The sequence below is a fragment of the Halomonas ramblicola genome (genome assembly GCF_030409215.1).
Lineage (GTDB): Bacteria > Pseudomonadota > Gammaproteobacteria > Pseudomonadales > Halomonadaceae > Halomonas > Halomonas ramblicola.
Genome location: NZ_JAUFPL010000025.1, coordinates 102,988 through 147,115 on the forward strand (window position 1 = coordinate 102,988; position 44,128 = coordinate 147,115).

The 44,128-nt window shown below is 69.8% G+C and carries 41 protein-coding genes; 27 read left to right on the plus strand and 14 right to left on the minus strand.

Annotated features, from left to right (window positions below):
• The 8 genes from QWY80_RS09270 to QWY80_RS09305 form a co-directional block, all read left to right on the plus strand.
• Positions 1-202: pyruvate kinase alpha/beta domain-containing protein (locus tag QWY80_RS09270; protein ID WP_290230613.1), on the plus strand; the 202-nt coding region annotated here is incomplete at its 5' end.
• A 138-nt stretch (positions 203-340) separates the two neighbouring features.
• Complete coding sequence (locus QWY80_RS09275; protein ID WP_290230616.1) at positions 341-1,990, plus strand: Glu/Leu/Phe/Val dehydrogenase dimerization domain-containing protein; 1,650 nt, start codon at positions 341-343, stop codon at positions 1,988-1,990.
• A gap of 7 nt (positions 1,991-1,997) precedes the next feature.
• Positions 1,998-4,901: a response regulator gene (locus QWY80_RS09280; RefSeq protein WP_290230619.1), complete on the plus strand. Its 2,904-nt coding sequence runs from the start codon at positions 1,998-2,000 to the stop codon at positions 4,899-4,901.
• Between the two features lie 179 nt (positions 4,902-5,080).
• Positions 5,081-5,818, plus strand: coding sequence for a GntR family transcriptional regulator (locus QWY80_RS09285; protein ID WP_290230622.1), 738 nt, complete (start codon positions 5,081-5,083; stop codon positions 5,816-5,818).
• A gap of 105 nt (positions 5,819-5,923) precedes the next feature.
• The gene (modA, locus tag QWY80_RS09290; RefSeq protein WP_290230625.1) at positions 5,924-6,721 is read left to right on the plus strand and encodes a molybdate ABC transporter substrate-binding protein; all 798 of its coding nucleotides are present in this window, start codon (positions 5,924-5,926) and stop codon (positions 6,719-6,721) included.
• A complete protein-coding gene (gene modB, locus QWY80_RS09295; RefSeq protein WP_290230627.1) occupies positions 6,721-7,389 on the plus strand; it encodes a molybdate ABC transporter permease subunit in 669 nt (222 codons plus the stop codon). Before modA ends, modB begins: the two co-directional genes overlap by 1 nt.
• Complete coding sequence (locus QWY80_RS09300; RefSeq protein WP_290230630.1) at positions 7,382-8,521, plus strand: ABC transporter ATP-binding protein; 1,140 nt, start codon at positions 7,382-7,384, stop codon at positions 8,519-8,521. The genes modB and QWY80_RS09300 overlap by 8 nt, the downstream gene beginning before the upstream one ends.
• Positions 8,518-9,036 carry a DUF192 domain-containing protein gene (locus QWY80_RS09305; RefSeq protein ID WP_290230631.1) on the plus strand — a complete coding sequence of 173 codons (519 nt, stop codon included), beginning with the start codon at positions 8,518-8,520 and terminating at the stop codon, positions 9,034-9,036. The genes QWY80_RS09300 and QWY80_RS09305 overlap by 4 nt, the downstream gene beginning before the upstream one ends.
• Before the next feature lie 3 nt (positions 9,037-9,039).
• Here the strand turns inward: QWY80_RS09305 and QWY80_RS09310 are convergent, their stop codons facing one another.
• Complete coding sequence (locus tag QWY80_RS09310; protein ID WP_290230633.1) at positions 9,040-9,897, minus strand: DMT family transporter; 858 nt, start codon at positions 9,895-9,897, stop codon at positions 9,040-9,042.
• A 60-nt stretch (positions 9,898-9,957) separates the two neighbouring features.
• Positions 9,958-10,482, minus strand: a complete 525-nt coding sequence (locus QWY80_RS09315) for a macro domain-containing protein (protein ID WP_290230635.1) — start codon at positions 10,480-10,482, stop codon at positions 9,958-9,960.
• 312 nt (positions 10,483-10,794) lie between these two features.
• Between QWY80_RS09315 and QWY80_RS09320 the strand changes: the two genes are divergently transcribed.
• From QWY80_RS09320 to QWY80_RS09365, 10 genes are all read left to right on the plus strand, one after another.
• On the plus strand, positions 10,795-12,183 hold the full coding sequence (locus QWY80_RS09320) for a KamA family radical SAM protein (RefSeq protein ID WP_290230637.1): 1,389 nt from the start codon (positions 10,795-10,797) through the stop codon (positions 12,181-12,183).
• 257 nt (positions 12,184-12,440) lie between these two features.
• On the plus strand, positions 12,441-13,421 hold the full coding sequence (locus tag QWY80_RS09325) for a TAXI family TRAP transporter solute-binding subunit (RefSeq protein ID WP_290230639.1): 981 nt from the start codon (positions 12,441-12,443) through the stop codon (positions 13,419-13,421).
• A 140-nt stretch (positions 13,422-13,561) separates the two neighbouring features.
• Entirely contained in the window at positions 13,562-16,156 is a 2,595-nt protein-coding gene (locus tag QWY80_RS09330; RefSeq protein ID WP_290230642.1) for a TRAP transporter permease, read from the plus strand.
• Positions 16,157-16,167: 11 nt separating this feature from the next.
• Positions 16,168-16,596: a universal stress protein gene (locus QWY80_RS09335; protein WP_290230644.1), complete on the plus strand. Its 429-nt coding sequence runs from the start codon at positions 16,168-16,170 to the stop codon at positions 16,594-16,596.
• A gap of 207 nt (positions 16,597-16,803) precedes the next feature.
• On the plus strand, positions 16,804-17,628 hold the full coding sequence (locus QWY80_RS09340; RefSeq protein WP_290230647.1) for a DUF2189 domain-containing protein: 825 nt from the start codon (positions 16,804-16,806) through the stop codon (positions 17,626-17,628).
• A 92-nt stretch (positions 17,629-17,720) separates the two neighbouring features.
• A complete protein-coding gene (locus QWY80_RS09345) occupies positions 17,721-18,194 on the plus strand; it encodes a lysozyme inhibitor LprI family protein (RefSeq protein WP_290230650.1) in 474 nt (157 codons plus the stop codon).
• A gap of 60 nt (positions 18,195-18,254) precedes the next feature.
• Entirely contained in the window at positions 18,255-18,770 is a 516-nt protein-coding gene (locus QWY80_RS09350) for a putative pterin-binding protein (RefSeq protein WP_290230653.1), read from the plus strand.
• 27 nt (positions 18,771-18,797) lie between these two features.
• A complete protein-coding gene (locus QWY80_RS09355; protein WP_290230656.1) occupies positions 18,798-20,972 on the plus strand; it encodes an ATP-binding protein in 2,175 nt (724 codons plus the stop codon).
• Positions 20,973-21,042: 70 nt separating this feature from the next.
• Complete coding sequence (gene nosP / locus QWY80_RS09360; protein ID WP_435389324.1) at positions 21,043-22,248, plus strand: nitric oxide-sensing protein NosP; 1,206 nt, start codon at positions 21,043-21,045, stop codon at positions 22,246-22,248.
• Positions 22,181-23,641 carry an ATP-binding response regulator gene (locus QWY80_RS09365; RefSeq protein WP_290230659.1) on the plus strand — a complete coding sequence of 487 codons (1,461 nt, stop codon included), beginning with the start codon at positions 22,181-22,183 and terminating at the stop codon, positions 23,639-23,641. Before nosP ends, QWY80_RS09365 begins: the two co-directional genes overlap by 68 nt.
• Here QWY80_RS09365 and QWY80_RS09370 read toward each other — a convergent pair.
• Positions 23,614-24,291 (minus strand): response regulator, encoded by a 678-nt coding sequence (locus tag QWY80_RS09370; RefSeq protein WP_290230661.1) that lies wholly within the window; start codon positions 24,289-24,291, stop codon positions 23,614-23,616. The genes QWY80_RS09365 and QWY80_RS09370 overlap by 28 nt on opposite strands.
• A gap of 131 nt (positions 24,292-24,422) precedes the next feature.
• On the opposite strand from QWY80_RS09370, the gene exaC reads away from it, so the two are divergent.
• Together exaC and QWY80_RS09380 are read left to right on the plus strand one after the other, a co-directional pair.
• On the plus strand, positions 24,423-25,943 hold the full coding sequence (gene exaC / locus QWY80_RS09375; protein WP_290230663.1) for an acetaldehyde dehydrogenase ExaC: 1,521 nt from the start codon (positions 24,423-24,425) through the stop codon (positions 25,941-25,943).
• A 129-nt stretch (positions 25,944-26,072) separates the two neighbouring features.
• Positions 26,073-26,702 (plus strand): methyltransferase, encoded by a 630-nt coding sequence (locus tag QWY80_RS09380; RefSeq protein WP_290230665.1) that lies wholly within the window; start codon positions 26,073-26,075, stop codon positions 26,700-26,702.
• A 9-nt stretch (positions 26,703-26,711) separates the two neighbouring features.
• Here QWY80_RS09380 and QWY80_RS09385 read toward each other — a convergent pair whose 3' ends face one another.
• Genes QWY80_RS09385 through QWY80_RS09395 form a run of 3 tightly spaced genes read right to left on the minus strand, consistent with a single transcriptional unit; the run spans position 26,712 to position 28,834 of the window.
• A complete protein-coding gene (locus QWY80_RS09385) occupies positions 26,712-27,929 on the minus strand; it encodes a MerC family mercury resistance protein (RefSeq protein WP_290230667.1) in 1,218 nt (405 codons plus the stop codon).
• A gap of 18 nt (positions 27,930-27,947) precedes the next feature.
• Positions 27,948-28,193, minus strand: a complete 246-nt coding sequence (locus QWY80_RS09390) for an anti-sigma factor family protein (protein WP_290230669.1) — start codon at positions 28,191-28,193, stop codon at positions 27,948-27,950.
• Positions 28,190-28,834: a sigma-70 family RNA polymerase sigma factor gene (locus QWY80_RS09395; RefSeq protein WP_290230673.1), complete on the minus strand. Its 645-nt coding sequence runs from the start codon at positions 28,832-28,834 to the stop codon at positions 28,190-28,192. The genes QWY80_RS09390 and QWY80_RS09395 overlap by 4 nt, the downstream gene beginning before the upstream one ends.
• A gap of 257 nt (positions 28,835-29,091) precedes the next feature.
• On the opposite strand from QWY80_RS09395, the gene QWY80_RS09400 reads away from it, so the two are divergent.
• The 3 genes from QWY80_RS09400 (at position 29,092) to QWY80_RS09410 (ending at position 30,928) form a co-directional block, all read left to right on the plus strand.
• Positions 29,092-29,886 (plus strand): methyltransferase domain-containing protein, encoded by a 795-nt coding sequence (locus QWY80_RS09400; protein ID WP_290230675.1) that lies wholly within the window; start codon positions 29,092-29,094, stop codon positions 29,884-29,886.
• Positions 29,887-29,920: 34 nt separating this feature from the next.
• A complete protein-coding gene (locus QWY80_RS09405; protein WP_290230676.1) occupies positions 29,921-30,400 on the plus strand; it encodes a cupin domain-containing protein in 480 nt (159 codons plus the stop codon).
• A gap of 108 nt (positions 30,401-30,508) precedes the next feature.
• Positions 30,509-30,928: a secondary thiamine-phosphate synthase enzyme YjbQ gene (locus QWY80_RS09410; RefSeq protein WP_290230680.1), complete on the plus strand. Its 420-nt coding sequence runs from the start codon at positions 30,509-30,511 to the stop codon at positions 30,926-30,928.
• 40 nt (positions 30,929-30,968) lie between these two features.
• Here the strand turns inward: QWY80_RS09410 and betT are convergent, their stop codons facing one another.
• The 8 genes from betT to QWY80_RS09450 form a co-directional block, all read right to left on the minus strand.
• The gene (gene betT, locus QWY80_RS09415; RefSeq protein ID WP_290230683.1) at positions 30,969-33,023 is read right to left on the minus strand and encodes a choline BCCT transporter BetT; all 2,055 of its coding nucleotides are present in this window, start codon (positions 33,021-33,023) and stop codon (positions 30,969-30,971) included.
• A 172-nt stretch (positions 33,024-33,195) separates the two neighbouring features.
• The gene (locus QWY80_RS09420) at positions 33,196-33,885 is read right to left on the minus strand and encodes a hypothetical protein (protein ID WP_290230685.1); all 690 of its coding nucleotides are present in this window, start codon (positions 33,883-33,885) and stop codon (positions 33,196-33,198) included.
• A 91-nt stretch (positions 33,886-33,976) separates the two neighbouring features.
• The gene (locus tag QWY80_RS09425; RefSeq protein ID WP_290230688.1) at positions 33,977-34,690 is read right to left on the minus strand and encodes a response regulator; all 714 of its coding nucleotides are present in this window, start codon (positions 34,688-34,690) and stop codon (positions 33,977-33,979) included.
• Positions 34,687-36,123 carry an ATP-binding protein gene (locus QWY80_RS09430; protein ID WP_290230690.1) on the minus strand — a complete coding sequence of 479 codons (1,437 nt, stop codon included), beginning with the start codon at positions 36,121-36,123 and terminating at the stop codon, positions 34,687-34,689. Before QWY80_RS09430 ends, QWY80_RS09425 begins: the two co-directional genes overlap by 4 nt.
• Before the next feature lie 191 nt (positions 36,124-36,314).
• The gene (locus QWY80_RS09435) at positions 36,315-37,019 is read right to left on the minus strand and encodes a hypothetical protein (RefSeq protein WP_290230692.1); all 705 of its coding nucleotides are present in this window, start codon (positions 37,017-37,019) and stop codon (positions 36,315-36,317) included.
• 71 nt (positions 37,020-37,090) lie between these two features.
• Positions 37,091-38,434, minus strand: coding sequence for a nicotinate phosphoribosyltransferase (locus QWY80_RS09440; protein WP_290230695.1), 1,344 nt, complete (start codon positions 38,432-38,434; stop codon positions 37,091-37,093).
• Positions 38,431-38,997, minus strand: coding sequence for a nicotinamidase (locus QWY80_RS09445; protein WP_290230697.1), 567 nt, complete (start codon positions 38,995-38,997; stop codon positions 38,431-38,433). The genes QWY80_RS09440 and QWY80_RS09445 overlap by 4 nt, the downstream gene beginning before the upstream one ends.
• Positions 38,998-39,069: 72 nt before the next feature.
• Positions 39,070-40,005 (minus strand): 2-hydroxyacid dehydrogenase, encoded by a 936-nt coding sequence (locus QWY80_RS09450; RefSeq protein WP_290230700.1) that lies wholly within the window; start codon positions 40,003-40,005, stop codon positions 39,070-39,072.
• A 258-nt stretch (positions 40,006-40,263) separates the two neighbouring features.
• On the opposite strand from QWY80_RS09450, the gene doeA reads away from it, so the two are divergent.
• The 4 genes from doeA (at position 40,264) to QWY80_RS09470 (ending at position 44,021) form a co-directional block, all read left to right on the plus strand.
• Positions 40,264-41,463: an ectoine hydrolase DoeA gene (gene doeA, locus QWY80_RS09455; RefSeq protein ID WP_290230702.1), complete on the plus strand. Its 1,200-nt coding sequence runs from the start codon at positions 40,264-40,266 to the stop codon at positions 41,461-41,463.
• A 12-nt stretch (positions 41,464-41,475) separates the two neighbouring features.
• Positions 41,476-42,489, plus strand: coding sequence for a N(2)-acetyl-L-2,4-diaminobutanoate deacetylase DoeB (gene doeB / locus QWY80_RS09460; RefSeq protein WP_290230704.1), 1,014 nt, complete (start codon positions 41,476-41,478; stop codon positions 42,487-42,489).
• Positions 42,486-42,962: an Lrp/AsnC family transcriptional regulator gene (locus QWY80_RS09465; protein ID WP_290230706.1), complete on the plus strand. Its 477-nt coding sequence runs from the start codon at positions 42,486-42,488 to the stop codon at positions 42,960-42,962. The genes doeB and QWY80_RS09465 overlap by 4 nt, the downstream gene beginning before the upstream one ends.
• A 189-nt stretch (positions 42,963-43,151) precedes the next feature.
• Positions 43,152-44,021, plus strand: a complete 870-nt coding sequence (locus tag QWY80_RS09470) for a carbon-nitrogen hydrolase family protein (protein ID WP_290230709.1) — start codon at positions 43,152-43,154, stop codon at positions 44,019-44,021.
• The last annotated feature ends 107 nt before the right edge of the window (positions 44,022-44,128 follow it).

Consider the following 44,128-nt stretch of genomic DNA (forward strand, 5'->3'; position numbering starts at 1 on the left):
ACGCATGGCGCTCTACCGCGGGGTGGTGTCGCTGCCCTTCGACACCAGCGAGATGGCGGCCGAGGAGCTCAACGACCGGGCCCTGGCGCTGCTGGTGGCGAAGGGCATCGCCGAGCCGGGCGATCACGTGATGCTGACCCGGGGCGACGAGATGAACGCCCACGGCGGCACCAATACCCTGAAGATCCTCCGGGTACCCTGACACCCCGCGGACGACGCCGAGCGGGCTCCGCTGGCCTACGCTGTAGGCGAGTGGGGCCCGTTTGGGTTGACAGGGCGGCGGGCGCGCCACTCCCCAGGATGGCCTGGCCAGGGTCGGCCCCTCGCGAGGAGACCCGTCATGTCCGAAGCGCCGATTCGCCTGCTGCTGATCGAGGACAACCCGCTGCACAGCCGGCTGGTCCAGGAGCTGCTCAAGGCCGATGCCCAGCTGCATTGCGAGGTCGAGGCGGTGGAGCGTCTCGACCTGGGGCTGACCCGGCTCTCCCGGGGCAAGGTGGACCTGGTGCTGCTCGACCTGGTGCTGCCCGACAGCCAGGAGCTGGAGACCCTGTGGCGGGTGCGCCTGGTGGCGCCCCAGGTGCCGGTGATCATTCTCACCGGCCTCGACGACGTCAAGCTGGCGGCCCGGGCGGTGGAGTCCGGGGCCTACGACTACCTGGTCAAGTCGCACCTCAAGGGCGCCTCCCTGGGGCGCGCGGTGCGCTATACCCTGGGACGGGCGCGGGCCAGGGGCGGCGAGTGGGACTCGCCGATGTTCCGCCTGGCCCAGCAGCAGTTCCTCAAGGCCTCCCAGTACATGAACCTGGACGACAACATCCGCCAGCGCCTGCTGTTTCCCCAGCGCGCCCAGATGGTCTCCTTTCCCTTCTTCCGCGACGACCGCCGTCAGGTGGAGACGGTGTTCGGCTACCGGGTGCAGCACGTGCTGACCATGGGGCCCACCAAGGGCGGTATCCGCTATCACCAGGAGGTGGACCTGGGCGAGGTGGCGGCGCTCGCCATGTGGATGACCTGGAAGTGCGCCCTGATGCGCCTGCCCTTCGGTGGCGCCAAGGGCGGCGTGCGGGTCGATCCCACCACCCTCAGCAAGCCGGAGCTGCAGCGCCTGACCCGGCGCTACACCACCGAGATCATCGACATGATCGGCCCCGACAAGGATATCCCGGCCCCGGACCTGGGCACCGACGAACAGGTCATGGCCTGGCTGATGGACACCTACAGCCAGCAGGTGGGGCATTCAGTGCCGGCGGTGGTCACCGGCAAGCCGGTGGTGCTGGGGGGCTCCCTGGGACGCCGCGAGGCCACCGGGCGCGGCCTGGTCTACCTGATCGAGGCCTCGGCGGCGCAGCTGGGGCTCGAGCTCGCCGGCGCCACCGCCGTGGTCCAGGGCTTCGGCAACGTGGGCAGCCATGCGGCGCGCTTCCTCGCCGAACGGGGCGTGCGCATCGTCGGCGTGGGCGACGTCTCCACCGCGCTGTATCGGCGCGAGGGGCTCCCGGTGGAGGCCCTGCAGGCCCATGTGGACCGCCACCGGATGCTGGCCGGCTATACCGAGGCGGAGGAGATCGACCCCGAGGAGCTGCTCGAGCTGGACTGTGACATCCTGGTCCTGGCGGCGCTGCAGAACCAGGTGACGGTCGAGAATGCCGGCCGCATCAGCTGCCGGCTGCTGGCCGAGGGGGCCAACGGGCCCACCATGCTCGAGGCCGATGAGATCCTCCACGAGCGCGGGATCTTCGTGCTGCCCGACATCCTCGGCAACGCCGGCGGGGTCACCGTCTCCTACTTCGAGTGGGTCCAGGGCATGCAGAACCTGACCTGGACCCTGGAGGAGATCAACGCCCGGCTCAAGGCGATCCTGCTCGACGCCTTCCAGCGCACCCTGCGCCGGGCCCGGCAGGACAGGCTGGACATGCGCACCGCGGCGCTGATCGAGGGAGTCGAACGGGTCACGGAGGCCAAGCTGTTGCGCGGCATCTTCCCCTAGGAGCGCCATGAACGAATCCAAGCGCGAGCGAGAGCTGGTCGAGCGCCTGGCGGAGGAACGTGCCGCTCGCCGGCGTGCCGAATCGGAGTACCAGCAGCTGCTCGAGGCCCTGGAGTCGATCTCCGAGGGCTTCACCCTCTATGACGCCGACGATCTGCTGGTGGTGAGCAACGCCCGCTTCCGCGACTACTCGGGGGTGCCCGAGATGATCGTGCCGGGCATGCGCTTCGAGGACCTGATCCGCACCGTGGTGGAGCGCGGCATCATCCGGGTCGGCGAGCGCGATCCGCAGGAATGGATCGCCTGGCGCCTCGCCCAGCGTCGCCGGCCGGGCCCGCCCTTCACGGTCCGTACCGGCGACCGCACGCTGCGCATCAGTGAGCGGCGCACCCGGGGTGGCGGGGTGGCGGCCATCTATGCCGACATCAGCGAGCTGGAGAGTCAGCGCGAGCACCTGGAGGCCCAGGTGCGGCTCACCGAGGAGGCCCAGGCCCGGGCCGAGGCGGCACACGACCAGCTCACCGAGGCCCTGGAGTCCATCGCCGAGGGCTTCGCCCTGTTCGATGCCGACGACCGCCTGGTGCTCTACAACTCGCGCTTCAAGGAGCACTTCGTCACCCCCGGCGACGTGGTGGAAACCGGCATGAGCTTCGAGACGATTCTGCGTGAGGTGGTGGCGCGCGGCCTGGTACCCCAGGGGCAGGTCTCCGGCGAGGCGTGGATCGCCGAGCGCCTCGCCCAGCACCGCGATCCCCATACCACCTACCAGTTCACCCGCAGCGATGGCCTCTCCATCCTGATCAGCGAGCATCGCACCGGGGACGGCGGCTACGTGGCGGTCTATTCGGACATCACCGAGCTCGAGCAGCACCGCCATCGCCTGGAGGAGAAGGTCGCCGAGCGCACCGCGGAACTGCAGGCCACCACCGAGGAGCTGCGTCGCTCCCAGGCGGAGCTGAAGCGGGCCCGGGACGTGGCCGAGCGGGCCAGCCTGGCCAAGAGCGAGTTCCTGGCCAACATGAGCCACGAGATCCGCACCCCCATGAACGGGGTGATCGGCGTCGCCGAGCTGCTCGAACGCACCGAGCTCAGCGAGCAGCAGGCGGAGTACGTGGCGATCATCCAGAAGTCCGCCGACACCCTGCTGGGGCTGATCAACGACATCCTCGACTTCTCCAAGATCGAGGCCGGCCGGCTCGAGCTCGAGTCGGTGAGTTTCCCGCTGCGCGATACCCTCAGCGACACCCTGCAGACCCTGGCGATACAGGCCGACGAGAAGGGGCTGGAACTGGCGGTGCACATTCCCCCGGAGATTCCCGACCGGCTGCTGGGCGATCCGGTGCGGCTGCGCCAGGTGGTGGTCAACCTGGTGGGCAATGCCATCAAGTTCACCCAGGCCGGCGAGGTGGTGGTCGACCTGGGCCTCGCCGACCTCGACGAACGGCGTGCGCGGATCGCCTTCGAGGTGCGCGACACCGGCATCGGCATCCCCGAGGCCCAACGCCAGCGCATCTTCGAGGCCTTCGGCCAGGCGGACAGCTCGACCACCCGCTCCCATGGCGGCACTGGCCTGGGCCTGGCCATCGCCGCCCAGCTGGTGGAGATGATGGGCGGACGGGTCCAGATCACCAGCGGGTGCAACGGGCAGGGCAGCTGCTTCTCCTTCGCCATCGACTTTTCCCTGGCCAATGCCCAGTCCACCACGGCGCCGCCCCTCCACGGCCTGCATGGACAGCGCGTGCTGGTGGTCGACGACAACCGCACCAACCGCATGATCCTCGAGGAGATACTGATGAGCTGGGGGATGCGACCGACGGTGGTCGCCGACGGGGCCCAGGCCCTGGCGGCCGTGGAGCAGGCCAAGGACACGCCCTTCCCGCTGGCCCTGCTCGACGTGATGATGCCGCGGCTGGATGGCTACCAGCTCGCCGAGCGGCTGCGCCAGCGTCCCGAGCTCGCCGACACGAAGATCCTGATGCTCTCCTCCAGCGTACGCGCGGGCGATGCCTCGCTGCGCCGGCGCCTGGGGATTTCCCGGCAGCTGCTCAAGCCGGTCAAGCAGTCGGAGTTGCTTGATGCCGTGGGCGAGGCCCTGGGACTGGCCGCCCGGGGCGACCGCATCGGGGTGGCCGAGCGTCCCCGGGAAACGGCCGTGCGGCGGGTGCTGCTGGTGGAGGATGGCCTCACCAACCAGAAAGTGGCGATCGACCTGCTGACCCAGCGTGGCCACGACGTCGAGCTGGCGTGCAACGGGGTCGAGGCCCTGGAGGCGATCGCCCGGGAGGCCTTCGACGTGGTGCTGATGGACATCCATATGCCGGTGATGGACGGCCTGGCCGCGACCCGCGAGATCCGCCGTCGGGAGGCCGCATCCGGAGCGCATTCGAGGGTCGTGGCCATGACCGCCAGCGCCACCCGGGAGGATCGCGAACGCTGCCTCGCCGCCGGTATGGACGACTACGTCACCAAGCCGTTCCGGGCCGCGGAGCTGTATCGGGCGGTGGAGGCGTCGCCCCATGAGGCGACGCTCGCCTCCCTGGCCCCTCGCTCACCCGCAGCGGGGAGCAGTGCTCCCCAATTGGACTGGGAGGAGGCGCTGGCCAACCTGGAGGGCAACCGCGCCCTGCTGGGGGAGATGGTCGAGCTGTTCCTGACCGAATCACCGCGACTGCTGGACGCGATCGATGCGGCCATTGCCGCGGCGGATGCCCAGGCCCTGCGCCAGGCGGCGCATACCCTCAAGGGGGCGGCCCTGGTGGTGGGCGCGCGGGCACTGGGCAGCCGGGCTCTCGAGCTGGAGACGACGGCCCGCGCCGGCGAGCTCGGGGACGCGGCTCCGGCCGCCGCCCGGCTGCGGGAAGAGGCCCGGGAGCTGACGACGCTCCTGGCGGAGCGACGCGACGCGAGGTGAGCAGCGGCGGACCTCTCACCGGGCTCGGTCATTTGGCGACACGCGAGTCTGCCGTGGCGAACGGTCGAGTCGACGGGTTTCGTGATGGTTTGTATACATTCCTTATTCTCCAGTGTGGTCAGCCAAGACAAAAAGTGCGAAGGTTACCCCAGGCTTGATCGGCGAAAACGAGGGGAGCGATGAGCAACAGCTGGAAAGAGGAGGTGGAGGCCGCCATCCGCGCCGGGGAGCGCATCAGCGACCGACATATCGTCGAGCGGGTGCGCCACGCGGTGCTGACCCAGCGCCTGCCGCCGGGCACCCGGCTCCCCGAAGTCTCGCTGGGCGAGATCTTCGGCGTCAGCCGTTCGGTGGTGCGCCGCGCCCTGACCCGCCTGGCCGCCGACCACGTCGTCGACCAACGTCCCAACCAGGTCTCCCGGGTGCGTGCCCCCAGCGTCGAGGAGACCCGCGAAACCTTCGCCGCCCGACGCCTGGTGGAGGGCGAGGTCGCCGCCCTGCTGGCCGGCCAACTCGATGCCGAAACGCTCTCCGTCCTGGACGCGGAGGCCGAGGCGGAGGCCGAGGCCCATGCCCGGGGCAACGAGCCGCTGCGCATCGAGCGCTCGCTGGCCATCCATCACCGCCTCGCCGAGCGCTCGCCCAACCGCGTGCTGGGCGCCATGCTCACCGACCTGGTGCTGCGTACCTCCATCGTCATCGCCCTCTACAAGCGGCCCTCGCTGGCCTCCTGCTACCTGGAGGGGGATCACCCGCGGCTGCTGGCGGCCCTGCGCGACGGCGACGCCGCCGGGGCCCGGCGCGCCATCGAGCGGCACCTGGAAGGACTGGAGGAGCTGCTCGACCTGGGGCCGCGCGAGGCCGAGACCGACCTGCGGGCGATCTTCGGCCAGGCGGCCCTGCTGGAAGGCCAGTAAGGGCCTGATCCAGGTCAGCGGAAGGCGGTGCGGGGGCGAGTGCCGCCTTGTTCGCGTCGGCCGCCTGGCCGACAATGCCCGCATCGAGGCCGACCGGGAAGACCCATGACACCAGGACGTCGCGCCCTGCTGCTGGGCATGCTGTGGTGGTTGCCGCTGGTGGCGCGGGCCGAAGTGCCCACCGTGGCGGCGGCTTCATCGCTGCAGTTCGCCATGCCCGAACTGACGGACGCCTTCCGTGCCGAGACCGGACTCAGCGTACGCCTCAACTATGGTGCCTCCGGCAACTTCCGCCGTCAGATCGCCGAGGGGGCTCCCTTCGACCTCTTCCTGTCGGCGGATGAAATCAGCGTGCTGGCGCTGCATGACGAGGGGCGTACCGAGGACGAGGGCGTGGTCTATGCCCTGGGCGGACTGGCCTGGCTGCAGGGGGCGGGACGCGATGACCTGCCCCACGACGAGGATCCCCTGGCCGGGGTGCGCGAGGCGATCGCCACCTACGAGGCGGGGGAAGGGCGGCCGCGCCTGGCCCTGGCCAACCCCGAGCACGCCCCCTACGGGGTGGCGGCGCACCAGGTCCTCGAGCATGCCGGCCTGTGGCAGGACAGCGAGCCGCTGCGCGTGCTCGGCGAGAACGTCTCCCAGGCGGCCCGCTTCGCGCTGGCCGGGGAGTCCCGGGGTGGCCTGGTGGCGCTGTCCCTGGTGCTGGCGCCGACCATCGCCGAGCGCGGCGAGTACGTGCCGATCCCCGAGGCCTGGCACGCGCCCCTGGTGCAGCGCATGGTGCTGGTCGAGGGCGCCGGCGAGACGGCGCGAGCCTTCTATGCCTGGCTGCAGCAGGACGAGGCCCAGGAGGTCCTGGCCGCCTACGGCTTCCGCCGACCCGACCGCGAGGCGCACTGATGGACTGGACGGCTCTCGCGGTCTCGCTGCGCCTCGCCCTGTTCACCTGCCTGTTGCTGCTGCCGCTGGGGTTGTGGCTGGGGCGTGCCCTGGCCACGGCGCGCTTCCGGGGCAAGCCGCTGTGCGAGGCGCTGGTGGCGCTGCCGCTGGTGATGCCGCCCACGGTGCTGGGCTTCTATCTGATGCAGGCCTTCGGCGCCGACACTCCCCTCGGCGGGGTCTGGGAACGCCTCTTCGGCAGCGGTCTCAACTTCACCTTCTCCGGCATCCTGATCGCCTCCCTGGTGGTCAACCTGCCCTTCGCCGTGCAGCCCATCCAGCGCGCCTTCGAGACGGTGCCGAGCCACCTGCGCGAGGCGGCCTGGTGCAGCGGCCTGTCACCCGCCCAGACGCTCCTGCGCATCGAGCTGCCGCTGGTGTGGCCGGGCGTCGTCTCCGCGCTGGCGCTGACCTTCGCCCATACCCTGGGCGAGTTCGGGGTCATCCTGATGGTGGGCGGGGCCATCGACGGCGAGACCCGCACCCTGGCCATCGCCATCTACGATCGGGTGCAGGCCTTCGACGAGTCCGGGGCGGCGGCCATGTCGGCGATGCTGCTGGCGGTCTCCTTCCTGACCATCGGCGTGGTCTATGGCCTGGCGGGCCGGCGGAGGTGGCGGCGTGCCTGAACGCAGTGACGAGGTGCAGCGCCTCACGGTCAGCCTCCACCAGCCGGGCCCCATCCCGCTGGCCGCCGACTTCCACTGCGCGGCGGGGGAGCTGCTGGCCCTGGTGGGGCCCTCCGGCAGCGGCAAGACCACCCTGCTGCGCGCCATCGCCGGGCTCAACCGGCCGCGAGGGGGGCGCATCGAGTGCGGCGGGGACACCTGGTTCGACGCCGACCGGCCGCTGGCCCTGTCGCCCCAGCGGCGCCGGGTGGGGCTGGTGTTCCAGGACTATGCGCTCTTTCCCCACCTGACGGCGCTGGGCAACGTCATGGTGGCGCTGGACGAACTGCCGCCCGCGGAGCGCCGCCGGCGGGCCGGCGAGTGGCTCGCCCGGGTGCGTCTCGCCGGGCTCGAGGAGCGACATCCCGCCCGGCTTTCCGGCGGCCAGCGCCAGCGGGTCGCCCTGGCCCGGGCGCTGGCTCGCAACCCCCGGGTGTTGCTGCTCGACGAGCCCTTCTCGGCGGTGGACCAGGTCACCCGTCGCCGCCTGCAGCGCGAACTGGCACTGCTGCGCGAGGAGATCCGCATCCCCATCGTGCTGGTCACCCATGACCTGGACGAGGCCGCGGCCCTGGCCGACCGGCTCTGCGTGCTGCATGGCGGCCGCACCCTCCAGGCGGGGACACCCGAAGTGCTGTTCCGGCGCCCGGCGAGCCCCGAGGTGGCACACCTGCTGGATCGCCACAACGTCTTCACCGGCGAGGTGGTGGAGGAGGGTGGCGAGCGCCGGCTGGCCTGGGGCCCCTGGCGGCTCGAGGTGGCCGACGGCCTGGAGGGGCGCGCCCCCGGCGAGACCCTGGCCTGGTACCTGCCGCCCTCCGATGTGGTACTGCACCGCCGGGGGCGGCCCTCGCGGGGCGAGCGGGAGAACCCGGTGCCCGCCCGGGTCGAGGAGCTGGTGGTACTGGGCGGCATGGCCTCGGTGACCCTGGCCTTCGCGCACACTTCGAGCACCCTGAGCTTCGACATCGCCACCCATGCGGCGCGACGCAACGGCCTGGCCCGCGGCGAGGCGGTGCAGGTCTCGCTGCTGGCGGCGGGGATTCACCTGATGCCGGCGGGGTCGCCGGCCAACACGAGGAGTGGCACATGAGCCTGACGAGACGCGTCCGAGGGGGGCTGGGCCTGGTGGCCCTGGTGGTGGCCATGCAGGCGGTAGCCGCCGACCCCACCGACAGCGACGAGACCGAGACGCTACCGCTGCGGGTGTATACCGAGGACGGGGGCTATGCCTTCCGCGTCGAGGCGGCGCGCACCCTGCCCGAGCGCAGCCGGGGCCTGATGGAGCGCGAGCAGCTCGACGAGGACGCCGGCATGCTGTTCCTCTACCGCGAGACCCAGTCGGGACGCAACGGCTTCTGGATGTACCGCACGCGGATCCCCCTGGACATCGCCTTCATCGACGAGGCGGGACGCATCGCCTCGCTGCACACCATGCAGCCCTGCGACTCGGAGCAGGCTGCCGACTGCCCGGTGACGCGCCCCCTGACGCCCTACGCCGCCGCCCTGGAGGTCAATGCCGGGACCTTCGAGCGGCTCGGCATCCAGGAAGGGGACTGCGTGAGCTGGCCGGGCAACGAGGCGTTCTGCCGCCCGCCGGAGGAGTGAGGCTCAGCGCGCTGCCGCCCGGCGGCCGGTCAACACGATCAGCGCCAGGCCGGCGATCACCAGGCCGCCCCCGGCGAGCTTGTGGATGCCCAGGCTGTCGCCGAGCAGCGCCGCGCCCAGCAGCACGGCGCCCACCGGCATCAGCAGGGTCAGGGGCGTGACCCGGCTCACCGGGTGGCGGCGCAGCAGGCCGTACCAGAGGCCGTAGGCGACGATCGACGACATCACCGCGGTGTAGAGCACTGCCCCCCAGCCGGCCAGGCCGGCACTCGCCAGGGTCGCCAGGTGGTCGGCCTCGAACAGCCACGAGCCCAGCGCCACCTGGGGCGTGGCGAACAGCGCCACCCAGCCCGCCAGGGCCAGGGGAGCGATGTCGGGGCCGCGCTTGATCAGCAGTTGGGAGACGGCCCAGGCCAGGGCGCTGACCAGCAGGATGGCCAGCGGCAGCGGCGAGGGCAGGGTGGGCCCGCCGGCCAGCACCACCACCCCGGCGAAGGACAGCGTAAGCCCGGCGAGGCGCCGCGGCCCCAGTCGCTCGCCGAAGAAGAGCACCGCCAGCAGGGTGGCGAAGGGCGTGCCCATCTGCACCAGCAGGGCGCCGGTGCCCGCCTCGGCCTGGCCCAGGCCGATGAACAGCAGGGCGAAGTGCAGGCTGCCGAAGGTCACCGACAGCAGCCCCAGGAAGGGCAGCTGGTGGCGGGGCACCGGATGGAAGGGCACCAGCAGCGCCGCCACCAGTGCGAAGCGCAGGGTGGTCATCATCAACGGCGGCATGTCGGCCACGCCCACCTTGATGACGATGATGTTGAGCGCCCAGATGGCGATGACGGAGAGGCCCAGCAGCAGGTCGCGAAGCGGCACGATTCGTCCATGAAAGCGAGTGTCGCCCCCAGGATACCAGCTCGCCGGCCCGAGGGGTCGCTAGCCCCGGGTCTGCAGCGCCTCCAGGGTTCGTTGGTGGAGCTCGGCGCTGGCGGCATCGAACAGCACGAAGCGCACTCGCTCGATCCCGGGACAGTCGGGCAGGGTGGCGGTCACCGTGGACAACGCGGTACGCGCGGCCTCCTCGGGCGGGTAGCCGAAGGCGCCGGAGGAGATGGCCGGAAAGGCCACCGAGGCGATGCCGTGTTGCTCGGCCAGTGCCAGGGCGTTGCGGTAGCAGTCGGCCAGCAGCTCCTCGGCGGGTTCGTCGACCCCGTAGATCGGCCCCAGGCAGTGGATCACGTACCGGTTGGGCAGTGCGAAGGCCTCGGTAAGCACCGCCTGGCCGGGACGAATGGGGGCCAGCGGTCGACAGGCCCGGTCCAGCTCCGGGCCGGCGGCGCGGTGCAGGGCGCCGGCCACCCCACCGCCGGGGCGCAGCTCGGCGTTGGCGGCGTTGACCACCGCCTCGATGTCGGCCTGGCGGGCGATATCGCCCTGGAGACACTCGATGATCGGGCTCATTGCCTTACCCTCCTTGCACGGGGATGTAAGTCCAGTCTGGTCGCCCCGGCGTCGGATCATCAAGGCCGGTCCGCTGGCCGTGTATCGAGGCCGACTCGGGGTGCCCGTGGCTCGCGCCGGGTCGAAAGGATTGTTGCGGAAAGCCTGAGTTTTCGAGACATTCGTTGCAAATCGGCGCGTAAAGTTGCAACTTTTCCGGCGACTCTGTACCAATGGCCTCCCCGATGAAAGACGGCGGCTCCGGCCTGTGCGGCGGAGCCTCGGATGCCCCGTGCGTTCGGGAAGGCGCCGGACAAGTAAGGAGGAGGCGAGATGAACCAGAGCGTGAACATCGAGTTCGGCAGCCTCGAGGCCGAGGCCTTCGAGGCCCGCCAGTTCAAGGTCTACACCCACCGCCAGCTCGACAAGATCCGACAGATCCAGGCTCTGCCCGAGGCCCTGCGCTTCGACATGCGGGTGGTCAGCCAGGTACTGCCGTTCCGCGTCAACGAGTACGTGATCGAGGAGTTGATCGACTGGAACGACGTCCCCGAGGATCCGGTCTTCCAGCTCACCTTCCCCCAGCGCGGCATGCTCAGGCCCGAGCACTACGACCAGGTCGCCGACATGCTGCGCCGCGAGGTGCCGGCCGCCGAGATGAAGCCGGTGATCGAGCGCATCCGCAGCGAGCTCAATCCCCACCCGGCGGGGCAGATGGACCTCAACCTGCCGATGCTCGACGGCGAGCCGTTGCCCGGCATGCAGCACAAGTACCGCGAGACGGTGTTGTTCTTCCCCAGCCAGGGGCAGGTCTGCCACAGCTACTGCACCTTCTGCTTCCGCTGGGCGCAGTTCGTCGGCGACAAGGACCTCAAGTTCGCCTCCAACGAGGCGGATTCGCTGCATCGCTACCTGGCCGAGCACACCGAGGTCACCGACCTGCTGATGACCGGCGGCGACCCCATGGTGATGAAGGCCAAGCACCTGCGCCAGTACCTGGAGGGCCTGATGACCCCGGAACTGGACCACGTCCAGGACATCCGCATCGGCACCAAGAGCCTGACCTTCTGGCCCTATCGCTTCGTCACCGATCCGGATGCCGAGGATATTCTCGAGCTGTTCCGTGAGCTGACGGCGGCCGGCAAGCATGTCGCCTTCATGGCGCACTTCAACCACTGGAAGGAGATGGACACCCCCATCTGCCGCGAGGCGATCCGCCGCATCCGCGCCTCCGGCGCCGAGATCCGCACCCAGGCGCCCTTGCTCCGCCACATCAACGCCGACGCCGACCAGTGGGCGCGCATGTGGACCACCCAGGTGCGCCTGGGCATGATCCCCTACTACATGTTCGTCGAGCGCGACACCGGCGCCCGCCACTACTTCGAGGTGCCGCTGGTGCGCGCCTGGGAGATCTACCGCGAGGCGATCAAGCGGGTGCCGGGCCTGGCACGCACCGCCCGCGGACCCTCGATGTCCGCCGACCCGGGCAAGGTGGAGATCCAGGGGGTGACGGAAATCCATGGGGAGCGCGTGTTCGTATTGCGTTTCATCCAGGGCCGCGACGAGGACTGGGTGCAGCGCCCCTTCTTCGCGAAGTACGACGCAGCCGCCACCTGGCTCAACCACCTGGAGCCGGCGCTGGGCGAGTCACGCTTCTTCTACGAGGAGGAGTTCGCCGCCATGAAGGAGCAGAAGCGTGAGCTGATCCTGAAGGCCTCCTGAGGCCCTCGTGGACCCCGCGAAAACCGCGCTTCGGCGCGGTTTTTTATGTGCGGCGCACCATAAAGTTAACGATCCGTAAACGTAAATCGTCGCTAGACTATACTCCGAGTCACCGGCGTTTCTGCCCGAGCCATCGCGGGCGGAAGCCTTACCCCAACGATGGTTTTTTCGCTAAAGTAGGAGAGGGTGGTAGATTCGGTGCCTCGCGAGGTCAGGATCCCTCCGCTCGATTGCCGACAACGTCAAGAGGTGTGTTCATGAAACGCCATGCTTTCTCTGCCGCCGCCTTCACCGGCGCGCTTCTCGGGGCCGCGATGTTCGCGTCGCCCGTCGTCGCCCAGGACGAGGAGCAGTTCATCACCATCGGCACCGGTGGCCAGACCGGCGTCTACTATGTGGTGGGCCAGTCCGTCTGTCGCCTGGTGAACCGTCTGGAAGACGCCAACATCAAGTGCAACGCGCCCTCCACCGGCGGGTCGGTGGCCAACATCAACGGCATCAAGTCCGGCGAACTGGACATGGGCGTGGTGCAGTCCGACGTCCAGTACCAGGCCTACAACGGCACCGGCAACTTCGAGGGGGAATCCTACGAGGACCTGCGGGCGGTCTTCCGCGTCCACGGCGAGCCGCTGACCGTGGTGGCCCGTGCCGACTCCGGCATCGAGCACTTCTCGGACTTTCCGGACAAGCGCGTCAACATCGGCAACCCGGGCTCCGGCCAGCGCAACACCATGGAAGTGGTGATGGAGGCCATGGGCTGGACCGAGGACACCTTCGCCCTGGCGTCCCAGCTCGACGCCGCCGAGCAGGCCGCCGCTCTGGCCGACAACAACGTCGACGCCATGGTCTACGTGGTGGGTCACCCCAACGGTTCCATCCAGGAGGCCACCACCACCGTGGACGCGCGCCTCATCCCGGTCACCGGCGAGGAGATCGACGCCCTGGTCGAGGAGTATCCCTACTATGCCAAGGCCACCATCCCGGGCGGCCTCTATCGCGGCAACGACGAGGACGTGGAGACCTTCGGCGTGGCGGCCACCTTCGTGACCACCGCCCAGGCCGACGAGGAGATCATCTACCAGACCGTCAAGGCGATCTTCGACAACTTCGACAACTTCAAGCGCCTGCATCCGGCCTTCGAGAACCTCGATCCGGAAGAGATGGTCTCCTCCGGCCTCTCCGCGCCGCTGCATGACGGGGCTGCCCGCTACTATCGCGAGCAGGGCTGGATCGAGTAAGGCGGCTCGTCTGAGGTGATCACACCTCGGTGAAGAATGCGCGGTCACCCGAGGGGGCCGCGCATTCTGTTTGGGTGCCGTGAGGCATCGCCATCGCCAAGACGGGACGACATACCAATGACTCAGGGCAGGGTACGCACATGACCGAGGACAACAAGAGAGCCGCCGGGGCCGAGGTCGATCTGGAGGACATGGTCGCCTCCAGCGATTCGGGAGCCAGGAAACCGGCCGGCACCCCGGGCAAGCTGCTGGTGAGCATCGCCGCCGCCTGGTCGCTGTTCCAGCTGTGGATCGCCTCGCCGCTACCGTTCATGCTGGGCTTCGGGGTCTTTAATGCCACCGAGTCCCGTTCCATCCACCTGGCCTTCGCGCTGTTCCTGGCCTACATGGCCTATCCGGCGCTCAAGCGCTCGCCCCGTGATCGCATTCCCGTCCAGGACTGGGTCCTGGCGGCGGCGGCGGCCTTCTGCGGCGCCTACATGTTCATGTTCTACGAACAGCTGGCCGAGCGCCCGGGCGCGCCGATCCTGCAGGACGTGATCATCGGCGTGGCCGGCATACTGCTGCTGCTCGAGGCCACGCGACGGGCGCTCGGCCCGCCGCTGATGATCATCGCCTCGATCTTCATCTTTTACTCGCTGGCCGGGCCCTACATGCCGGGCATCCTGTCCCACCGCGGGGTCAGCCTCTTCGGCCTGGTCAACCACCAGTGGCTGACGACCCAGGGGGTCTTCGGTATCGCACTGGGGGTGTCGACCAGCTTCGTCTTCCTGTTCGTGCTGTTCGGTGCCCTGCTCGACAAGGCCGGTGCCGGCAACTACTTCATCAAGGTCGCCTTCTCGCTGCTGGGCCACTACAAGGGCGGGCCGGCCAAGGCCGCCGTGGTGGCCTCGGGCATGACCGGCCTGATCTCCGGCTCCTCCATCGCCAACGTGGTGACCACCGGCACCTTCACCGTGCCGATGATGAAACGGGTCGGCTTCTCCGCCGAGAAGGCCGGTGCGGTGGAGGTATCGTCCTCGGTCAACGGTCAGATCATGCCGCCGGTGATGGGGGCCGCGGCCTTCCTGATGGTCGAGTACGTGGGCATCTCCTACGTGGCGGTGATCAAGCATGCCTTCCTGCCGGCACTGATCTCCTATATCGCGCTGGTCTATATCGTCCACCTGGAGGCCATGAAGGCCGACATGCAGGGGCTTCAGAGTAGCAATCCGCCCAAGCCCCTGGTGCGCAAGGTGATCGGCTTCCTCGGCGGCCTGCTGCTGATGATGATCACCGCCCTGGCGGTCTACTACGGCCTGGGCTGGCTCAAGCCGGTGCTGGGCGGTGCGACTCCCTGGGTGGTGGCCGTGGGACTGGCGGCCGTCTATGTGGGGCTGCTCAAGGTGGCCTCGAATTATCCCGAGCTGGAGCTCGACGACCCGGACACCCCCATCTACAAGCTGCCCCAGACCCGGCCCACGGTGATGGTCGGCCTGCAGTTCATCCTGCCGGTGATCGTGCTGATCTGGTGCCTGATGGTGGAGCGCCTCTCGCCGGGGCTGTCGGCCTTCTGGGCCACGGTGTTCATGGTCTTCATCATCCTCACCCAGCGTCCCATCATGGCGATCTTCCGCGGTCGCAGCGACATGACGGCGGACCTCCGCGAGGGCGCCGTGGACCTGTGGAACGGCCTGGTCACCGGTGCCCGCAACATGATCGGCATCGGCATCGCCACCGCCACGGCCGGCATCATCGTCGGCGCGGTCTCCCAGACCGGCGTCGGCCTGGTGCTGGCCGACGTGGTGGAGATCATCTCCATGGGCAACCTGATGCTGATCCTGATCTTCACGGCGGTGCTCAGCCTGATCCTCGGCATGGGCCTGCCGACCACGGCCAACTACATCGTGGTCTCGGCGCTGCTGGCGCCGGTGATCGTCCAGCTGGGCGAGCAGAACGGCCTGCTGGTGCCGCTGATCGCGGTGCACCTCTTCGTGTTCTACTTCGGCATCATGGCCGACGTCACGCCACCGGTGGGACTGGCCTCCTTCGCCGCGGCCGCGGTCTCGGGGGGCGACCCGATTCGCACCGGTTTCCAGGCCTTCTACTACAGCCTGCGCACCGCGGCGCTGCCGTTCCTGTTCATCTTCAATACCGACCTGCTGCTGATCGACGTGACGTTCCTGCAAGGGATCGTGATCTTCGTGGTATCGACCATCGCCATGCTGATCTTTGCGGCAGCGACCCAGGGCTTCATGCTCGCCCGCAGCCGCTGGTACGAGTCGATCCTGCTGCTGCTGGTGGCCTTCACCCTGTTCCGTCCCGGCTTCTGGATGGACATGATCCATGATCCCTACCGGGAGGTGCCCCCGGCGCAGTTCGAGGAGGCGCTCGGCAACGTCGGGGAAGACAGTACCCTGCGCCTGCAGATCGCCGGCCAGGATGCCTTCGGCGATCCCCTGACCACCTACATGCTGCTGCCGGTGCCGGAGGGCGAGACCGGTGAGGAGCGCCTGGCGAACCTGGGCCTGGAGCTGCGTATCGAGGACGAACGCGCCGTCGTCGACATGGTCACCTTCGGCAGCCAGGCCTCGGACCTCGGCTTCGACTTCGATCAGGAGATCGTCCAGGTGCTGGCACCGGTGGATCGCTGGACCAAGGAGTGGATGTGGATCCCCGCCTTCCTGGTCTTCGCCCTGGTGGTCGTGCTGCAGCGGCGTCGCCGCGACCGCAGCGCCGCCACTGCCACGAGCTGAAGGAGAGCGTCATGTATAGCAAGATCCTGTTGCCGGTGGACCTCAACGAGGAGGCCTCCTGGGCCAAGGCGCTGCCCACGGCCCTGGAGCTGTGCCGCAGTTTCGGTGCTTCGCTGCACGTGGTGACGGTGCTGCCGGACTACCGCATGCCGCTGGTAGGGGCCTACTTCCCCGAGGACTTCGCCGAGAAGGCCCATGAGGCCGTCTCGGAGGCCCAGCACCGGTTCATCCAGGAGCACGTGCCGGAAGACGTCGCGGTGCAGAGCGTGATCGTCGATGGCTCGCCCTGGGAGGCGATCGTCAAGGCGGCCAGGAAGCTCGAGGTCGACCTGATCGTCATGGCCTCCCACAACAAGCGCAAGTTCGCCGATTACGTGCTGGGCCCCAACGCCGAGCACGTGGTGCACCACTCCAAGGTATCGGTGATGATCGTGCGTTGAGGTCCCGCCCCGGCCATCGCCGGGGCTCGGCCGTTCACAGCGTCGACGGAAGCGTGGAAAGTGGTCGCAGCCCTCCGCCTGCAGGACACAATCGGGTCGACTACAGTAAGACTGTGCCTAGGCACACTGCGGCAGGGTGACGCACCCGGCCGCGGGGCAGCGGCCCGAGGGACTCGGGCAGGACAAGGCGGAAACAGGGGTGACAGCATGAACGCGGCAAGCGCAAGATCTCGCGACAAGTCGGCAGCGCCCAGTGTCAAGATCACCATTCGGCCGATCGGCATGGACAGGCCGCGGGCCTGGTTGGCCGCCGGGTTCGAGGACTTCCGCCAGGCCACGGTGATCAGCCTGGCCTACGGGATGTTCTGGGTCGGCCTGAGCATCGCCATCACGGCGGGGGCCATCACCCTTGGCCTCTGGCACTGGCTGTTGCCGCTGGTGGCCGGCTTCATGTTCCTGGGCCCCCTGGTGGCCGTGGGTTCCTACGGGGTCAGCCGCGCGCTGGAGGAGAACCGGGCGCCCCATCTCGGCGACGCCTTCGGTGCCTGGCGCCCGCATGCCGGCCAGCTGGCGATGATGGGCGTGATGATGATGATCTTCTTCCTCGCCTGGATCCGGCTGGCCACCCTGCTCTTCGCGCTGTTCTTCGGCTTCGAGGTGCCTAGCCCCACGGCCCTCTATGCGGCGCTGCTGACCACCCCCGAGGGGCTCGGCATGATCGTCGTGGGCACCGCGATCGGTGCCGTCCTGGCCTTCGGCGCCTTCTCCATCAGCGTGGTGGCGATCCCCACCCTGATGGACCATGACCTCACCTTCATGGAAGGGATCGAGGCCAGTGTGCGCACCGTGGCGCGCAACTTCCGTCCCATGCTGTTGTGGGCGGTCATCCTGACCGGCTGCGTGCTGGTGGGGGTGTTGACCTTCTACATCGGTCTGGCGCTGATCCTGCCGGTGCTCGGCTATGCCAGCTGGCACGCCTACGAGGACCTGGTGCGCGTGCAGCCACTGGAGGATGAGCAGCTGCGCAGCTAGCTCGCGGCTCTCGCCTGGCGGCGGTACAGCCACTATGCTGGGGGCGACATCGCCCCCCAGCGCTTCCCCCTTGCCCCGGCCACGAGTCCCCCATGTCGTTCCCGCGCCTGCTGATCTGCTTCTGCCTGGCATTCCCTGCGACGGCCCCGCTGGCCCAGTCGACCGACGACGGCCGGCAGATCGCCCACGCCCTGCATGGTTGCATGGAGGCGGCCGAGGATCGGCCCCGGGAGATGCTGGCCTGCGCCGAGCAGGCCGAGTCCCGCTGGCGCGAGGAGGTGGAGCACCTGACCGGGCGGCTCGACAAGTCGCTGGGCGGGGAGGCACGGGACGCGCTGGAGGCTTCCCGGGAAGCCTGGATGGTGAGCCACGAGGCCGACCTGGCCCTGGTCGACGCCTACCACGATCAATTGATCGCCGCCGAACTGGGGGAGCCGGCGATGCTCAGGCTGTCCCGCCAGCTGCATCGCAATGCTCTGCTGGAAACGCGTGCCGACTACCTGCGCCGCCTGCTGGAGGGCCTGGGCACGCTGCCCGATCCGACGGATCCCTCCCCGACGGACTGACCTCGTCGCGCCGATCGGGTAGGCTTGGCGGCATCCCAGGCGACTGCAAAGGGCCTTGCCATGCGCCACCGCTTCCTGCGACTGCTGTTTCCCCTCTCCCTGCTGGCCTTCCTGCTCCCGGCCTGGGGGGCGGACTCCTCCTTGCCACCCCCCGAGGGGAAGGTGCTGCTGACCATCAGCGGGAACATCGAACATGCCAACAGCGGCGATGAGGCCCGCTTCGATCGCGAAATGCTCGCCTCGCTTGCCTGGCAGGAGGTGGAGACCCGGACGCCCTGGCACGACGATCGTGGCACCTTCGCGGGGCCGCTGTTGAGGGACGTGCTGGCGGCGGCCGGGGTGCGCAGCGAACGCGTGCGGGTCCGGGCCCTCAATGGCTTCGAGGCCGAGATCCCCCTCCCGGAACTGCATGACTACGACGTGATCCTGGCCATGCGGCGCAACGGCAGGCCCATGCCGATCCGGGAATTCGGCCCCCTCTTCGTGCTCTATCCCTTCGATGCCCATCCCGAACTGGACACCGAAACGGTGCGCTTCCGCTCGGTCTGGCAGGTGCGCCATATCCATGCGCTGTGATGGGTCACGGGACTGAGGAGAGGTCGGATGCTGCGTTTCCCGTTGCGCCTCAGGCTGGGCATGCTCAGTGCCCTGCTGCTCCTGGTGGCGGCCCTGGTGGTGGTGGGGCTGGTCGCCTGGCGCCAGGACAGCCTCGCCCAGAACGTCGGCAACGACACCACCTGGCATGCCTACAAGCTCGACCGGGACGTGGTGCAGTTGCGCAACTACCTGGCCCAGCCCGATGCCGACCTGGATGGCCTGTCGCTGCGTTTCGAGCTGCTCTACAGTCGAATCCACCTGCTCGGGGGAGGGGAGGTCGCCGAGTTCGTCGACAGCGTGCCGGCCGCCGTGCGGTTGCTGGAAGACCTCGAGGGACGGCTCGACGACCTCGATCGGTGGATCGCCGATCTCGAGACCCTGGAGGCAGACGAGCGCCAGGCCCTGGATGAGCGCCTGCAGGTCCTGGGCAACCGCAGCGAGCGGTTGATCATCGCCATCAACGGTCACCTGGCCGATAGTGCCACGGCCGAGCGTCGGCAACTGCAGCGGCTCTATGCCCTGCTGCTGGTGCTGATCCTGGCCATGAGCCTGGCGGGGTTGCTGGTGGCGGTGATGCTGTTCCGCGAGGCCCGGGACAACGCCGCGGCGCGGCGCGACCTGGAGGCGCTCAGCCGCGAACTCGAGACCACGGCCCGGCGGGCCGAGTCGGCGAGCCAGGCCAAGTCGGAGTTCCTCGCCACGGTCAGTCACGAGATCCGTACCCCCCTCAACGGCGTGATCGGCATGAGCGACCTGCTGATGGACGAATGCCCGGCGGGGCAGGCGCGCCAGTACGCCGCCACCATCCATGACAGCGCCGGCCTGCTGCTGGGCCTGATCAATGACCTGCTCGACTTCTCCAAGGTCGAGGCGGGGCGCCTGGAGCTGGAACAGCGGCCCCTGGCACTCGGCGAGCTGCTGGAGGGTACCCTGGCGATGTTCGCTCCCCGGGCGGAGGCCCGCAGCGTGCAACTGGTCGGTTGGCTCGACCCCGAACTGCCGTCGAGGATCATGACCGACCCGGGACGCCTGCGCCAGGTGTTGCTCAACCTGGTCTCCAATGCGGTCAAGTTCACCGAGAGCGGTGAGGTGCGCGTGGCGGTGCGCCGGGAGGAAGGGGAGGCCATCCGCTTCGAGGTCGCGGACACCGGCTGCGGGATCCCTCCCGACCAGCTCGAGCGCATCTTCGAGCCTTTCCGCCAGGGCGATGCCTCGACGGCGCGCCGCTATGGCGGAACCGGCCTGGGCCTGGCGATCTCGCGTCGCCTGGTGGAGGCCATGGGCGGCCGCCTCGAGGTGGTCAGCGAACCGGGGGTGGGCAGCCGCTTCTGGTGCGTGTTGCCCCTGGTGCCCACCCGGCAGGCCACCACCGGGGAGCCGATGGCGTCGCAGCCGCGCCAGGTGGCCCTGGAAGGGGCGCGCCTGCTGGTGGTGGAGGACAACCCGGTCAACCAGCGGGTCGCCGCCGCGATGCTGGAACGCCTGGGGTGTCGCGTGACCGTCGCCGAGTCCGGGGCGACGGCACTCGAATTCCTTCGGCACCGGCGCTTCGACCTGATCTTCATGGACGTGCAGATGCCCGGCATGGACGGTCTGGAGGTCACGCGCCGGCTGCGCGAGCGGCACGGCTGGGCGGCGGAGGTGCCGGTGGTGGCGATGACCGCGGGGGGACCCGGCGGCGAGCAGGCGCGCTGCCTGGCGGCCGGGATGAACGGCTACCTGACCAAGCCGCTGCTGCAGGGGGCCCTGCTGGAGGTGCTCAATCGCCACCTCCAGGACGCTTCCGTTGCCGTCGCCGAGGCGCCGGCCCGGGGGGCGATGGACCACGAGACCCTGGTCGACCTCCTGACCCTGCAGACGCTCCGCGACAGCCTCGGCGAGCAGGGCCTGGCCGCGCTGATCGAGCTCTACCGGGGACAGGTCGAGGCGCGCCTGGCAGAGCTGACGACGGCACTGGCATCGGACGGGACGGGACAGCAGGCATGCCAGGCGGCCCACCAGCTCAAGGGCGAGTCCTCGAGCCTGGGGGCGGTCAAGGTGGCGGGGCTGGCCGCGCGGCTCGAGCGGTTGGCTCAGGAGGGACGCCATCGCGAGGCGCAGCGGGTGGTGGACGAGCTGCCGGCCTGCCTGTCGGGTACCCTGGCCGCCCTGGAGGCCTGGGTCGGGCGGGCCTCTGCCTGACGTCGGCGTTGTGGGGGCCGAGCGGCGCGGCATACACTCGAGGCAGATCCGATCCCGCCGGAGAGGCCCCATGTCCGCCCCAGACGCCGCCCTCGATCCCTTGCTCGATGCTTCGACCCATGCGGCCGGCCCCATGCGCGCCGCCGTCAGCCGCCTCGCCGATGCCGAGGACGCCGTGGCCGAGCTGGACCGGGCGCTGCGTCACCCGGGCCTGGGCTTCGTGCTGTTCTTCTGCAGCGCCGACTACTCCCTGTCGGCGCTGTCCCGGGCCTTCACGCACACCTTCGGCGAGGTGCCGGTGGTCGGCTGTACCACCGCCGGCGAGATTACCCCGCGGGGCTACGAGCGAGGCTGCATCGTCGCCCTCGGCCTGGATGCCGCCGCCTTCTCCGTTTCCTGCGCCCTGGTGGATGACCTCGACCGCTTCGACCTGCCCGAGGCCCAGCAACTGGTGGAGGGGCTGATCGACGACTGCCGAGGTCGGCCGCCTGACCCGTCGGAGGGTGTCGAGCGGCGCTTCGCCCTGACCCTGCTGGATGGCCTCTCCAGCCGCGAGGAGCAGGTGCTGGCCACCCTCGAGGCCGCCCTGGGGCGTATCCCCAGCTTCGGCGGCTCCGCCGGCGACGACAACCGCCTGGCCCACACCCACGTCTACGCCGGGGGGCGTTTCCACGACCGGGCGGCGGTGGTGGTGATGGTGGCGACCCGGCTGCCCTTCGAGGTGTTCACCACCCACCATCTGCGTCCCCTCGATCACAAGCTGGTGGTCACCCGGGCCGACAGCGAGACGCGTCGGGTGCTCGAACTCAACGCCCTGCCCGCCGCCGAGGAGTACGCCCGTCTGGTCGGGGTTCCCGTCGCGGCCCTGGACGCCGCCACCTTCGCCCGGCATCCGCTCGCAGTGCGCATCGCCGAGGCGCACTATGTGCGCTCCGTCCAGCGGGTCAACGCCGACGGCAGCCTGAGTTTCTACTGTGCCGTGGAGACCGGCATCGTGCTCACCGCCATGCAGTCGGCACCGCTGCTCGAGCAGCTCGAGGCGGTCTTCGCCGGCCTGGTCGAGCGCCTGGGCGAGCCCACGCTGATCATCGGCTGCGACTGCTTCCTGCGCCGCCTCGAGCTGGAGGGGCGCGACCAGCTCGAGGCCGCCTCGCGGCTGCTGGGGCACTACGGGGTGATCGGCTTCAACACCTATGGAGAGCAGCACCATGGCATGCACCTCAACCAGACCTTCACCGGGGTGGCCATCGGATCCGCGCTTCCCCGCGGCGACTGAGGGCGACGGCGACCGGGTCGCGGCACTGGAGGCGGAGAACGCCCGCCTGCGGCGCATCTGTGCGGCCCTCATCGAGCGCGTGGAGTCGGGTGGGGTGCCGGGTGGCGGCCCCTACGCCGCCTTCGAGCACTCGGTGCTGCTCGCCGAGCAGGTGCGCGAGCGTACCGAGACCCTGCAGCAGACCCTGGCGGCGCTCAATCGCGCCAAGGCGGAGGCCGAGGCAGCGAATCTCTCCAAGACCAGGTTCCTCGCCGCGGTGAGCCACGACCTGCTGCAGCCGCTCAACGCGGCGCGGCTGTTCGCCAGCGCCCTGGAGGGCCAGGCGCTGCCCGGCGAGTCGCGACGCCTGGTGACCAGCATCGGTCGCTCGCTGAAGGACGTCGAGGCGCTGATCGGCAGCCTGGTGGACATCTCGCGGCTCGAGGCGGGCGTGCTGCGCCCCGACGTGTCGGCCTTCCCCGCCGAGGAACTGCTCGGCGTGCTGGCGGAGGAGTACCGCCAGCTGGCCACCAGCCGTGGCCTCGAGCTGCGCTACGTCCCCACCCGGGCGATGATCGAGTCGGACCTCTCGCTGCTCGCCCGGGTCGTGCGCAACTTCCTGGGCAACGCCATCCGCTACACCGCCCGTGGGCGCATCCTGCTCGGTTGTCGGCGCCGGCCCGATGGCCTGGAGATCCAGGTGGGCGACACCGGCCCCGGCATCGCGCCGGAACAGCAGCGGGCGATCTTCGAGGAGTTCCGCCGCCTGGGCGGCGAGGGAGCCGGCGACGACCGCGGCCTGGGGCTGGGCCTGGCCATCGTCGACCGCATCGGCGGCATGCTCGGCCATCCCCTTTCGCTGGCGTCACACCCCGGTCGCGGCTCGTTGTTCTCGGTGCGGGTGCCCTACGGCCGATCGTCGGGTCCCCGGGAGGCGCCCGTCCCCGAGCCGGCGGCGCTGCCGCTGGAGGGGGCGCGGATCTGGGTGGTGGACAACGACGCCGATATCCGCGACGGCATGGCGGCGCTGCTGGGCGGCTGGGGCTGCCGGGTGCTGACCGCCGCCGCCCCGGCCGAGCTGGCGGCAAGCGAGGTGTCGGGCGCCGAGGTGTCGGGCGCCGACGTGCCGGGCGCCGATGTGCCGGGCGCCGACGTGCCGGGCGCCGATGCGCTGCTGGTGGACTACCACCTGGGCGAGGGCGAGGCGGACGGCCTGGCGGTGGCGGATCGGCTTCGCACTCGCTTCCCCGGGCTGCCGGTGGTGGTGATCACCGCCAATCACGCCGCCGAGCTGAAGGCGCGGGTGCGCCAGGCGGGATACGAGTACCTGCTCAAGCCGGTCAAGCCGCTGCGCCTGCGCCTGATGCTCACCGCGCTGCTGGAGGCTCAGCGCGGGCGGTGTTCGGCCAGGTAGGCGGGCAGGTCCAGCTCGCCGGCCAGCAGCACCGCCTGGACCCGGCTCTGCACTCCCAGTCGGCGCAGGATGGCGGAGACGTGGGTCTTGACGGTGGTCTCGGCGATATCCAGGTCGCGGGCGATGGCCTTGTTGGAGGCTCCGCGGCTGAGCCCCTCGAGCACCTCCAGTTGCTTGTCGGTGAGGCGCGTCAGGCGCGAGACCAGCATGGCCTCGTTCGGCGGCTTCCGGGTGGCGGGACGGGGCGGGCGGCGCATGATCTCGGGCGGCAGGTAGAGCTGGCCCTCGAGGATTCGCTCCAGGGCGGCCAGCAGGTCGTCGCGGGGCGTCGACTTGGGGATATAGCCCACCGCACCCATCTCGATGGCCTCGAGCACGGTGCGTCGATCCTGCTCGGCGGAGAGGATGGCCACCGGCAGCATGGGATGGGCCGCGCGCAGGCGGGCCAGGCCGTCGAGTCCCGCGGCATCGGGCAGCCCCAGGTCCAGCAGCAGCAGGTCGAGCGCCGCCGCGTGGCGTTCGGCCTCCGTCAGGGCCCGGGCCAGGCTGTCGGCCTCGAGCAGCCGGCTGCCCGGCAGCCCCGCCGCGATCACCGCCCCGATGGCGTCGCGGAACAGCGGATGATCGTCGGCGACCAGCAGGGTCGTCATGGTGCTCTCCTCATCGTCCCTCCTACCAAGGGAGGAGGGCGTCTCCTGCCACCGGAGTATGTCGCAGAACGCTTTCCCGACCAAGACTGACGGGGACAGCCCTCACAACGACAACACCCAGGAGAGACGCCATGATCTATGCCAACCCCGGCAGCCCCGAGTCACTGGTCACCTTCGAGGTGCGCTACGGCAACTATATCGGCGGCGAATTCGTGCCGCCGGTGAAGGGCCAGTACTTCGACAACGTCAGCCCGGTCAACGGCGAGGTGTTCTGCGAGATCCCGCGCTCCACCGCCGAGGACATCGACAAGGCGCTGGACGCCGCCCACGCCGCCGCCCCGGCCTGGGGACGGACCTCGGCCACCGAGCGTGCCAACATCCTGCTCAAGATCGCCGATCGCATCGAGGCCAACCTCGAGCCGCTGGCCGTGGCCGAGACCTGGGACAACGGCAAGGCGGTGCGCGAGACGCTCAACGCCGACCTCCCGCTGGCCGTGGACCACTTCCGCTACTTCGCCGGCTGCATTCGCGCCCAGGAGGGCACCGCCGCGGATATCGACGCCCATACCGTTTCCTACCACTTCCACGAGCCGCTGGGCGTGGTGGGGCAGATCATTCCCTGGAACTTCCCCCTGCTGATGGCCACCTGGAAGCTGGCCCCGGCGCTGGCGGCCGGCAACTGCGTGGTGCTCAAGCCCGCCGAGCAGACCCCGGCCTCGATCCTCGAGCTGATGAAGCTGATCGGCGACCTGCTGCCGCCGGGGGTGGTCAACGTGGTCAACGGCTACGGCGCCGAGGCCGGCCAGGCGCTGGCCACCAGCCAGCGCATCGCCAAGATCGCCTTCACCGGCTCCACCCCGGTGGGCGCGCACATCCTCAAGTGCGCCGCCGACAACATCATCCCCTCCACCGTGGAGCTGGGCGGCAAGTCGCCCAACATCTACTTCGCCGACATCATGAACGCCGAGCCGGCGTTCATCGACAAGGCCGCCGAGGGCCTGGTGCTGGCCTTCTTCAACCAGGGCGAGGTGTGCACCTGCCCGTCCCGGGCGCTGATCCAGGAATCCATGTACGACGCCTTCATGGCCAGGGTCATGGAGAAGGTGGCGGCCATCACGCGCGGCAATCCGCTGGACACCGAGGTCCAGGTCGGCGCCCAGGCCTCCCGGGAGCAGTTCGACAAGATCATGTCCTACATGGACGTCGCCCGCGAGGAGGGCGCCGAGTTCCTCTCCGGTGGCGACAAGGCGAGCGTCGATCCGGCCTATGACAAGGGCTACTACATCGAGCCGACCCTCCTGAAGGGCCACAACAGGATGCGCGTCTTCCAGGAGGAGATCTTCGGTCCGGTGGTGGCGGTGACCACCTTCAAGGACGAGGCCGAGGCGCTGGCCATCGCCAACGATACCGAGTTCGGCCTCGGCGCCGGGGTGTGGAGCCGCGACATCAACGTGGCCTTCCGCATGGGCCGCGGCATCCAGGCCGGCCGGGTGTGGACCAACTGCTACCACCAGTACCCGGCGCACGCCGCCTTCGGCGGCTACAAGAAGTCCGGCGTCGGCCGCGAGACCCACAAGGTGGCGCTCGAGCACTACCAGCAGACCAAGAACTTGCTGGTGAGCTATGACACCAACCCGCTGGGCTTCTTCTGAACCTTCGCTCCACAGGGCCATGCCGCCGGGGGCGCGACGCGAGTCGCGCCCCCTTTCTCGTGGGGTCGCTACAAGAAACGGGCAATTTCCTTCATCATCGTCCGTCCATCAGCGAAGAGGAGAGTCTGAATGATGGACATCGCGGCACCGGACCTCCATCAACAACGACTGCAGCGGGTGGCCGACCTGCTCAAGGCCTGCGGCGCCCGGCGGGTCCTGGATCTCGGCAGCGGCAGCGGGGGGCTACTGCAGTACCTGCTGCCGGAGCCCCAGTACGAGCGTCTGGTGGGCCTCGAGCTGAGTGGCGAGCTGCTTGCCCAGGCCAAGCTCAGGCTGTCATCGCACCCCGGGGCCGTTCCGGGGCGCCTGACGCTGATATGCGGTTCCTATGCCGAGCCCCAGCCTGGACTCTCGGGATTCGATGCCGCCGCCATGGTGGAAACCATCGAGCATGTACCGCCCGAGTCGCTTTCTCGGGTCGAGCGTGCGGTATTCGGTTGGATGCGTCCTGAACGGGTGCTGCTCACGACCCCCAACCATGAGTACAACGCCCTCTACGACATGGTCCCCGGGGAGTTCCGCGACCCCGATCACCGGTTCGAGTGGGACCGGGCGCGCTTTCGCCAGTGGGTGCAGGGCGTGGCGCGTCGCAACGGCTACAGGGTGAGCCTGTCGGGCATCGGCGATTGGCATCCCGACCTCGGCCAGCCGACCCAGATGGCGGTGTTCACGCGGGGCGGTGAGACGCGACCGCGCTGAACGGGAGCCTCAATCGAGGCCCAGCACCCGGGCCTCCTGGCGGCGCCGGCGGCGCAGGTCCCAGAGGGTGGCGGCCGCCAGCACCAGGAAGCCGGTGAGTTCCACCAGGGCGTGGTAGTCGACGAACAGGGCGTAGAGCACCAGGCCGGCCCCCACCGCGCCCAGCAGGCTGGGCCAGGGGCCGACCCGGCGGCGCAGGCCCGCGACCAGCGCCCCCAGGGTCAACAGCACGAAGGCCGCGATGGCCCCGGCCCAGGCTCCCTCGTTGAGGGCCAGGCCGATGCCCAGCAGCGGCAGCAGGGCCACCAGGGCCAGGGTGCCGTAACAGCTCAGCAGCGCCAGGGCGAAGGCCGCCAGGCCCAGCAGCCCACGGCGCCTGAGCCGTCGCCACCAGGTCCGGGGATCCAGGCGATGGCGCCAGCGCTGCAGCAGCGTGGGGCTCCCGGCGGCGCGGCGCATGGCCAGCTCCACGGCATGGGCGCCGAAGCTCTCGGCCACCTCGCGGGTCTGCGCGCTGGGGCTCAGGGCGAAGTAGTCATGGCGGCCCACCACCCGCACCTCCTCGAAGCCCGCCTCCTCGAACAGCGCCAGCAGGTCCTCCTTCACCGTGGCGCCCACCACGCACTCCACCCACAGGCGCGGGTCCTCGTGGCAGTCCACCGACACCGGCCGGTGGATCACCACGTCGGCCAGCTGCAGGCGCCCGCCCGGCCGGAGCACCCGGAACATCTCGGCCACGGCGCGACGCTTGTCGGGCACCAGGTTGAGCATGCCGTTGCTGGTGATGCTGTCGACGCTGGCCTCGGCCAGCGGCAGCTGCTCCGCCGAGCCCTGCAGCACCAGCAGGTCGTCGACGCCGGCCAGGGCGGCCTCGTGGCACAGCTTGCGGGTCATGGCGGCGGTCAGGTCCAGGGCGATTACCCGGCCTCCCTCGCCGGCGAGCCGGCGGGCGATCAGGCTGTCGTGGCCGGCGCCGGCACCCAGGTCGAGCACCCGGTCCCCCGGGCGTATCGCCTCGCCGTGGAAGGGGCAGCCGACCCCGGCGAAGGAGGCCAGCAGCCGCTCGGGCAGGCGGCCGGTCAACGCCTCGGGATAGCCCAGCCGCCGGCTGGCCGCCGCCCCCACGGGGAAGTGGAAGGCGCCGTCGGGGGTGTCGGCCACGGCGCTGTACATCGCCTGCACCGCGGCCAGGATCTGGGGACGGGAGTAACCGAGGATGGCGACCATGGGGTGTCCTCCTGTGGTTCAGGCCTCGTCGAAGCCGTCGAGCAGGCGACGGATGCGCCGCTGCAGGCGCGGCGGGGCCGGCTGGCCGGCGCTGTCGGCCAGCCTGGCGCGCAGCCGCTTCTCGAACTCGCTGCGCGAGAAGCAGTCGCGGCAGCGCGACAGGTGGTGCTCGATCTCGGCGGCCTGGCGGTCGTCCAGTTCGCGGTCGAGATAGTCGAAGAGCCGGGCGATCACTTCCTCGCAGCTCAGTTCCCTGGGATTCATGGCGATTCCCCCTTGGTACCGGAAGCCTCCGCGGCAGGCCCCGGGGAGAGGATGCCGGCGTCGCGGGCCTGTTCCCAGAGCGCCTTCTGCAGCAGGCCGCGGGCCCGGTTGAGTCGCGAGCGCACCGTGCCCAGCGGGATGTCCAGCAGCCGGGCGACCTCCGCGTAGCGATGGCCGCGCAGCTCGACCAGCACCATCACCACCCGGAAGGGTTCCGGCAGGTCGTCCAGGGCCCGCTGCAGGTCCTGCTCCAGCAAGGAGTTGAAGAACTGCTCCTCCAGGCTGCCCCACCACAGCAGGAAGGGCTGGTGGAGCTGCTGGAAGAGGGTGAAGTCCGCCCCGTCGAGCTCGTCCGGCGCCGGGGTCTCGGCCTCGGTGGCGTGCTGGGGATGGCTGCGCCGGCGGCGCCATTCGCTGATGAAGACATTGGTGAGGATATGGAACAGCCAGGCCTCGAAGCGTTCCGGGTCGCGCAGCTCGTCGAGGTTGCGCCACGCCCTGGCCACCGCCTCGGCGACGATGTCCTCGGCGTCGTCGGGGTGACGGGTCAGGCGCAGGGCGGTGCCGTAGAGGCGGTCCAGCAGGGGCGTCAGGCGTCCCTCGAACCAGGCGCGCCGCGCCCGGCGGTCGCGCTCGGTCATGGGTCTCTCCTCGGTCGCGCCAGCCGGGGCGCGAGCCTCCGGGGGTGGCATGACGGTGAGTGGGCAGTCTGGCGACATGGCGTCCTCTTCGAGCATGGCCGGTGGCGGGGCGGCCGACAAGTCGGGTTACCCGCAGGGACGCAAGACCCCTCGCCGGGGTTCCCGACGCCTCGGGAACAAGATTCGCGGCCCCCGCGTCCTGGCGCATGCGACACATCCCGTGCCGCGAATCACGGCAGACGCAGAGGAGAATCCCCATGACCAGCACGGCAACAGCCACCACCACGCCCGCGGTGGACCGGGAGGAGCTCGAGGCCCGGGTCAAGGCGATGTACCGGGAGGTGGCCGAGACGCCCGACGGCGATTTCCACTTCGAGATGGGACGCGCCCTGGCCGAGCGCCTGGGCTATGACCCCGCGGGCCTCGACCTCATCCCCGCCGCGGCCATCGACTCCTTCGCTGGGGTCGGTCACTTCCTGGACCTGGCGGCCATTCGGCCCGGGGAGACGGTCCTCGACCTGGGCAGCGGCTCCGGCATGGACAGCCTGCTGGCCGCCCTGGCCACCGGGCCCGGGGGCCGGGTGCTGGGGCTCGACATGACCGAGGCCCAGCGGCAGAAGGCGGCGCGCCTGGCGCGGCAAGGCGGCTTCGGCAACCTCGAGTTCCAGGCCGGCTATATCGAGGCGCCGCCCTTCGCCGATGCGAGCATCGACGTGGTGATCAGCAACGGCGTGATCAATCTCTCGGCGGACAAGCCGCGGGTCTTCGCCGAGGCGGCCCGGGTGCTCAAGCCCGGCGGTCGGCTGGCGCTGGCCGACATCGTCACCGAGGCGCCATTGCCGGAGGGCGTGACCTGCAACGCCACCCTCTGGGCGGCGTGCATCGGCGGGGCCAGCCAGCAAGACGCCTACCGCGCGGCCATCGAGGCTGCCGGCCTCACCATCAGGACCTTCCGCGAGCATCCCGAATACCGCTTCCTGACCGATTCGGCGCGGGGCGCCAGCGAGGCCTACGGCGTCAAGAGCGTCTCGCTGCTGGCGGTCAAGGCCTGAGCGATCATCGACCCGACAACGCGAGGAACACGCCATGACCATGCACAAGACCCTGGCCACCGCCCCCCTCATCCTGGCCCTGTCGCTGACCGCGGCCGGGCTGCAGGCGGAGCCCTATCGTGGCGACGGCCACCTGATCGGCAGCGCCGACGACCTGGAATGGGGGCCGGTGGGCTCCATGGGCGAGGGGGCGGAGATCGCCATCATCGAGGGGGTGCTGAGCGAGGAGGAGCCCTTCACCCTGCGCATTCGCCTGGAGGACGGCTATGAGATCAAGCCGCACGTCCACCCGGCCTACGAGCGGGTCACGGTGCTCGACGGCACCCTGCACTTCGCCCATGGCGAGGACTACGATGCGGACGCCACCCACACCCTGGCGGAAGGCGATTTCGCCATCATGTCGCCGGGCGATCCCATGTTCGGCTACGCCGAGGGCGAGACCGTCATCCAGCTCCACGGCACCGGCCCCTGGGGCATCGAGTATCTCGACCCGGCGGACGATCCGCGCAACTGATCCCTGCCCAGGCATGCCACGGCCGCACTCCACCCGGAGTGCGGCTCTCTGTCGGACTGCCGGCCTGTTAGGATAATGACAGCAACTGTCCCACGGGAGGAGACCGCCATGTGGATGCAGCAGGAACTGCGACTGACGCCGCGTTCGCGCGGTTTCCATCTGATCACCGACGACATCGTCGCCGGCCTGACCGGTCTCGCCGAGGTGCGGGTGGGGTTGCTGCACCTGCAACTGCTGCACACCTCGGCGTCACTGACCCTCAACGAGAACGCCGACCCCGATGTGCGCCACGACCTGGATGCCTTCCTGCGCGAGCTGGTACCCGGCGACCTGTCCTACTTCCGCCATACCCTGGAGGGCCCCGACGACATGCCGGCCCACGTCTGCGCCAGCCTGCTCGGCACCCAACTGACCCTGGCGGTGCGCGACGGCCGCCTGGCGCTGGGCACCTGGCAGGGCATCTGGCTCGGCGAGCATCGCGACCGGGGCGGCGCCCGCCGCCTCATCGCCACCCTGCAGGGGAAATGACGGCCGAGGGGCGCCCCCGCGGCGGATCCTGAGTGCTGGCTCACGCCTGGGTGGCCTCCTCGGGCAGCTCGCCCACGGCGCCCGGCATGGCCTGGACTTGGCTGCTCGCGTCACCGGCCAGGGCGAGGAAGTGAAGGTGGCGTTCGTACTCGGAGAGCACATCGCCGATCACCTGGCCCCGGGTGTAGCCGTTGAGGTCCTTGTCCACGCCGCCTTCGGCCAGGTAGACGTCGAGACGCACGTAGTAGTCGTCGTCCGCCGGCAGGAAGCTCGGGGTGCGCAGACGGTGCGGATGCACCTGGTAGACGAAGCTGGCGGCCTCGCCGAGCTCCACCTGCAGGGTCAGGCTGGGCAGCGGTTCGTCCTCCTCCTCCTGCGATTCGCTCAGCGTGGCCGTCTGGCCGCGGCTCTCCAGCTCCTGGGCGAACTGGGCCAGCGCCGGGCGAATGGCGTGCTCGATGGTGGCCGCCGCGCCGGCACGGTTGGAGGTGTCGAGTGCGCGGTCGAGGCGCTCGCGCCAGTCGCCTCCCGGTGCGGAACCGCTGACATGGAGGCGGGCCTCGGCCTTGGTGTTCTCCAGCTTCAGGGCCCGGGCCATGCCGGCCATGATGGCGAAGATCACCAGCGAGAAGGGCAGGGCGGTGATCACCACGGCGCTCTGCAGGGCGCCCAGGCCGCCGGCCATCAGCAAGGCCACCGTCACCAGGCCGATCACCACCGACCAGAAGATGCGCAGGCGAATCGGGGCGTCGTGGTTCACGTCGGAGAGAATCGAGGTGAAGTTGGCCAGTACCAGGGCGCCGGAGTCGGCGGAAGTGACGAAGAACACGATACCCAGGATGGTGACCACGGAGGCGGTGATGCCGATGTACGGGTATTGCTCGAGGAAGGTGTAGATGGTGGTTTGCGGCGTGTTGAGTGCCTGCTCGCCGAGGGCTGTCAGGCCTTCGTTGGCGACCAGCTCGATGCCGCTGTTACCGAAGATCGACATCCACGCCATCATGAAACCGAGCGGGATCAGCAGGGCGCCGACGACGAATTCGCGGATGGTCCGGCCGCGCGAGATGCGCGCCAGGAACAGGCCGACGAAGGGCGTCCAGGCGATCCACCAGCCCCAGAAGAAGATGGTCCACCAGCCTTTCCACTGCTGGGCATCTTCGCCGGCGAAGGCGTAGGTGTCGAAGCTCTTGCCGACGAAGCCGCTCAGGTAGTCGCCGGCATTGAGTACCAGGGCGTCGAGCAGGTGCAGGGTCTGGCCCTGGAAGAGCACGAACAGCAGCAGTGCCAGTGCCAGCAGCATGTTGAACTCGGAGAGGCGGCGAATGCCCTTCTCCACGCCGCTGACCACCGAGATGGTGGCGAGCACCACCACCAGTATGATCAGTACCACCTGGGTGGACAGGCTCTCGGGCACGCCGAACATGAAGGTCAGCCCGTAGTTGAGCTGCATGACCCCGATGCCGAGGCTGGTGGCGATGCCGAACACCGTGGAGACCACGGCGGTGATGTCCACGGCATGCCCGATGGGGCCGTGGATGCGCTTGCCGAGCAGCGGGAAGAGGGCGCTGCGGATCGCCAGGGGCAGGCGGTGGCGATAGCTGAAATAGGCCAGTGCCATGCCCATCAGCACATACATGCCCCAGCCGGAGAGTCCCCAGTGCAGGAAGGTCTGGGGCACGGCGGCACGCATGGCGGCGGCGCTCTCCGGGGACAGGTCGGGGGGCGCCAGGTAATGGGAGAGCGGCTCGGCCACGCAGAAGAACAGCAGGTCGATGCCGATGCCGGCGGCGAACAGCATGGATGCCCAGGACACCAGCGAGAACTCGGGGCGGGAATGGTCGGGACCCAGGCGGATGCGCCCGATGCGTGAGGTCCCGATGACGATCACGAAGACCAGATAGGCCACCGCCGCCAGCATGTAGTACCAGCCGAAGGTGTCGTTCACCCAGGCCAGGCCGGCATCGAAGAAGGCGCCGGCCTGCTCGGTGAAGGTCATGGTGAGGACGAGGAAGACGAGGATGCCGGCGACGCTGCCGTGGAAGACCACGGGGTTGAGCCGGTCACGCCTCGCCGGTTGCGGGGAGTCATGCGTCATGCAGACAGGCCTCCTGTCGGGAGAGTGGGTGTCGGGCCGGCGGCCCTTCTTTTTTTAAATGAACATTCAAATAAAATACGCGGGCCGACGCCGGAGTTCAAGGTCGCTGTCCCGAAACGACGACGCCCGGCGCGAGGCCGGGCGTCGTGGAGGCTGTGGGGACGGGAGCGGATCAGTCCTGGGGGGCTTGGCCCTCGCCGTCGTGATGGCCGGGCTTGCCGTGGTGGCCCCTGCCGTGATGGTGACCGTGCTTGCCGTGGTGGTTCCGGGCCGCCTCCTGGAGCTCGGCGATCTGCTCCTCGCTGAGCAGCTCGGAGAGCGCCGCCTGGTGCTCGTCGCGCAGCCCCTGCCAGGCCTCGTGGCGCTCGTCGCGGGAGTCGAATTCCCGGTCGCGCAGCGCCTGCAGGTCGGCGAAGAAGGACTCGCGCAGTTCCCGCAGCGACTCGCGTTCCTCGTCGGCCAGGCCCCAGCCGTCGATCACCGCCTCCATGCGCTCCTGCGTGGCCTGGCGCCGCTCGGCGCGATGCTCCTCGCGCCGCTCCTGGCGGGCCGCCTTCAGCGCCTCGCGCTGCTCCTCGTCGAGGATCCCGTCGAGGCGCTCGCGATGTTCGGCATGCAGTTCACGCAACGCCTCATGGTGCTCACGATGGGCCTCCTGCAGGGCCTCGCGGGTCTCGGCGTCGATGCCGGCGCGCTCGTAGAGTGCCTCGCGCTTCTCGGCGTGGCGCTCGGCGTGGGCCTCATGCCACGGCTGGTGACGGTCGCCCTCGTCGGGGGCGGCGCCGGCGGAGAGTGCCAGGGGGACGATGGCGGCGGCGAGCAGGGCGGGGGCGAACAGCTTGCGGGTGAGGGGCGACTTCATGATGGCACTCCTTTGGCCTCGGGTTGACGCTTGCAGTGTCGTCCGCCCCGGTGCAAGCAGCGTGCACACAGTAAGGAAGCGTGCCGCTGCCTCACTCTTCCGGCTGGTACTTGTAGCCGACCCCGTAGACCGAACGGATCACCTCGCGCTCGGGCCACGCCTCGGCAATCTTCTTGCGCAGCTTCTTGACGTGGCTGTCCACGGTGCGTTCCGAGACGATGCGGTGGTCGCGGTACATGTGGTCCATCAGCTGGTCCCGGGAGAAGATGCGTCCCGGGGCCTGCATCATCACCCGCAGCAGTTGGAACTCCACGGCGGTGAGGCCCAGGTCGCGGCCGTCGGCCAGGGCCCGCCAGCCGTCCTCGTCGAGCACCAGGTCGCTGCCGCCCGACGTGGCCTGCCCGGCGGCCTGGCTGCGGCGCAGCACCGCCTTGACCCGGGCCACCACCTCGCGGGGGCTGAACGGCTTGCAGATGTAATCGTCGGCGCCCAGCTCGAGGCCCAGCAGGCGGTCCACCTCCTCGACCCGGGCGGTGAGCATGATCACCGGGAGTGCCGGCCAGCGCTGGCGGATCTCGCGACACAGGGTGAGGCCGTCGGTGCCCGGCAGCATCAGGTCGAGCAGCACCAGCGCCGGGCCCTGGCCCGCCCGGCGGGTGTCCTCCAGCCAGGGCAGCACGGCGTCGCCGTGATCCAGGTGATGGGGCTCGAAGCCGCTGCCGGCCAGGTAGTCGGCCACCAGGCGGGCGATCTTGGGCTCGTCCTCGACGATCAGGATGCGAGGGGCGTTGTCTCCTTGGCTCATGCGGTCGTCTCCCGGAGGCGGTCGTCATCGAGTGGCGGGAAGTGCAGCGTCCAGCATAGCCCACCCAAGGGCGAGGAGGAGGGGGCCATCTCACCGCCGTGGGCCTTGAGCAGGGCGGTGGCGATGGACAGCCCCAGGCCGCTGCCGCCGCTGGCCCGGCTGCGCGAGCCCTCCACCCGGTAGAGGCGTTCGGTGAGCCTCGGCAACTGGGCGGTGGGCACCCCGGGGGCGCTGTCCTCCCAGATCACCCGGATCGTCGTGGCATCGCCGACCAGGCACACCCGCAGCCGACCGGGTGGCCGGGTATAGGCGCAGGTGTTGGCGAGCAGGTTGCTCCACAGCTGGCGCAGGCGGCTGGCATCGCCGCGGATCCAAGCCCCCCGGGGGATGTCGGTCTCGAGGGCGATGCCACTGTCGGCCAGCCAGCCGTTGGCCTCCTCGAGGCGGTGGCTCAGGCTCTCGGCCAGGTCCAGGGGGGCGAGCTGCACCTCCAGGGCGCCGGCGTCGCTCTGGGAGAGCAGCCGCAGGTCGGCCACCAGGCGCTCCAGCTGGCCCACCTCCTGGGAGAGTGAGTGCAGGCTCTCCTGGTCCAGGCAGCGGATGCCGTCCTGCATCGCCTCGATCTCGCCGCGCAGCACCGCCAGGGGGGTGCGCAGCTCGTGGGCGATGTCGGAGACCCAGCGGGTGCGCGCCTCGCGGCTCGCCTCCAGGGTGGCGGCCAGCACATTGAAGTCCTGGGACAGTCGCGAGAGTTCGTCACGACCGCGCTCGGGCAGGCGGATGCCGTAGTCGCCCTCGGTGAGGCGCCGGGTGGCCAGTGCCATACCGCGGGTACGCCGGCCCAGCCACCAGGAGAGGCCCCCGGCCAGCAGCAGCGAGGCGATGCCCAGGGCGGCGACGATGATCCCCAGGTTGCGTTGCTGGCGGGCCAGGAAGATGCGGTCCATGCGCGCCATCAGCTGCTCGGGGGGGCGATAGCCCAGGGTGCCGACCTGCTCATCCTGGTACTCGATGGGCAGCCAGCGCAGGGTGGAGGCCTCCTCGTCGTCGTCCGGCGGCAGGCCGATCACCGGCAGGCCGCGGGCGTCGTGGAGCACGAAGTCCTTGGGGTCGCCGAGCTGGCGCTCGATGCCGTGGGGCGGAGGACCGGCGCCGGGCCACAGTTGGCGGCGCACCAGGTGATGCCAGGCCCGCGGCGAGGCGCGCAGCCACTGCCAGTCGCCGCGCTGCGCCCACTCTTCGGCGAGGCCCTCGGCCAGGGTCTCGGCACGCTGGGTCTGGGTCTGGTCCAGGTAGTCGATGAAGCCCTGGTCGAGGCTGCGCGACACCGCCAGGAACACCAGCCCCGAGATGGCCACGTTGACCACCAGGATCACCGCGAACAGCTTGATGCCCAGGCGCGACACGGCGGGGCGGGGCAGGGTCAGGCGCATGCACGACTCGCAGCAGGGGGAGGGTGGCGACAGGATGCCGGCCGGCGATGCAACCAATGGTCAGCGAAGGTGCAAGTGGTGTGCAAGCGGGCCCCTCTGCATCCCAGGGCTATCGCAGGAAGCTTACATTGCTCGGGGCTGATCCGAGACCACGGCGACCGGTACGCAGCCCACGCCGCCGTGCCGCCGGCCTACTCCGGCAGCGAGAGCTCGCTCAGCGCGAGGCGGCTGCGCCGTTCGCCGCCGCGGTGGTAATCCACCGCCAGCAGCAGGCCGGGCAGGGTGGGGTGGAAGCGGAACACCAGTCGGCGGTCGGGCTCGTCCGGTTCGCTGGCCTCCACGGTCAGCGCCTCGAAGGTGCCGGCCGGCAGGCTGAGCGGTTCGGGGCCCAGGACCCGGAAGTCCAGGACCTCCTCGCGCCCCTTGTGGTCCAGGTAACGGATCCGGCAGGTCTCGCCGGCGGCGCAGTCGCCCCCCAGTGCGCGTCGCGAGAGGGAGAAGAGCGCCGTCTGGCGATCCGGCAGGGTGGTCAGGGCGTCGGCCTCGAGGCGATAGGTGTTGCCCACCCCCAGGAGGGTGTAGCCGCTGGCGTAATGCAGTGCGCGTACCCCGTCCTCCTCCACCCGGAAGCGGCTGCGCTCGTTGCCGTGGGCGATGCGGATGCCGGCGTCCATCCGGCTCTGCCAGTGGTCCCCCTCGCGGGTCAGCCGATGCGCCACGTCGGCGCCCGGCCAGCCCTCCACCTCCAGCCGGTAGCGGGCGGCGAAGGGCCGCGGCGTGATCGCCTCGCCGGCCTGGATGGTCAGGCGCTGGGCGGGACCCGGCGCCTCGGCCGCCGCCGGGGCCAGCGGCAGGCAGAGCAGCAGGGCAGGCAACAGGCGGCGGAGGTCGGGCATCGGGGCCTCGGCGGTTTGGCGGCGACAATCCCTGTTGACGCCTCCCGGCCCCGGGGGTTCCGGGCGATGGTTCAGGTGTCCTTGAGTCGTTCCAGGCCGGGGGTGAGGGCGATCGGGTAGCCGGACTCGCCGGGGGCCAGCGACCGCAGGGCCTCCGGCATCCGCGCCAGGGCCTGCTGCACGCGCTCGGGGGCCGCGTCGGCCAGGGCCAGCTCGGCGTCGTCGATGACGCCGCCGCGCACCAGGGGGCGCAGCAGCGCCTCGCCCTCGCTCACCGGCTCGTCGCGCAGGGCGATCAGGTCGCCGGCGTAGCGGCCGTCATCGCCCAGGCGACGGTAGAGCTGCTTGCGCCCCGGCAGGTTGACCTTGCCGGGGGAGTGCTTGAGGCGCGGGGTGCCGGCGTACTCCACCAGCTTGTAGGAGAGGTCGATCACCGGGGCATCGGCGGAGACGCCCATCTCGGTGCCCACGCCGAAGGCGTCGATGGGTGCCCCCGCGTCGAGCAGGGCCGCGATCTCGTGTTCGTCGAGGCCGCTGCTGGCGATGATCTTCACCCCGTCGTGGCCGGCATCGTCCAGCAGGCGACGCGCCTGGGCGGCGAGTTCGCCCAGGTCGCCGGAGTCGAGGCGGATGGCGGCGATGTCGAGCGCGGGCTCCTCGTCGAGCAGGTCGATCACCATGCGCACCCCGGCCAGGGTATCGTGGGTGTCCACCAGCAGGGTGGTGCCGGGATACTGTCGGGCGAAGGCGCGGAAGGCCTCGCGCTCGTCGTCATGGGCGAGGATGTAGCTGTGGGCCATGGTGCCGCGCAGCGCCAGGCCGTGGCGCAGCCCGCCCAGCACGTTGCTGGTGCCGGCCAGGCCCGCGGTGCGGTAGGCACGCACCCCGCGCACGGCGGCGTCCACGCCGTGCATGCGGCGCAGGCCGAAGTCCACCACCGGCCGGCCCCGGGCCGCCTGGACGATCCGCACCGCCTTGGAGGCGATCACCGTCTCCAGCTGCACCAGGTTCATCAGCAGGCTCTCCAGCAGCTGCGCCTCGGCGATGGGGGCATCGACCTCCAGCAGGGGCTCGTTGGGGAACACCGGGGTGCCCTCGGGGAGGGCGTGGATGTCGCCGGTGAAACGCCAGCCGGCAAGCCACTCGAGGAAGGCATCGGCGAACTGGCCGGTATCGGCGAGGTCCGCCAGGTGGGCGTCGGTGAAGCGCAGCCGACTGGCGACGGCGGCGGCGTGCTGCTGGCCGCAGGCCAGCATGAAGCGCCGCGAGGCCGGCAGCTTGCGGAAGTAGAGGCTGAAGGTGGCACTCTCCTCCATGCCTTCCCGCCAGTAGGCCTGCAGCATGGTGAGCTGGTAGAGGTCGGTGAGCAGCGCCAGGTCGGCGTCGCTCACCTCCAGGGGGATCGGCCGGGTCATTCCACGACCTCGACGCCGGCCGACTCCAGCTCGCCCAGCACCGCGTCCGCGCCGCCCGGATCCACCGCGGCGCTGAGCGGCGCCAGCAGCCGGGTGGTGAAGCCCTCGCGGCGGGCCGCCTCGGCGGTGGCCTTGACGCAGACGTCCAGCGCCAGACCGCAGATGACCACCCGCTCGATGCCGCGTTCGCGCAGGTAGCCGCCGAGGCCGGTAGCGTCGAAGGCGGAGTAGGCGTCGGCATCGAAGGCGGTGGCCTTGCTGACGCGGATGGCGTCGTCGGGCAGGGCGAGGTCGGGATGGAAGGCCGCCCCGGGGGTGTCCTGGACGCAGTGCACCGGCCAGGTACCGCCGCGGTGGTCGAAGCTGACGTGGTCCACCGGGTGCCAGTCCCGGGAGGCGACGACCAGGGCGCCGGCGTCGCGGGCGGCGGCGATCTGGGCGTTGATGCCCGGTACCAGGGCGCTGCCGCCGGTTACCGCCAGGGCGCCGCCCTCGCAGAAGTCGTTCTGCATGTCCACCACGAGCAGGGCGTCGCGGGGACCATAGTTCACCTGCAGCGTCATCTCGCACCTCCGTGGAGGTCAGTGAGTGTCACCTTCCAGCGTACCCCCTTCATCGTGGTTCGTGTAGGGACCTCAGTAGCCGGCACCGGGGTCGACGGTCTCCAGGGGCTCGCCCGCCGCGAAGGCCCGCAGGGCCTCGGCCACCTGGTCCAGGGCCTCGCCCAGCGGGGTGGGACCGGCCATATGCGGGGTGATGATCACCCTCGAATGGGTCCACAGGGGGCTGGTGTCGGGCAGCGGCTCCTCGGGGAAGGCGTCGAGAAGGGCGCCGCGCAGGCGGCCCTCGACCGCGCCGTCGCCCAGGGCCTCGAGCAGGGCGGCCTCGTCGACCAGGCTGCCGCGTCCTGGATTGATCAGGCTGGCCCCCTCGGGCAGCCGCGCGAGTGCTCCGGCGTCGACGATGTGCCGGGTGGCCGGGGTATCGGGCAGCAGCAACACCAGGGTGCGCACCCGCTCGAGCAGGGCGTCCAGGCCCGCGTCGCCGTGGTGGCAGGTGATGCCATCGAGCGACTTGGGGGAGCGGCTCCAGCCATGCACCGGGAAGCCATCGGCGGCCACCATGGCGGCCACCTTCGCGCCGATGGCCCCCAGCCCCAGCACGCCCACCGGCCAGTCGGCCTTGTCGACCACCGCATGCTCGCGCCACTCGCGATCCTGCTGCTGGCGGCGATAGCGGTCGAAGTCGCGCTGGAAATGCAGGATGCCGTAGCGCACGTAGTCGCCGATCAGCTCGGCCATGCCGGCGTCGCGCAGCTTGACGATGGGCACGCCCTTCGGCAGGCCGGGGTTGTTCAGCAGGGCGTCGACCCCGGCCCCCAGGTTGACGATGCCCTTGAGCGCGACCGGCTCGCGCAGCAGCGCCTCGGGGGGCTTCCATACCGCCAGGTAGTCGGCCTGGCGACGCCGCTCGGCGGGGGCCGCGCTGGTGAAGACCTCGGCCTCGGGCAGGCGTTCGGCCAGGGCCTCACGCCACCCCTCGGCATCGTCGATATGCACCAGGACCTTCATGTTGCCTCCTCCTCTTCGAGTGGCTCCATCATGGGATGTCGCGGGGGTGGGAACAAGCATGATCGGCGTATCACGAAATGCTTGACCACCTACCGTGGGTTGGCAGTAACCTCCACCCCAAGGGCGCCTCCTCCACTGCCTGGTGCGACTGACCGGCCCGCGGCCCGTTCAGGCATCTCGTCAGTGACCGTCACCCTGGCCGGCCTTCTCCTCGTCGAGAGGGCCGATTTTCTTGATGTTGCTTTGGCGAGTGGTCCAATGACCCAGGTAAACCTGCCCTTCACTCGTGAGGAATACGCCAATCGGTTGTGGAAGGTCCGCGCCGAGATGGCCAGTCGGGGCATCGACGTGCTGATCGTCAGCGATCCATCCAACATGGCCTGGCTCACCGGCTATGACGGCTGGTCGTTCTATGTGCACCAGTGCGTGCTGGTCGGCCTGGAGGGCGAGCCGGTGTGGTATGGCCGGCGCATGGATGCCAACGGGGCGCTGCGGACCTGCTGGATCCACCCGGACAACATCACCTACTACCCGGACTACTACGTCCAGAATCCCGACATGCATCCCATGGACTACCTGGCCCAGTCGATCATGCCGGATCGTGGCTGGCACCGGGGGGTGGTGGGCATGGAGATGGATAACTACTACTTCTCGGCCAAGGCCTACCAGAGCCTGGTACGCGAGCTGCCCCACGCGCGCTTCATGGATGCCACCTCCCTGGTCAACTGGTGCCGCGCCATCAAGTCGCCGCGGGAGATCGAGTACATGCGCGTCGCCGCGAAGATCGTCGAGGGCATGCACTCGCGGATCCTCGAGGTGATCGAGCCGGGCCTGCCCAAGAGCAAGCTGGTCTCGGAGATCTATCGGGTGGGCATCGAGGGCTGGACCGATTCGGCGGGCCGGGTCTATGGAGGCGACTACCCGGCCATCGTGCCCATGCTGCCCACCGGCAAGGATGCCGCCGCCCCCCACCTCACCTGGGACGACACCCCCTTCCGCGAGGGCGAGGGTACCTTCTTCGAGATTGCCGGGGTCTACAAGCGCTACCATGCGCCCCTGTCGCGCACGGTGTTCCTCGGCCGGCCGCCCCAGGAGTTCGTGCGCGCCGAGTCGGCGCTGCTGGAGGGCATCGAGAACGGCCTGGAGGTGGCCAGGCCCGGCAACCGCACCGCCGATATCGCCATGGCGCTGGGCGCGGCCATGGACAAGTACGGCTTCGACCGCGGCGGTGCCCGCTGCGGCTATCCCATCGGCATCAGCTATCCCCCGGACTGGGGCGAGCGCACCATGAGCCTGCGTCCCTCCGACGAGACCATCCTGCAGCCGGGTATGACCTTCCACTTCATGCCCGGTCTGTGGGAAGAGGAGTGGGGCCTGGAGATCACCGAAAGCATACTGATCACCGAGACCGGCTGCGAGACCCTGGCCGACTTCCCCCGCCAGCTGTTCGTGAGATAAGGAGCAGGCAAGATGAGCAAGCGACCCAGTCCCATTTCCGCCACCGTCGACTTCGACGCCGAGGGCGTCCAGCACGGCTTCCTCAAGCTGCCGATCTCCGTGGACGACTCCGCCTGGGGGGCGGTGATGATCCCGGTCACCGTGGTCAAGCATGGCCAGGGCCCCACGGCGCTGCTCACCGGCGGCAACCACGGCGACGAGTACGAGGGCATCACCGCCCTGATGAAGCTCGCCTCGACCCTACGCGCCGAGGACGTCAGCGGCCGGGTGATCATCGTGCCGTGCATGAACCAGCCGGCGGTGATGGCCGGCAAGCGCACCTCCGGCCTGGACGGCGGCAACCTCAACCGCAGCTTCCCGGGCGACCCGGACGGCACGGTGACCGAGAGGATCGCCGACTACTTCACCCGGGTGATGGTGCCGATGAGCGACGTGGTGCTCGACCTGCACTCCGGCGGGCGTACCCTGGACATCATCCCCTTCGGCGCCTCGCATGTGCTCGACGACCCCGAGCAGCAGCGTCGGGCACTGGAGGGCGCCAAGGCCTTCGGCGCTCCCTATGCGATGATGATGTTCGAACTGGATGCCGCGGCGCTGTTCGACACCGCGGTGGAGAGCCAGGGCAAGGTCTTCGTGGCCACCGAACTCGGCGGCGGCGGCACCTCGACGCCGCAGAGCCTGGCCATCACCGAGCGCGGCGTGCGCAACTTCCTGATCCACTACGGCCTGGTCGCCGGCGAGGTGGAGATGCCCCGCGAGCCCCAGGTGTATCTCGACATGCCGGACGCCAACTGCTACGTGCAGAGTGAGCACAGTGGCCTGCTGGAGCTGGCCTTCGCCCTGGGGGAGCGGGTCGAGAAGGGCGAGGTGGTCGCCCGGGTCTACGACCTGACCCGCAGCGGCACCCCGCCCGTGGCGTATCATGCCAGCCGCAGCGGGGTGCTGGCGGCACGTCGCCACCCGGCGCTGGTCAACATGGGTGACACCATCGCAGTGATCGCCGACATCGTCGATACCCTCTCATGAAACTCGATCGCTATGACCTGAAGATCCTCGAGATCCTCTCCCGGGACGGACGCATCACCAAGTCGAAGCTGGCCGAGGCGATCAACCTCTCGGTCAGCCCCTGCTGGGAGCGGGTGCGCCGGCTGGAGAAGGCCGGCATCATCGAGGGCTACGGCGCCCGGATCAACGCCGCGGTGCTGGTCAAGCGCACCCCGGTGTGGGTACAGATCGAGCTCAAGGCCCACAACGCCGAGAGCTTCGCCCGCTTCGAGGCGCTGATGCACGCCACCCCCGAGGTCACCGAGTGCGTGGCCGTCGGCGGCGGGGTCGACTACCTGATCAAGGTGGAGGCCGACTCCATCGACGCCTACCAGCGGCTGATCGACGGCTGGCTCACCGGCGACGCCGGCATCGAACGCTACTTCACCTACATCGTCACCAAGACGGTGAAGCGCCCCTCCCCGGGATTCTCCCGCGAGGACTTCACCGGCTGAGGCCGCCACCGCGTCCGGCATCGAGAGAAGATCGTTGATGCCTTCTGGACGAGCCCCGCATATGCTGGTTACCTAGAGGGGCGGGCATTATGCCCGCCCGGCCGGGCGATCCCTCCGGCGCCGACTCCCGGTTGCCGGTCGTGACGCGGTACCCGAGCAAGACCAGGATCGCCTGACAGAGAGATGACCATGTCCTACTTCACCATTGCCGGGGTGCAGATGCATGCCCTGCATCACGGCGACAACACCGAAGCCATGCGCCACCGGGTCGATGCGCTGATGAGCCGCTTCCCCCAGGTGCAGATGGTGCTGTTCAGCGAGCTGATGCCATTGGGCGCCTCGCCGCACCATGCCCAGCCCCTGCCCAGCCACGCCGAGCAGCTGTTCTGCCACCTCGCCGAACAGCATCGCATCTGGCTGATTCCCGGTTCGATGTTCGAGCGCACCGACGAGGGCATCTTCAATACCCTGTCGGTGATCGACCCCCACGGCCAGGTGGTCGCCCGCTACCGCAAGATGTTCCCCTTCCGACCCTACGAGGCCGGGGTGGAGAGCGGCGGCGAGTTCGTCACCTTCGACGTGCCCAACGTGGCGCGCTTCGGGGTCTCGATCTGCTACGACATGTGGTTCCCCGAGACCACGCGGACCCTGGCGGCCATGGGCGCCGAGGTGATCCTGCACCCGACCATGACCGACACCATCGATCGCGACATCGAGCTGGCCATCGCCCGCACCAATGCCGCGATCAACCAGTGCTACTTCTTCGACATCAACGGCGCCGGCGCCATCGGCAACGGTCGCTCCATCGTGGTGGGACCCTCCGGCGACGTCATCCACCAGGCCGGCGGCGGCGAGGAGATCATGCCCGTCGAGGTCGATCTCAACCGGGTGCGCCGCGAGCGCGAGACCGGCCTGCGCGGCCTGGGTCAGCCGTTGAAGAGCTTCCGCGACCGACGAGTGGAGTTCTCGCTCTACCGCAGCGAGAGCGGCTCGTCGCCCTTCCTGGATACCCTCGGGCCCTTGGAAAAGCCACGGCGCGCCGATTTCGAGGAGTCTTGACCCGCAAAGGAGATCGTTATGCTGGAGTCCCTGGTTCGCCTGCTGCGCCGCCTCTTCCGTCCCGGGGACTCCGTTTCGGCATCCGGCCCCTCCGGGGCCGTCGGGGG

Excerpts from the sequence above, each read along its gene's own strand:
- QWY80_RS09275 (WP_290230616.1), top strand. The coding sequence starts at position 341 with ATGTCCGAAGCGCCGATTCGCCTGCTGCTGATCGAGGACAACCCGCTG.
- QWY80_RS09280 (WP_290230619.1), top strand. The coding sequence starts at position 1,998 with ATGAACGAATCCAAGCGCGAGCGAGAGCTGGTCGAGCGCCTGGCGGAG.
- QWY80_RS09285 (WP_290230622.1), top strand. The coding sequence starts at position 5,081 with ATGAGCAACAGCTGGAAAGAGGAGGTGGAGGCCGCCATCCGCGCCGGG.
- modA (WP_290230625.1), top strand. The coding sequence starts at position 5,924 with ATGACACCAGGACGTCGCGCCCTGCTGCTGGGCATGCTGTGGTGGTTG.
- modB (WP_290230627.1), top strand. The coding sequence starts at position 6,721 with ATGGACTGGACGGCTCTCGCGGTCTCGCTGCGCCTCGCCCTGTTCACC.
- QWY80_RS09305 (WP_290230631.1), top strand. The coding sequence starts at position 8,518 with ATGAGCCTGACGAGACGCGTCCGAGGGGGGCTGGGCCTGGTGGCCCTG.
- QWY80_RS09315 (WP_290230635.1), bottom strand. The coding sequence starts at position 10,482 with ATGAGCCCGATCATCGAGTGTCTCCAGGGCGATATCGCCCGCCAGGCC.
- QWY80_RS09320 (WP_290230637.1), top strand. The coding sequence starts at position 10,795 with ATGAACCAGAGCGTGAACATCGAGTTCGGCAGCCTCGAGGCCGAGGCC.
- QWY80_RS09325 (WP_290230639.1), top strand. The coding sequence starts at position 12,441 with ATGAAACGCCATGCTTTCTCTGCCGCCGCCTTCACCGGCGCGCTTCTC.
- QWY80_RS09330 (WP_290230642.1), top strand. The coding sequence starts at position 13,562 with ATGACCGAGGACAACAAGAGAGCCGCCGGGGCCGAGGTCGATCTGGAG.
- QWY80_RS09335 (WP_290230644.1), top strand. The coding sequence starts at position 16,168 with ATGTATAGCAAGATCCTGTTGCCGGTGGACCTCAACGAGGAGGCCTCC.
- QWY80_RS09340 (WP_290230647.1), top strand. The coding sequence starts at position 16,804 with ATGAACGCGGCAAGCGCAAGATCTCGCGACAAGTCGGCAGCGCCCAGT.
- QWY80_RS09345 (WP_290230650.1), top strand. The coding sequence starts at position 17,721 with ATGTCGTTCCCGCGCCTGCTGATCTGCTTCTGCCTGGCATTCCCTGCG.
- QWY80_RS09350 (WP_290230653.1), top strand. The coding sequence starts at position 18,255 with ATGCGCCACCGCTTCCTGCGACTGCTGTTTCCCCTCTCCCTGCTGGCC.
- QWY80_RS09355 (WP_290230656.1), top strand. The coding sequence starts at position 18,798 with ATGCTGCGTTTCCCGTTGCGCCTCAGGCTGGGCATGCTCAGTGCCCTG.
- nosP (WP_435389324.1), top strand. The coding sequence starts at position 21,043 with ATGTCCGCCCCAGACGCCGCCCTCGATCCCTTGCTCGATGCTTCGACC.
- QWY80_RS09365 (WP_290230659.1), top strand. The coding sequence starts at position 22,181 with ATGGCATGCACCTCAACCAGACCTTCACCGGGGTGGCCATCGGATCCG.
- QWY80_RS09370 (WP_290230661.1), bottom strand. The coding sequence starts at position 24,291 with ATGACGACCCTGCTGGTCGCCGACGATCATCCGCTGTTCCGCGACGCC.
- exaC (WP_290230663.1), top strand. The coding sequence starts at position 24,423 with ATGATCTATGCCAACCCCGGCAGCCCCGAGTCACTGGTCACCTTCGAG.
- QWY80_RS09380 (WP_290230665.1), top strand. The coding sequence starts at position 26,073 with ATGATGGACATCGCGGCACCGGACCTCCATCAACAACGACTGCAGCGG.
- QWY80_RS09385 (WP_290230667.1), bottom strand. The coding sequence starts at position 27,929 with ATGGTCGCCATCCTCGGTTACTCCCGTCCCCAGATCCTGGCCGCGGTG.
- QWY80_RS09390 (WP_290230669.1), bottom strand. The coding sequence starts at position 28,193 with ATGAATCCCAGGGAACTGAGCTGCGAGGAAGTGATCGCCCGGCTCTTC.
- QWY80_RS09395 (WP_290230673.1), bottom strand. The coding sequence starts at position 28,834 with ATGACCGAGCGCGACCGCCGGGCGCGGCGCGCCTGGTTCGAGGGACGC.
- QWY80_RS09400 (WP_290230675.1), top strand. The coding sequence starts at position 29,092 with ATGACCAGCACGGCAACAGCCACCACCACGCCCGCGGTGGACCGGGAG.
- QWY80_RS09405 (WP_290230676.1), top strand. The coding sequence starts at position 29,921 with ATGACCATGCACAAGACCCTGGCCACCGCCCCCCTCATCCTGGCCCTG.
- QWY80_RS09410 (WP_290230680.1), top strand. The coding sequence starts at position 30,509 with ATGTGGATGCAGCAGGAACTGCGACTGACGCCGCGTTCGCGCGGTTTC.
- betT (WP_290230683.1), bottom strand. The coding sequence starts at position 33,023 with ATGACGCATGACTCCCCGCAACCGGCGAGGCGTGACCGGCTCAACCCC.
- QWY80_RS09420 (WP_290230685.1), bottom strand. The coding sequence starts at position 33,885 with ATGAAGTCGCCCCTCACCCGCAAGCTGTTCGCCCCCGCCCTGCTCGCC.
- QWY80_RS09425 (WP_290230688.1), bottom strand. The coding sequence starts at position 34,690 with ATGAGCCAAGGAGACAACGCCCCTCGCATCCTGATCGTCGAGGACGAG.
- QWY80_RS09430 (WP_290230690.1), bottom strand. The coding sequence starts at position 36,123 with ATGCGCCTGACCCTGCCCCGCCCCGCCGTGTCGCGCCTGGGCATCAAG.
- QWY80_RS09435 (WP_290230692.1), bottom strand. The coding sequence starts at position 37,019 with ATGCCCGACCTCCGCCGCCTGTTGCCTGCCCTGCTGCTCTGCCTGCCG.
- QWY80_RS09440 (WP_290230695.1), bottom strand. The coding sequence starts at position 38,434 with ATGACCCGGCCGATCCCCCTGGAGGTGAGCGACGCCGACCTGGCGCTG.
- QWY80_RS09445 (WP_290230697.1), bottom strand. The coding sequence starts at position 38,997 with ATGACGCTGCAGGTGAACTATGGTCCCCGCGACGCCCTGCTCGTGGTG.
- QWY80_RS09450 (WP_290230700.1), bottom strand. The coding sequence starts at position 40,005 with ATGAAGGTCCTGGTGCATATCGACGATGCCGAGGGGTGGCGTGAGGCC.
- doeA (WP_290230702.1), top strand. The coding sequence starts at position 40,264 with ATGACCCAGGTAAACCTGCCCTTCACTCGTGAGGAATACGCCAATCGG.
- doeB (WP_290230704.1), top strand. The coding sequence starts at position 41,476 with ATGAGCAAGCGACCCAGTCCCATTTCCGCCACCGTCGACTTCGACGCC.
- QWY80_RS09465 (WP_290230706.1), top strand. The coding sequence starts at position 42,486 with ATGAAACTCGATCGCTATGACCTGAAGATCCTCGAGATCCTCTCCCGG.
- QWY80_RS09470 (WP_290230709.1), top strand. The coding sequence starts at position 43,152 with ATGTCCTACTTCACCATTGCCGGGGTGCAGATGCATGCCCTGCATCAC.